This window comes from Brevibacterium salitolerans (genome assembly GCF_039531405.1).
GTDB lineage: Bacteria > Actinomycetota > Actinomycetes > Actinomycetales > Brevibacteriaceae > Brevibacterium > Brevibacterium salitolerans.
This window is the reverse complement of record NZ_BAAAPZ010000012.1, coordinates 51,353-109,023: the sequence shown is the minus strand read 5'-3', so window position 1 is coordinate 109,023 and position 57,671 is coordinate 51,353. Positions and strand designations below refer to the sequence as shown.

Genomic DNA, 57,671 nt, shown 5'->3' with positions numbered 1-57,671 from the left:
CAGCGTCCTCAGTGCCGAGGGGCGGGCAGACGGGTGAGGGAGGCGCCGCCCAGCAGGAGGAGGAAGACCGCACCCGCCGTGAGCGCGGCGGGGAATCCCGCCTGCTGCACCCCGAGGCCGGCGAGCACCGGCCCCAGTGCGAGGCCTCCCGCGTACGCGAGGTTGTAGAGGGCGAAGGAGCCGCCGAGGGTGGGCGGAGCCGACCTCGCCCCCTGCTCGCTGATGAGCGTGGTGGCCGGGGCGAGCAGGAGGGCCGACGACGTCCCGAGGAGGGCCATCCCGATGCTCGTCTGCCACAGTGCGCCGGCCCAGCCCAGGAGCAGCAGCGATGCCGATGCCGCGACCACCCCGGACCCGAGGAGGAGCCTCGGCGCTGTGCTCACGTACCTGCCCACGACGGGGTTGGCGATGATCGCGACGAACGAGGCGAGGCCGAAGAGCAGGCCGATGGTGAGTGCTCCGGCGCGCAGGTGCACCGGCAGCACGGGCTCCACGGCCGAGAGCACTCCCGCGCCGATCACGATGGCGCACACGATGGCGGCCGAGCCGGGGACCCGCAGCACTGCGAAGGGCCCCGCGGTGTCATCGGAGACGCGCGCCGTGCCTCTGACGAGGAGGATCCTCAGCGCACCATCGGCGAGCGCGACGCCGGAGGCGAGCAGGAAGGGTGAGGCGGTGCCGAAGTGCTCGACCATGAAGCCGGCCAGAGGAGGGCCGAGGAGCACCCCGAGGGTGAGCGTGGACAGGGCGATGCCCATCGCCTGCCCGCGCTTCTCGAAGCGGGTCGTGGCCGCGATGAGGGAGAGCGCCGCCACCCAGGACATGCCGCCGGCGACCCCCTGGGCCAGGCGTGCGGTGAGCAGCAGCCAGTACGGGCCGCCGGTGGCGAACAGCAGCGTGGCGAGGGCCAGTCCCAGCAGGCCGATCAGCAGCGGTGTCCTGGGGCCGTGCCGGTCGACGATGCGGCCGGCGAAGAGCGTCGCGCAGATCATGGCGAACGCATAGGAGGAGAAGAGGAGGCCGGTGGCGGCCGGCCCTCGTTCGACCACGGCCGGGAGCAGCGGCAGCACCGGGACGGCGAGGCCGTGGACCAGCATGTCGGTGAAGAGGGCGGCGGAGCCCACTATGAGGGCGCGGCGCGGGGACGTGCCGCGGCGGGCGGCTGCGGGTTCGGGTGTGGACATGAGGAGGTTTCCTCTCTAGGTGAGCAGCCCCCTCACCAGCGCCGTCATCGCGGCGCTCTGCTCAGCGGGCTGCGGAAGGTCATCGGGGCGGCTCACGGCGGTCACCGTGAGCCCCTGCAGCAGCACGAGCACCAGACCTGCGACGGTCATGGCTGGCAGCGAGGCATCAGCGCCCGCGAGGCCGGCGGCGATCCGTTCGCGCCAGTCGTCCAGTGCGGAATGCTTGTCTGCGGTGTCGCTGCCGGACAGCGGTGCCACCAGCACCGTCGTGGAGGCGAGTGCTCGGAACAGGTCGTCCGTGCGCAGCAGCGTCACGTAGTCGGAGAGCATCGAGCGGAGCCAGGTCTCAGGGTCCTGGGCGTGCGCGGTCTCTGCGAAGAGGCGGGCACCGTACTCCGTCCAGCCCCACTGCAGTGCGTCCGCGAGCAGGGCGTCCTTGGACCGGAAGTGATGGTGGAGTGCGCCGCGGGTGACGCCGGCTCGTTCTGCGACATGCTCGAACGTCGCCCCCCGCCACCCCTTCTCCTCGAAGGCCATGAGTGCCGCGCGCATCAACGCCGTACGCGTCTGCGCGGCTTCCTCTGCCGTGCGCCTCATACAAACAGGTTAACACGTATGATTAGGGCCTGCAGGTCTTCTGGCGCTGCGGCCCGGCCGCGCGGCGCCGTATGTGGTCCGCCCAGCGCCTGTGGATGGGCGTGTGCCCCGCCTGGACATCTCGTCGGAGAGCCCTGTCTCAGCTCCGGCGTGGCGGAGACGAATGCTGGTCGACGTCCTTGTGTGATCAGTTCTCCCTGCCATTGGGCGTGAGAGTGCCGGGAGAACTGATCACACGGGGGGCGCGGGAGGGGTGTGTGGAGCCGGCCCGCCCCGGCCCCGCCCCGCCCCGGCGCGGGGACTGTTCAGCGCTGGGTGGCGAGGACGATGGTGAGGAGCGGGATGATCCGCTCCGCGGGCACCTCCCAGCGGCCGCGGCGCGGGGAGACGAGCCAGCCCGCTCCGGTGAGCTGGTTGAGGTGGTGGTACAGCTGGCCGGAGCTGCCCATGTCCGGCAGGTCGCTCAGGCGCGCCACGGAATCCGCGCCCGCCAGGACCGCCTGGAGGATCTGCATGCGCACCGGGCTGCCGATCGCGGCGAGCTGTGCGGCGGAGTCCGCGAAGTCCAGCGCCAGGACGTGGTCCGCCGGTCGCTGGTACTGCCACTGGACGCTCTCGTCGCTCAGCACGCCGGCATAGGCGACGGCACCGCCCTGCCCGCCCGCCTGCGTGCGCAGTCCCTCGAGGATCCAGAACTCCGGCGGGAGGTCGCTGTGTGCGTCGGCCCCGCCGGAAGTGCTCTCCGCGCCGGCCTGCCCTTCCGGCCCCGCGCCGGCCTGCCCTTCCGGCCCCGCGGTGGTTGCGGCGCCGGAGGGGAGTGCGGGGCTCTCCGCGGTGCACGCGGAGTCCGCAGACGTCGTGGGGGATGCGGGGGCCGTTCCGGGCAGGGGGCCGGTGTGGGGCGCGGGCTCCGGAGCCGCCTCCGCGGCGGCACGTGCTCCCTCCAGGCGGCGCAGGCGGTCCTCCAGCAGTGCGAGACGCTGCTCCACTCCGCTGAGGCGGGCGTCCGAGGTGTCCATGCTTCCACGATAGCAAATATACGTAATTACGGAAGACCGAAAACAGACTTCTGTCGGCAGAAGGTGAACGGGAGGTCGGTGTGCGCCCCGAAAGGGGTCCGCGTCCCTGCCGCTCCCAGTCCCGCTCGCTAGACTGCTCCCGATGAGCACTGGCACCGCAGAACCGCACGACTCCGCCGCAGGCACCGACCACGCTGGCGCCGAGTCCGTTCCCACGACCCCCACCTCTCCCTCCTCGCAGCCCGCGGCCGCCGCCCCGGCGGGAGCCCCCGCGGCAGGAGGCGCCTCGGATCATCCGGCTCGCCCTGCGGAGGGGCAGCCGGCTCCCGGCCTCGGCGACCTGCGCACCCTGGGCGCGTGGATGAGCATCCGCGGCCTGCTGGGTGTGGTCTTCGGGCTCGCGATGGTCTTCTGGCCGCGTGAGCAGCTGGGGTCTCCCGCGAACCTGGGCATCCCCGTCGCCACCGTGGACAACCTGCTCATCGCCTATCTGGCGGCCGCGGGCGTCCTGGTCCTCGTCCACGGCCTGCGCACGCACACGGACCTGCGCACCCCGCTCATGGGCGAGGCCGTGGTGGTCGTCCCGGCACTGGCCTTCCTGTTCCTCGCGGAGAGCTCGGCCCAGCTCCGCGCCGCGGTGGCGGTGTGGGCGGTCCTCCACGGGCTCCTCGAGCTCTGGATCTGGCGTCAGCAGCGCGGCATGCGCATGCGCTCCGACTTCGCCATCTCCGGCGCCGTCCATCTGGCGCTGGGCGTGATCGTGCTCGCCGCCTCCTCGATGGGGGCGCTGTCCGTGTTCGGCTTCACCGGCGCCGCGGCGCTCATCGTGGGGGTGTTCTTCCTGGTGGGCGGCTATTCGCGCAGATCGCTCGCCCGGCAGCGGGCGGCAGAGGAGGAGACCCCGGTATGAGCGCACGCACGCATGCTGCCGGCACCGCCCCCGGAAGCCTCGCGCCCGTGCACACCATGCCCGGAGGTCCTGGCCCCGCGGCGGCCGCCGTCCACAGGGCTCCGAGCGGCGGCGTGGGCCGCCCGGGCCTCGGCGGCGGTCTGCTCGTCGATCTCGCGGAGGCCTCGCGCCGGCTGGGGGATGCGCTCTTCGGCAGGCTCGTCGAACTCGTCCGCACGGACTCCCTGCTCATCGCCACGGATTACGACGGCACCATCGCCCCGCTCGTCGACAGGCCCACGCGCGCCTACCCGCTCGAACTCAACGTCGAGACGATGCGCGCGCTCGCGGGCCTGCCGGCCACCCACTCCGCCGTCATCTCCGGCCGGTCCCTGCGAGACCTCGCCGCGATGTCCCGCCTCCCGCGCGAGGTCCACCTGGTGGGCTCCCACGGCGGGGAGTTCGGCATCGACGACTTCGACGACATCGGGGAGACGGAGGAGCTGCGGCTCACGGATCTGCGGGAGGCCCTCCTGGAGCTCCGTCGCCGCCTGCCGTCCGTCTTCATCGAGCTCAAGCCGCTCGGAGCGGCCGTCCACCTGCGCGGCCGCACCGAGGACGAGCGCGCGCAGATCACCGCATGGGTCCACGCGACCGCGGACCGCCTGGGCATCGAGCCAGTGGCCGGTCGCGACGTCTTCGACCTCACCGTCATCCCCGGCTCCAAGGCCGATGCGCTCGTGGCGCTGCGGAAGCGGCTGGGGGCCGGCGCGGTCCTCTACATCGGTGACGACGTGTCCGACGAGGCCGCGCTCGCCTCTCTGCGCACGGGCGCGGAGTCGCGTGAGACCGGCGACCGGGACCTCGGCCTGCGTGTGTGCGCGGAGCCCGGTGCGGAGTCCGCCGCGAGCTTCCTCGTCCCGGACCCCGAGGCCGTGGGGCTGGTGCTCGCCACGGTGTTCGAGCTGCGCCGGTCCTGGATGTACGGACGTACCTCCGAGCGGATCGAGCGGCACAGCATGCTGGGCAACGGCCACTCCACCGCGCTCGTGGACCCGGCCGGCCGGATCTGCTGGATGCCGCACCCCCTGCCCCACTCCGCGAGTGTGTTCTCGGAGATCCTGGGTTCCCCGGCTGCGGGCTACTTCGCCGTGGCGCCGGAGGGTCCGGGCGCCCGCGGCACCGGATCCGGCACCGGTCCCGCCCCGCGTCCCCTCGACCAGCGGTACCGCGGCGACACCATGACGGTCGTCACCCGCTGGGCCGGCCTGGAGGCCGCGGACTACCTGGCTCCGGTCCCGGAGGACTCCCAGGAGACCGTCCTCATGCGCGTCCTCACCGGCGACGCGCCTGCACGGATCCGCTTCGCGCCGCGCCTGGACTACGGGGCGGTGCCCACCGCGCTCGAGGTGGACGGCGCCTCCGTGCGTGTGCTCGGCACCAGCGAGCCCATGACCCTCTATGCGCCCGGGGTCCGGTTCGCCCTCGAGGAGGAGGACGGCTCGCACACCGCCGTCGCCACCGTCGTGCCGCGCGATTTGCCCGGCGGCAAGGCGGTGCTGGTGTTCGCCTGCGGCTCCGATCCGGAGGCGGCCTCGGCCGCGGTGCTGGGGGAGGAGACGCAGATCCGCGCCCTTGCCGAGGGCTTCTGGGAGAACTGGGTGCACTCGCTGCACCTGCCCGCGCACGTGCGCGACGGCGTGGTGCGCTCCGCGCTCACCCTCCGCGCGCTGTGCCACGCCCCCACGGGCGGAGTGCTCGCCGCGCCCACCACCTCCCTGCCCGAGGGCGTGGGCGGCGTCCGCAACTGGGACTACCGCTACTGCTGGCTGCGGGACGGCTCCATGACGGTGCGCGCCCTGCTGGAGCTGGGCTCCACCGGCGAGGCCGAGGGGTTCGTGCAGTGGCTGCGCGGAATCCTCGCCGAGGCCCCCGGCCCGGAGTTCCTCCACCCCCTCTACGCCGTGGACGGCTCCGCGCTCACCAGCGAGGCCGTCCTGGAGCACCTTCCCGGCTACGCGGGCTCCCGCCCCGTGCGGGTGGGCAACGCCGCGGAGCACCAGGTGCAGCTGGACGTGTTCGGTCCGGTGGCGGAGCTCCTCCACGACACGGCGGCCGCGCGCGGTGCCCTCGCCGAGGACGAGTGGGAGCTGCTCGTGGCGATGGCCGACGCGGTCTCCGCCCGCTGGGACGAACCGGACCACGGGATCTGGGAGGCCCGCCGCGCGCCCAAGCACAACGTCTACACGAAGGTGATGTGCTGGGTGACCCTGGACCGTGCGCTGGCAGTGGCGGAGCGGTTCGACCGCACGCCCACCGGGCCCTGGCGGAGCCTGCGCGAGGAGATCGCGGAGCAGGTGCTGTCCCGTGGCTGGAGCGACACGGCCGGCTCCTTCACGGTGGCCTACGGCGACGACGACCTGGACGCCGCCTGCCTCTTCGTGGGGCTGTCGGGACTGCTCGCCCCCGACGATCCGCGGTTCCTCGCGACGGTGGACGCCGTCGAGCGCGAGCTGCGCGAGGGGCCCACGGTCTTCCGCTACCGCTACGACGACGGGCTCCCGGGCCTCGAGGGCGGCTTCCACATCTGCACCACCTGGCTCATCGAGGCGTTCCTGCTCACCGGGCGGGCGGAGGAGGCGCGTGCGCTCTTCCGGCAGCTGGACTCCCTGCGCGGTCCCACCGGCCTGCTGTCCGAGGAGTACGACCCGCACGCGGAGCAGCATCTGGGCAACCACCCGCAGGCGTACTCGCACCTGGGCTACCTCCGCGTCGCGGTGCTCGCGGAGCAGCTGGACGTGAAGCTGTAGCCCGGCGGGTGCCGCCTCATTCCTCCTCGGCCCGCTCCCGCTCCTCCTGGGGGAAGCGGATGGTGGTCCGCGCTCCGCCGTCCTCGCCGTTGGCGAACTCGATGACCATGCCCAGCAGCCGGGCCTGCCCCTGCGCGATCACGAGCCCCAGGCCCATGCCGCCGCCCCCGGCGGAGACGAACCGGGTGGGGCCGGTCGCGACGATGTCCGGCGGATAGCCGGGGCCGGAGTCGGAGACGACCACGGCCTCGGGCGTGGAGTGCAGCCGGATGGGCGGCCCGCCGTGCTTGACCGCGTTGACCAGGAGGTTCGTGATGATCCGTTCGAACCTGCGCTGGTCCGTCACCACGCGCGCGTCTCCGGCCTGCAGGTCCAGTTCCACGGTGTGGCCGGACAGCGCCCCCGAGGCGTCCAGGGTGGTGAGCAGCGAACGCAGCGAGGCGTCGACGGGCATGGGGGAGAGCTGGGGCTGCGCGCGACCCGCGTCCAGCCGGGAGACCTCGAGCAGATCCTCCACCAGCACCTGCAGGCGCGCCACGCGCTCCTTCACCAGTTCGGCGGGCCGGGAGTCCTCCTCGAGGAGGTTGGCGGCGTTGACGAGGCCGGTGAGCGGCGTGCGCATCTCATGGGCGAGGTCCGCCGTGAAGCGCTGCTCGGAGTCGATGCGCTCCGTGAGACGGGCCACGGCGGAGTCCACGGCCCGGGCGAAGTCCGCCACCTCGTCCTCGCCGTAGTCGATCACCTCGGACACCCGCACGCTCGTGTCCCCGTCCGCGATCCTCCGCGCGGACTGCGCCCCCAGTGTGAGGCGGCGGGAGATCTGCCCCGCGGCCACGGTGCCGATCCCGCCGACCACCAGCGCGGAACCCAGCATGCCCAGCAGCACGGCCCGGTCGATGCCGGCCAGCAGCTCCTCGGACTCCCGGGTGGACTGTCGCACGGAGATGACGGCGGAGTGCGTGCCCACCTCGATGGGGGCCGCCGCCCACAGGAAGTCCTCGTCGCCGATCGTGCTCATCGTCGTGACGGACTGCCCGTCGAGCGCCGCGCTGTGCGCGTCCTCCGGAAGCTCCTCGTCGTCGATGTTCGTGTTGAGCGTCAGCACCCCCGTGTCCGCGTAGATCGCTATCGCGTCGCGCAGCTGCGCGGTGACGTTCTCACGCTGGCGGTTCGTCTCCATGACGGCGGCGGACTGCCGCACGACCACTCCGCAGGACAGCGCCGCGATCACCACCGAGGTGATGATGAGCAGGACGATCTTCCATCTGAGAGACATGTGCTCCTCGTCGCCGCGGGCTCAGCCCGCGAACCGGTAGCCGAATCCGCGCACTGTCTCGATCATGTGCGCGCCGATCTTCTTCCGCAGCCGCTGGATGTGCACGTCCACCACGCGGGAGTCGCCGGCCCATTCGTAGCCCCAGACGGTGTAGGCCATCTTCTCCCGCGAGTACACGTGGCCGGGCTCCTCCGTGAGGAGCATGAGGATGCGCAGCTCCGTGGGGGTGAGGTGGACCTCCGTGCCGTCGATCTCCACGGTGAGCCGGCCGGTGTCGATGACGAGGCTGCCCAGCTGCATGCGGCGGCCCGCCGGCTCGTCCGGTCCGGCGGCGTCGGTGTGTCCGCGTGTGCCCCCGGAGGGGGCGTGCCCGTCCGTGCCGTGCCCGCCGGCCGCCGTGCCCGCGGGGCTGCCCGAGGCCCCGTGCGGCTCCCCGGCGCCGTGCGCGGCTGCCGCGTCTCCTCCCGCTCCGGCCGCGGCGGGTGCCTCCGCCCCCGTTCCCGCTCCGGAGAAGCCGGGGGTGGGGCCCAGCACCTCGGGGATCCCGGCGGCGGAGGTGATCCGGCCGCCGGGACCGATCAGCGTCTCCGAGGGGTCCTCCCGGCGGACGTCGAGCGCGGACGGCGAGAACCCGAGCCTGCCGGTGCCGGCGGTGATGAAGCGGCGGACCACTGCGCGGATGCGCGCATTGAGCACCTGCATGTCGAAGGGCTTGGTGAGGTAGTCGTCCGCACCGGCCTCCAGGGCCTGGACGATGTCGATGGGCTCCGAGCGCGCGGAGACGATGATGATGGGAACCGTCGAGCGCTCCCGGATGGCGCGCGTGATGGAGGCGCCGTTCATGGTGGGCAGCATGAGGTCCAGCAGGACGGCGTCCGCGCCGTGGAGGGCGACGAACTCGTAGCCCTCCCGTCCGTCCTCGAACGCGGTCACCGTGTATCCGAACCGCTCCAGGCTCAGCTGGGTGGTCTCGCGGATGACCTCGTCGTCCTCGACCAGGACGATGTGCATGTCCGTTCCTCTCTGCCGCCCTGTCCCAGGGCCTGCGCCCTGCGTTCGGGATCCTGCCGTGCGGGAAGCCCTGTGCCGTCCCCGTCCTGCCGCTCAGCTCCTGCCGTTCAGCCCGTCCCTGCCTGCGAGATCTGCTGACCGGCCTCGAAGCGGCCGTTGCGGTAGCGGTAGACCTGAACGGACCATCCGGACGGGCAGCAGGCCTGGTCCGCGGGACCGTACTGGGACTCCTGTGCGACGAGGGTGCCGCCGCGCCCGGGGGTCAGCGAGAGCTCATGACCAGAAACTATCAGCCTCAGCACCGGTTCTCCGGACCTCCGGCCCACGACGGCGGCGGAGATGACGGAATCGGAGCCCGGTTCGGAGATGAGAGCGATCTGGAAGGGCTCCCCGGAGATCTCGAGCGAGGCGGACAGGCGGATGCATTCGCTGCAGTAGAGGAGGACCTCCGAGGTGCGAGCGTCCACGCGCACCTCCTCACCCGGGGGCTGGTCGAGGAGGTGCTCCCGGATCCGGTTGAGCGTGAAGAGGCCCGCCTGCGGCTGCGACGAGGCCTCCGGGCTCGTGACAGGCGAGGACGGGGTCACCGCGGCCTCGATGCGAAGGCCGCGGTCCGGTCCGGTGAGCGGCACGAGTGCGAGGAGCAGCGCGACGGCCGCGAGGCCGGCCAGGGCCACCCACGCCGCGAAAGGCACCCTCATCGTCCTCATGCTCCCAGTGTGCCACGGGGGACGGACGTGGGAGGGTGCTGCGACCGGCGGCAGCGCGTAGACTGGGGCCACCATGGTTTCGCAGCATTCTTCGGCGCAGCAGGCGCCCTCGCAGGACCCTCACGCCGGCAGGAAGAGCGTGCCGTACACGGACGCGCTGAAGATCGGCGGCTGGGTCGCGCTCATCGTCTTCGTGGTCAGCACGATCATGACGGCGGGCCGCCGCTTCGCGGAGGAGGGCCTGGCCGCCGTCATGAGCCTGGGGTTCCCGCTGCTGTACGCCGTGATTGCGTTCGTGGCGTTCTCCGGCGTCGCGATGCTCATGAACTGGGTGGTCTCCCGCAAGGAGAGCGCCGAGAGCATCGACGGCCCCGTCCTCCGGTGAGAACGTGCGCCAGCCGGGCCCGGTCCCGCGAGTGCGGCGCGTCCTCCGAGTCCGGTCCTCTGCGGCTGCTGAGCCCGGTCCCCTGCAGGGGACCGGGCTCATGCCGTGCAGGGCCCGGTGCGTCCTCCGGGGCCGGGCCCGGTGCGCTCCCTGGGCCGGTGCCCGGTGCGCTCCTCTGGGTCAGCGCCCGGTGCGGTCCCCGCGGCCAGTGCCCGGTGCGGTCAGGCGAGGGAGTAGCCGGCCTCGGCGACGGCCTCCCTGAGTGCGTCGTCGGAGAGCGGGCCCTCCGAGGTCACCGTGACGGGGGAGTCCCCTCCCGCCACCAGCTCCACCTCGACGTTCGTGACGCCGGGAACCTCGCCGATCTCCTCCTTCACGGAGCTCACGCAGTGGCCGCAGGTCATCCCGTGCACCGTCAGCTGAGTGGTCGTCATCGCGTTCTCCTTCTGTTCGGGGCTGTGCTCTGTTCGGGCCGTGCGGGTGGAGTGCCCGTACGGCGAGCATATACCCCACGGGGGTATATATCCACTCTCTGCGGGAGGGGCGTTCCCACCTCCGGGCTTGGGAGGTAAGGTTAGGCTCTACTGAGCATTTGGCTGCGATGTGTCGGGTCCGAAGGGGAGCGATGTCCACGAAGTACGCAGGTCTGCCCGCAGGCTACGTTCCGCGCATCCATCGTGCTGAGGTGCTCGGCGCGCGGCGCCTGGGCCCCGGCATGATCCGGGTGCGCTTCGGGGGAGAGGATCTCGCCGACTACCCGACGACGGGGGTCGGGGACGAGTACGTCCGTGTGTTCTTCGCCGAGGCTTCGGAGGCGGAGCCGCGCATGCCCCGCATCGCGGACCGCGGCTGGGACTTCCCCGAGGGGGTGGAGCCCGCCCCCATGCGCACCTACACCGTCCGCGCCCATCGGCCGGGCGAGATCGACATCGACTTCGTCGTCCACGCCGGCGGAGTCGCCGCCGCCTGGGCCCTGCAGGCGTCTCCCGGGCAGGTGGTGGCCGTGAATCCGCCCTGCCCCCTCTATGAGGCCCCGCCCGGGATCGCGAGGCAGATCCTCGCCGCGGACGAGCCGGGTCTCCCCGCCGCTCTGCGCATCGCGGAGCTTACGGCCGGCAGGATCGCCACCACCGTCGTCGCGGAGATCCGGGAGCCGGGCAACCGCCTCACGGCCGAGGTCCCGGCCGGGGTCCACATCGACTACGTGTGGGTCGAGGGCACCGGCAACGGGCGCACTCCCAGTCAGCTGCTCTCCGTGCTCCGGCGGCTCGCACCCGGTGAGGACACCTATGTCTGGCTCGCCTCGGAGACGCGGGTCATCCGCGAGGTGCGCAAGCACCTGCGCCATGAGCGGAAGCTCCCGGGCGAGGCCTACAAGTGCGTGGGCTACTGGATCGAGCGGGCGGAGGAGTGGCGTGCGCGCTGGGAGGCCCTCGCTCCGGAGTTCCGCGCGCACATCGAGGAGCTCTACGAGAGCGACCGCCCGGTCGAGGACGTCATCGACGAGGTGAATGCGCTCTACGAGTCCGTCGGGCTCTGAGCTGCGGGCTCCTGCGGGCTCTGCAGGCTCTGAGCTGCAGGACCCCGTGGGGCGGGGGCGGCGCGAGCGGCCCAGTGGGGGCCGGTGAGCGATCCGGTGAGGGGCTGCGGCGGTGCGTGCATCCGCGTCGCCCCGGCGGGCGGCCTCAGCCCGTGCGGCGGAACAGCTCATCGACCCCGGCGATGTAGCGGTCGAGGTCGAACCCGGGCCGCAGGGTCAGCTGGAGGATGAGGCCCTGCAGGAGGGACAGCACCACGGGGAGCATGAGCCCCGACCATTCCCCGGCCGCGGCCTCGTCCATGCCCCGTGACTCGCGGGCCCAGCGGGAGAGGTGCCGCTCCAGCATCGTGCCGATCTCCTCGAAGGCGGCCGCGGCTATCTGCTCGAAGTCCGGGTTGCTCGCGGCCTCGCCCCACATCTGCACGATGAGGGCGGGCGCGGGGCGCCGCCGCAGGAACGCGGCGGAGATGGAGGCGATGATCTGGCCGGGGGAGAGCGCGTTCTCGCGGGCCTCGGCCTCGAGCTCCGCGGCCCGTCCGCCCGCCTCGCGGCGCATCACCGCCAGAGCGAGTGCCTGCTTGCCGGGGAAGTAGCCGTAGATCGCGCCGGCGGACAGCCCGGACTCCCGGATGATCTCCGCGACCGTCGTCGCCTGCACCCCGTTGCGCAGGAAGCAGGCCGCAGCGGCGTCGAGGATCTGGTCCCGACGGGACTCGCGGTGTGCATCGCTCACTTTCGGCATGGCCTCATTCTCTCCCCCCCCCGGGGTGTGCGCGGGTGCATTCCGAGGCTACTATAAAGAACGAGGATTCGTTTTTCTTAGGCGGAGCGCGCGGACCGCGTGCCCCCGATGGATCCCGCTGCCTCAGACGTGAAGGAGAACGAGGGCCATGTCCGAAACCGCATCCGCCGCCGTGCCCGCGGCAGCTCCGCGCACGCACTGGGCTCGTGCCGGCCTGCTGGGAGTGCTGCTCTCCGCCGTCGTCTGTCTCGTGGCGCTCGCCTTCACCTGGCCCTCCTCCGTCGTGGAGCCCGAGGACGTGCCCGTCGCGATCACGGGGCCCGCGGAGGCGCTGGCGCCGGTGGAGGCGGCCCTCGACGAGCAGGCGGACGGTGTGCTCGAGCTCATCGAGGTCCCCGACAGGAACGCGGCCGTGGAGGCGATCGAGTCCCGCGCGGCCTACGGCGGCATCGTCCTCGGTGAGGAGCCGGAGGTGCTCACGGCCTCGGCGGCCGGCGCGGCGACCTCGGGGATCATGGCGCAGCTCCACGGTCAGCTGCAGGGAATGGCGCAGCAGCAGGCGGCCGCGGCCGCGCAGGCCGCCGGGGCTCCGGAGGTGCCCGAGGTCACGGTCCCCCTCACGGACGTGGTGCCCCTCGTCAGCACCGATGAGCGCGGAGCAGGCCTCGCCTCCGCCGGGCTCCCGCTGGTGTTCGGCGGCATGATCGGCGGCGTGGGCATCGCCCTGGCGGTCACCGGCGCCTGGCGCCGGGTCCTCGCGCTGCTGGTGTACGCGGCGGCCGGCGGGGCGGCGCTCGCAGGGATCATGCAGGGCTGGCTGGGCTTCCTCGGCGGCGAGTACTGGGCGGTCGCCGGTGCGTTCGGACTCGCGCTCCTGGCCATGGGCGCCGCGATCGTGGGGTTCGCGGCGCTGCTGGGCCGGCCCGGCCTCGCGGTCGGCCCGGTGCTCTTCATGCTCATCGGCAATCCGCTCGCCGGCACCCAGTTCCCGCCGGAGTTCCTGCCTGCACCCTGGGGTGCCCTCGGTCAGTGGCTTCCGCCGGGTGCGGGCAACAGCCTGCTCCGCGACGCCTCCTACTTCCCCGGGGCGGACGCCTCGTTCCCGCTCCTCGTGCTGAGCGGCTGGGCGGTCCTCGGGCTCCTGCTCCTGTGCCTCGGCCGCCTCCGGGGCCGGGCGCGGCACTGATCCGAGCGCTCGCGTCCTCGCGACGGCGCCGGTGGGGCACAATGAATCGCGATGAGTGCCACACCCACGCGCCGGCGGCGCGTTCCCGGAGCGCCGCCGCGGGCGCGTGAGACCACCGGTCTGCGGCGGCTGCTGCTGCGCTGGCCGTCCTCGAGCGCGGCCTCGCGCATCGTCGCCGCCAACTCGATCATGCTCGTGGGCATCGTCCTGCTGCTGTGCACGGCCCTCTACCTGGTGCTGAGCGGGATCAACGACAAGCACACGGAGGAGCGCCTCGCGGACTCCGCGCGGAGCGTGGCGAGCGGGCCCACCCTCGCCCGGTACGTCATCGCCCCGGCGCTCGCGGAGAGTGCCCATGCCGCGTCCGCCGCCGGGCCCGCGGAGCCGCTGCCCGCCTTCGTCCACGGCAGCAACGAGAACGCCGCCGTCGCCGAGCGCGTCGACTTCCAGCGGCAGGCCTACGGCTTCGACGCCGTCGCCGTGGTGCCGGCCTCCTATCTGGAACGCGGACGCGGCCTCGGCGGGACCTCGGGGCGACCCGCCGGCGCGGAGGAGACACCCGTGACCTCCGTCTCCTCCGAGGCGAGCGCCACCGCGCTCACCGCGGCGCTCGCCCGGCTCGGCCCGGAGCGGCTCTCCGGCACGGAGGCGGCGGTGCGCTTCCTCGACGAGCCGGTGGACCTGCTCGTCGCCACCGCGCCCATCACCTCGGAGGAGGGCGAGTTCCTGGGCACCGTGGCGGTCGGGATGTCGCCGGTGACGGTGCGGTCCGAGTTCGCGCCGCAGCTGGCGGCGATCGTGGGCTTCGGCGTGCTCACCATCGTCCTGGGTGTGCTGGCGAACTGGGTGACGTCCCGCGGACTGCGACGGGCCACCGGCGACTACGGCACCCAGGAGATCGGCTCGGTCCTGGAGTACTACTCCTCCGTCCTCCGCGCCGTCTCGGAGGGCCTCGTGCTCGTGGACCGGGGGCGCGGGATCGTGTTCCACAACCACGAGGCGGCGGAGCTGCTGGGCCTGCCGCCGCGCACCGGCGCGGAGGCGGTGGCACTCGAGGACCTCGACCTCGACGTCTCCCTGGAGCAGCTGCTCTCCGAGGGCCGCTACGCCCGTGACGAGATCCACTACACCACCCGGCGCGTGCTCGTCGTCAACCAGCAGCCCACCTCCGCGGACTCGGGGACCTGGGTGACCACGATGCGCGACCACACCGAGCTCCAGGGGCTGATCGGCGAGCTCGTCTCCGTGCGCTCGTTCTCCGATTCCCTGCGCGCGCAGACGCACGAGTACGCCAACCGCCTGCACATGATCGTCTCCCTCATGGAGACCGGGCAGTTCGAGGAGGCCGTCAGCTTCGCCACCCGGGAGGTCGCGCAGGCGGAGCGGCCAGCGGACAACCTGCTGGACGGCTTCGACCACCCCGTCCTGTCCGCGCTGCTGCTCACCAAGCTCGCGCAGGCCGGTGAGTCCGGGATCGAACTGGACCTGGACACGGACGATCTCACCGGCCCGATCACGGCCGACGACAGGGATCTCGTGACGGTGGTGGGCAACCTCGTCGACAACGCCTTCGACGCCGTGAGCGCCGACGCGGTGCCCGCGGAACGCAAGCGGGTGCGGGTGCGCTTCGCCGGCAGGGGCTCCTCCGGCCTCGTCATCGAGGTGAGCGACGACGGCCCGGGCATCGCCGAGGACGCGCTCGAGAGGGTGTTCGACCGCGGCTGGTCGACCAAGCACGACGGCGTCGCGGCGAGCACCGCGGAGGGCAGGGAGGTCTCCACCTCGCCCCGCGGGGTGGGCCTGTCCATCGTCGTGCAGGCCGTCCGCCGCATGCATGGGGCGATCGACGTGCAGGGCTCCGGGGAGGAGCTCATGGAGGACGCCGAGGCCGCGGACCTCCCGGCGCCGCTGCGGGGAGCGATGTTCACGGTGTGGGTTCCCGGAGCCTCGCCGCCGCAGGAGGCGGAGCCGGAGGCCGCGGAGGCCGAGGCCGCGGGACCGGCGGGTGCGGCGGAGGCCTCGGGGTCGGCCGGTGTGGGGTCTGAGGCTGCGGGGCCCGGCGGCCCGCGGGAGGCCGATCGTCCGGGTCCGGAACAGTCTTTCTGACCGGGAGGAATGGCGGAATCGGGCAAACGCGCATTACGGTGCGGGTATGGTCGCAGCCACACATGGAGGAACCGGGGACGCCGGGAGCTTCGGTGTGCTCGTCGTGGAGGACGAGACCATCGCAGCGCGAGCGCACGCCAACTACATCGAGCGGATGGACGGCTTCCGCCTCATCGGCTTCGCCAAGAACGCGCAGCACGCGCTCGCCGCGCTCACCGGCCGGATCGTGGGGGTGGACGCCAAGGAGATCGACCTGGTCCTCCTCGACATGAATCTCCCTGACGGCCACGGCATCCAGCTCCTGCGCACGCTGCGCGCCCACCAGATCGGTGTGGACGTCATCGCGGTGACCGCGGCGCGGGACATGCAGGTGGTGCAGGACGCGCTCTCCCTGGGCGTGGTGCACTACATCCTCAAGCCGTTCACCTTCCCGGTGTTCCGGTCCAAGCTGGAGGCGTTCGCCGCCTATCGGCGGCAGGTGGACGGACAGTGCGGCCCGGCGGCGGAGGCAGTCACCCAGTCGCAGATCGACGCCGCGGTGGCGGGGATGAGGGCCGGGTCCGGGCCGCAGCGGGCCAAGGGCGTGCCCGAGGTGGTCCAGGACCAGATCATCGCTCTCCTCACGGACACGGGGCTCTCCGCCGCGGAGGCCGCGGATCAGATAGGCGTTTCACGTGTGACGGCGCGGCGCTACCTCGAGGCGATGGCGGACGTGGGACTGCTGGACCGCCAGCCGCGCTACGGCAGTGCCGGCCGCCCTGTGCTCGAGTACATCGCCGTGAGCTGAGGCGCGGGCGCGCACGCACTCAGCAGTGAGGTGTGCTGGAGCACGCGCTCCGTGGTGAGGTGCGCTGAGGTCAGCGGGTCTCGCGTGGGCGGGGTTCCCGCGGCGGCCGCCGCCCGCTCGTGCTCTCCGCCGCCCACGTATGAGTGTGTGGCGGAGTGGGTTCGCGGTGTGTGGATTCCCATGGGATCGTTCATGCACGTGGCCGCCCACATATATGTGGGCGGCCACGTGCGTAAGCGGTGTCTTGCCAGGCGGTGTGGCGCAGTGAGGCGCGCGCTCCGTGGTGAGGCGCGCGGAGATCAGCGGGTCTCGCGCCAGGCCGCGACCTCGGCGAGGGTGATCTCCTCGGCCACGCCCGTGTACGCGGCGGGGGTGAGCTCTGCGAGGCGCTGTGCGTCCTCGTCCGGCAGGCCGAGGCCCGCGACGAACTCGCGCAGCGCGGGACCGTCCACCCGGTGACCGCGGGTGAGCTCCTTGAGCTTCTCGTAGGGGTTGTCCATGCCCTCGACACCGCGCAGGAAGGCCGCGCGCATGACGGACTGGATCGCTTCGGCCAGGACCTCCCAGTTGCGGTCGAGGTCCGCGGCGAGCTTCTCCTCGTTGCAGTTGAGGCGGGTGAGCCCCTTGACCAGGTTGTTCGTCGCCAGCAGGGAGTGCCCCAGTGCCACGCCGATGTTGCGCTGCGAGGTGGAGTCCGTGAGGTCGCGCTGCATGCGCGAGGTCACGAGCGTGGAGCCCAGCGAGTCGAGCAGCGCGCAGGAGAGCTCGAAGTTGGCCTCCGCGTTCTCGAACCGGATGGGGTTGACCTTGTGCGGCATGGTCGAGGAGCCGGTGGCGCCCTCCACGGGGATCTGGATGAAGTACTCCATGGAGATGTACGTCCAGAAGTCGGTGGCGACGTTGTGGCTGATGCGGTTGAACCGCGCCACGTCCGCGTAGAGCTCCGCCTGCCAGTCGTGCGATTCGATCTGCGTGGTCACCGGGTTGAAGGTCAGCCCCAGGCGCTCCACGAAGTCGCGGGCGATCTGCGGCCAGTCCACGCCGGGCGCGGCGACGGTGTGCGCGGCGTAGGTGCCGGTGGCGCCGTTGATCTTGCCCAGGTACTCGGTCGCCTCGATGCGGGCCAGCTGGCGGCGCAGCCGGTGCACGGACACCGCGATCTCCTTGCCCATGGTGGACGGCGTGGCCGGCTGGCCGTGCGTGTGGGAGAGCATGGGCACCTGCGCGAGGTCCTCGGCCATGTCCGCGAGGGTGTCGACGAGGGAGCGGGCCGCCGGCAGCCACACCTGCTCCACCGCACCCTTGATCCCGAGTGCGTACGAGAGGTTGTTGATGTCCTCGGACGTGCAGGCGAAGTGGACGAGCTCGGAGAGGTCTCCCGCGCCGATCTGCTCCAGCTGCTCCTTGATGGAGTACTCCACGGCCTTGACGTCGTGCACCGTGACGGCCTCGAACGCGGCGAGCTGGTCGATGGTCTCCGCGTCGAAGGACTCCGCCCACTCGCGCAGCTGCGTCTTCTCGTCCTCGAGGAGGTCGCGGGTGCCGCGGATGGCGCCGGTCTCCGCGAGGTGGATGAACCACTCGACCTCGACGTGGATGCGGTCGCGGTTGAGCGCGGCCTCGGAGAGGTGGTCGATGAGCGGTGAGGCGTCCGCCCGGTAGCGGCCGTCGAGCGGGCTGAGGGCGAGGGCGGGTTCCAGCTGGGCGAGGTGCACGCGGTTCGTCATGGTCCTGATTCTCTCATGTGAGGCGGCGGCGGGGCCGGGCGACGGCAAGGAGCGGGACGCCTTCGAGCGGGTGCGCACTCGAGGGCACAGAGGACCGCCGAGACCGGTCCGAGGTGCGTCCGCGCTTCTGGGGACGGCGACCTCTCCATCCACAGACTGCGCGGGGCCCTTGCGCGGCGGCGGCACGTCGGCAGGATCGGAAGGACCGAGTGCGAGGAACCGGGGAAGCGAGGTGAGTGCGCATGGCGATGGCGGGTCTGGCCCTGAGAGCGGCGGAGGGCGTGGACGCTCAGGCCGGAGCGTGGTCCGAGGGGCGTTCACGGCTGGAGCAGGTGGCGCGGCGGTGCGCACAGGCGGCCGCTCCCGAATGGTCGTCACGGGCGGGGGAGGCCTTCCGGGGCGCCTGTGACCGGAGGATCGGGGAGCTCACGGAGCTCATCGCCCTCGCGCAGGACGCGGAGGCGGCGCTCCGTGCTCATGCGGACGCCCTCCGGGACCTCGCCGCCTCCCTGCCCGAGCTTCCGTACCTGTCGTCCTTCCCGGACCTGCTCTCCGTGCCGGAACCTCCGGACCTGCCCGGCGTGCCGGGTCCGTCCCGACCGCCTGCGCCGCTGGACCTCTCATGACTGCTCGGGCAGCCGGGGGCTGCGGGGCGGCCAGACGCGTCCACCGGGCATGCCAGGGGGCGGCACGGAGGAGCGGGGAACGTACGAGGAGCGCGGCGCCGTGAGGGCGGACCTGCCGGACTCGTGGGTTCTCGTGCATGCCGCTGAGCTGCCGCCGGCGGAGCAGGCCGCGTGGCCGCAGATGCTCCTTCCCGCGGCGGGGGCCGGCCCGACTCCTGCGGCCTCACCTGCGGGCGGGGCTCCTGCACGGCGCGAACCTGAGCCGCACGAACACGGGCGGCGAGGCCCTGAGCTCTCGGAACCTGAGCTCTCGGAACCTGAGCGCCGGGGGCCTGCCGAGGAGCGGACGGCGCAGGCGGATCCCGCGCCGGGGGAGCGCCGTCATGTCCGGCTTCTCCTGGACGTCGCCGCGGAGGCGGGTGCCGGAGCGCTCGTGACCTCCGTCCACCTGCTCGAGGCGGGCGGTCCCGCCGCGGAGCGCACCGGTGTGGTCGTCGCGGAGACCGCGGTCGCGGCCGTACCCGGCCGGGTGCAGCCGCTGGGCGTCATCCTCGCGGGGTGGGCGCCGTACGGAGGGGACGCGGTGCGCAGCACGCTCCTCCTCCGATTCTGCGAGGCCTCGGAGCTCCCCCGGCTGCTGAGCGGGCTCCGCCCGCCTTCATGCGCGGCCTCCGTCCCGGACGCCGCCCCGGCTCCAGACGCGGATTCTGCCCCTGCCGTTCCCGTCTCACCCGATGCGCCCGCTCCCGCCGCAGCGGGGCTCCCCGCTGCGGGCGCATGTGCCGCCGGCACCTCGGCCGGAGGGCTGGCACAGGCCGTGCTCCTCCTCTCGGCCTGGGTGCTGCGGGGGCAGGAGGTGCCGCTCCTCCGGGTGAGCCGCAGCGAGGGCGGCCGCGAGCTCACACGGCGCCTGCGAGCCGAACTCGCAGAGGCCCTCGCGCTCGTCGCGGAGGAGAGCCCGCCTCCGGATCTTCTGCGCACCGCGGGAAGCACACCATGACCGCTCCCGTCCAGAGCACCTGGGTGACGGGCGGCGCCGGGGGCACGCGTGCGCAGCTCGAGTCGCTCCGCTCGGCTGCGGGCGAGATCGACGATGCCGCGGAACTGCTCGAATCGGTGCTCGGGGATCTCGTGCGGGCGGCGCTGGATCCCGCCGCGCTCGCCCTCGGACTCGCGCCGGTGACGGGCCTGCGCGCGGAGGCGGCCTGCGCCCGGTTCCACGTCTCGGCGGCGGGCGCGGACCTCGGCCTCCGCGCGCTCGCCGCCGGGGTGCGCACCAGCGCGGACGCCTACGAAGCCGCGGAGACCGTCGTCACCCGGACCTTCGAGATGGCGGTCGGAGCGGCCGCCACCGTCCTGGGCCAGGCGACTCGCGCCCTGCTCCTCAGCCCGGCGGGCGTCCTCCTCGTCGCCGGCACCGCGGGTGCGTTCGCCCTGGGCCGGGAGGCGGGGAGTGCGGCCTGGAGCGGAGCACGGGACGTGGGCCTCGTCGACGCGATCGACGCCGCCTTCGGCATCGACACCGAGGCGCTGGCGGAGCACGGCGTGGAGACGGTGACCGGCTGGGCGGCAGAGGCGGCGGACACGGCACAGACGCAGGCCGCGCGCTGGGCCGGTGACAATCCCGCAGCGGTGGAGGCGGCCGTCGAGCACGCGCTGCCCGGCTTCGTCGCGGGCCTGCTCGGGCATCCGCCGGGTGCCTCCCACCTGCCGGTGCACACGGAGCTCCTGCCGCAGGACTCGCAGACGCTCACCGGCCTGTTGCTCGTGGGGCTGAGCCGGTGGGGCCTCTTCGGCGACCAGCCTCTGCGGCCCTGGCACACACCGGCCCCCGTCGACGTCCGCGAGCTGGCCGAGGATGCGGCCGCGACCCCGCATCATGCCTCCGCACCCGCCGGCGTCGCAGCTCTGTGGCAGCGGCAGTGGGCGCGCTCCCGCGGCCTGGACAACGGGCAGGTGCGCGTGGAGCAGATCCGCGCCGGCGGCGGAGCCTCACGCTGGATCGTGTACGTGCCCGCCACGACCTCGGGGGCGCTGCGGCCCGGGCACGCGACCTCGGACATGACCTCCAATCTGGAGGCGGCCTCGGGCAGGCGGTCCTCCCAGCACACCACAGTGCGGGAGGCGATGCGCCGTGCGGGGGTGCCCCGGGGCGAGCAGGTGATGATGGTGGGCTATTCGCAGGGAGGGATCATCGCCGCGTCCCTGCTGGAGGACCAGGAGTTCCGTGAGGAGTACGACGTGAGCGCCCTGCTCACGGTGGGCTCACCGGTGGGCGACTTCGATCTGCCGGCGGAGGTGGACGCGCTCTCCGTGGAGCACCGGCAGGATCTCGTGCCCCTCCTCGACGGTGCCGCGAACCCGGACCGGGCGGAGTGGACGACGGTGAGAGTGGACCTCGACGAGACCATGCAGCGGGAGCGGATGGAGGAGGCCGGCCGGAGTCAGGCGGAGATCGACGCCCGGATGGCCGCACCTCTCCACGCCCACGGCGGGGAGCTCTATGCCGCCACGCTCGAGGACCTGGAGGCCGGCGGGGAGCCCGCGCTGCGCGGATGGCAGGAGCGCAATGCGGGGTTCTTCTCCGGTGAACTCGAGAGCACGCGCGACTTCGAGGGCCGGCGCCGGTGAGAGCCGGTCTGGGAGCGCCCGCAGCACGAGGCGGCCCGTGCGGCGCAGGAGGACCTGCGCCGGCGGTGCTCATCCTCTCCGCATGCATGCGCGCCCCCGGATACTTGACGGACGTTCGACAAACATGCGCGCCTCTCGGAATACTGGACGCGGCGGCGCGGCCGCCTCACACATCGACGTGCGAACCGGAGGAGCCCACATGAAGGTATATGAAGTCGTCGCCTCGTTCCTGGCGAGGGAGCGCGGGGGTGACCCGGTGTTCGGCCTCATGGGGGACGCCAACCTCGCCTACCTCGGCGCATTCATCGAGCGTCACGAGGGCAACTACGTCGCCGCGGCGCTGGAGGGCGGAAGCGTCTCCATGGCGGACGGCTGGGCGCGCATGACGGGAAGACCCGGCGTGGCGACGGTGACCTTCGGGCCCGCGCTCACCAACACCCTCACCGCGCTCACGGAAGCGGTGCGCGCCAAGACGCCGCTCGTCCTCCTCTCCGGTGAGACGCCCGCGAGCAACGAGCACTTCCAGTACGCGGACACGGAGGGCTTCGCGCGGCTGGCCGGCGCCCGCTACGAGCGCGTGCTGACCGCGGACGGCCTCGTGGAGACGATGGCCAAGGCGTTCGTCCACACGACGTCCACCCACCAGCCGGTGCTGCTCGACATCCCCTTCCCCCTCATCGGGCAGGAGACCGAGAACCGTGAGCCGGTGCGCGCCGGCCTGCCCCGCCAGGCGATCGCTCCGGACCCCGAGGTGCTCGACGATGCCCTGGGCGCACTGCTGGGTGCCCGGCGCCCGTTCCTGCTCGCCGGTCTGGGGGCGGTGCGGGCGGGTGCGCGTGAGGCGATCCTCGCCCTCGCCCGTGCCATCGGCGCTCCCGTTCTCACCTCGCTCGCGGCGAAGGACCTGTTCCTGGGGGAGCCGGACAACCTCGGCATCCACGGCAACCTCTCCACCCCGGCGGCCTACGAGCACATGGGCAGTGCGGACGTCGTCATGTCCTTCGGCGCCTCGCTCAACAACTGGCAGACGGACGACTACGAGCTGCTGAAGGGCAAGCACGTCATCCAGAACGACATCGATCCGGATGCGCTGGGCAAGTACGGTCCCATCGGCCTGGGCGTGGTGGGCGATGCGCGGGCCACGGCGCAGGCCCTCCTGGACATGGTCCGGGAGGCGGAGATGGAGAAGGAGGGCCCGTCCGCAGCGCTGAACGAGCTGCTCGCCCGCCCCGGCCGCGAGGCCAAGGACCTCTTCCGTCCGCACACCGGCGACGGCTTCGTGGACATGCGCGAGGCCGCGCTCACCCTGTCCGGGGCCGTGGGCGTGCGTGCGCAGCAGGTCTCCGACGTGGGCCGCTTCAGCAAGTCCGTCTGGCCGCACACCACGGTGGATCCCAGCCGCTGGGCCTACGCCGGCTACTTCGGTGCGATCGGTCTGGGACTGGCCACGGGGATCGGCGCGGCGGCGGCGCGGGCGGACGTGCCCACCCTGGTGTGGGCCGGCGACGGCGGTGCCATGCAGGGCCTCATCGAGGTCAACACCGCCGTCCGCCACGGTCTGCCGCTCATCGCCGTCGTCCTCAACGACGAGTGCTACGGCGCGGAGTACTACAAGCTCAAGGGGGTGGGCTCCAGGGCGGAGACCTCGTTCATCCCCTGGTCGTCCTTCGCCGCGGTCGCACAGGGCCTGGGCGCGCAGTCCGTGAAGGTGACCGGCCGTGAGGAGCTGCAGGCCGCCGCGGAACGGGTGCGGGAGGCGACTGCCGCGCTCGCCGCCGGGAAGACCGCCGCCGAGGCCGGGCTCCCCCTGCTCGTGGAGATCATGGTGGACCCCCACAAGGTCTCCCTCCAGGCGGCCGTCACGCCGCTCGACTGAGGGCGGGCCCGTCGGCGGCGGAGGGCCTGGTCCGAGCGCGTCCTCCGCTCGAGTGCGAGCGGACCGGGCGCCCTCCCGCCGAGGCCGCAGCGCACGCCGCTGCGGCCTCGGGGTGTGTGTGACCGGGTGCCCTCCCGCAGGATCGGCACGTGTGCGCACACGGCCTTTCTGCGGCCTCGGCGTGCGTTCGCCTGTGCTCCCGGCGGGGCTCGCCGGCGCCCCGGATGCCCTCTCACCTGCGAATACTCGGACGTGAAACTATGACGTCGGAGCTATTGTGCTGAGCCCAACCCGTGTCCGCGCTCGTCTGTGCGGACCCTCCAGGTGCCTGTGTGAGGGGCCTAGCGTCGGCGGCAGACGAGAAGGCGGGCCCTCGCGGCGGGATCGTGGCAGCCCCCGGCGCAGGTCCACGGGGCCGATGGGGGCGGGCAGTTTGGCACGGTCCGGACGTGAGGGTATTGTGTGACCACAATGTGAAACACATCACGAGGGGTCACCGCAGATCCGTGGGGATCCCGCCATCCGACGGTTCGTGTCCGCACCCGGACGCGTACGCGCTGATGAGGAGAACACGATGACATCCGACCTTACTGCGGGATCGGCTGCGAAGAGGCAGGTAGATCCGCGCATGATCCAGATGCTCACCCCGGAAGGGGAGCGAGTCAGCTCCGGAGAGTACGACGCCTTCGCCGCGGAGCTCAGCACGGAGGACCTCTTCGGCTTCTACCGTGACATGGTGCTCGTCCGCCGCATCGACACGGAGGGCAATGCCCTGCAGCGTCAGGGCCAGCTGGGTCTCTGGGCGCCGCTCAAGGGCCAGGAGGCCGCACAGATCGGGCTGGGCCGTGCGCTGCGGCCGCAGGACTTCGTCTTCCCCACCTACCGCGAGCACGGTGTGGCCTGGACGCGCGGGATCGACCCCGTCCAGTTGCTGGGGATGTACCGCGGCCAGACGCACGGCGGCTGGGATCCGCAGGAGAAGCGCTTCCACACCTACACCATCGTGATCGGCTCCCAGGTGCTGCACGCGACCGGCTACGGCATGGGCATCCAGATGGACGGCGACGTGGGCACGGGAGACCTCGAGCGCGACTCGATCGCGGTCGCCTGCTTCGGTGACGGCGCCTCCTCTCAGGGCGACGTGTCCGAGGGACTCACCTTCGCCGGGGCCTTCAACGCACCCGTGCTCTTCTACTGCCAGAACAACCAGTGGGCCATCTCCGAGCCCACCAGCGTCCAGACGCCGGCCCCGTTGTTCACCCGCGGCCGCGGGTTCGGCGTGCCGGGCATCCGGGTGGACGGCAACGACGTCCTCGCCTCCTACGCGGTGGCCCGTGCGAGTGCGGACTCGATCCGCTCCGGCAACGGCCCCATGCTCATCGAGGCGTTCACCTACCGCATGGGCGCCCACACCACGGCGGACGATCCCACCCGCTACCGCAGCGATGCGGAGACCGAGGCCTGGGCCGCGAAGGACCCGATCGCCCGCCTCCGCCTGCACCTCATGAAGGAGGGTGCGAGCAGTCAGGAGTTCGCCTCGGTGGACGCGGAGGCGGATCAGCTCGCCGCGCGCATCCGGACCGCCTGCGTGGAGATGGAGGCGCCGGACGCGGAGCAGCTGTTCGCGCACGTCTACCGCGAGCCGCACTCCCTCGTCGAGGCCGAGCGCGAGGAGTATCTCGCCTACCTGGACTCGTTCGCCGATGCCGACGGGAGGGCGTGAGCCGCGTGACCGTCACAGCAGCTGAACAGAGCACCGCCGTGGAGAAGATGCCGCTGGCCAAGGCCATCACGGCGGGTCTGCGCAAGGCGATGGAGGACGACCCGAAGGTCGTGCTCATCGGTGAGGACATCGGCAAGCTCGGAGGGGTCTTCCGTGTGACGGAGGGCCTGCAGAAGGACTTCGGGGAACGCCGCGTCATCGACGCCCCGCTCGCGGAGTCCGGCATCGTCGGCACCTCGGTGGGCATGGCCGTCCGCGGGTACCGTCCGGTCATCGAGATCCAGTTCGACGCCTTCATCTTCCCCGCCTACGACCAGATCGTCACCCAGGTGGCGAAGCTCAACGCGCGTACGCACGGCCAGGAGAACATCCCACTCGTCATCCGGGTCCCCTACGGCGGCGGCATCGGCTCGCCGGAGCACCATTCGGAGAGCCCCGAGGCCGTCTTCGCCCACCACGCGGGCCTGCGGCTCATGACGCCGTCGACCGCGCACGACGCCTACTGGATGATCCAGGAGGCGATCCGGTCCGCGGACCCGGTGATGTTCTTCGAGCCCAAACGCCGCTACTGGATGAAGGGCGAGGTCGACACCGCGCAGCGCGGCCCGGCCGGCGGGACCGCGCAGATCGTGCGCCCGGGCACGGACCTCACCCTGCTGGCCTACGGCCCGCTGGTCCCCACCGCGCTGGACGTCGCCGCGGCGAAGGCGGAGGAGGGCGCGAGCGTCGAGGTCATCGACCTGCGCAGCATCAGCCCGCTCGACTTCGACACCATCGAGGCCTCCGTCAGGCGCACGGGCAGGCTCGTGGTCGCCCACGAGGCCCCGGTGTTCCTGGGGCTGGGCGCGGAGATCGCCGCCCGCATCACGGAACGCTGCTTCTTCCACCTCGAGGCGCCGGTGCTGCGTGTGGGCGGGTTCCACGCCCCGTATCCGCCGTCCAAGCTGGAGAGCCACTATCTGCCGGACCTCGACCGCATCCTCGACGCCGTCGACCGCGCCCTGGACTGCTGAAAGGACCCCATGTCAGACGTCTTCCTCCTCCCCGATCCCGGGGAGGGTCTCACTGAAGCGGACATCGTCGCGTGGAAGGTCGCCGAGGGCGACACCGTGACCGTCAACCAGATCCTCGTCGAGATCGAGACCGCGAAGTCCCTCGTCGAACTTCCCAGCCCCCAGGCCGGCGTCATCGCGGAGCTGTTCGCCGCTGAGGGCGACACGGTCGAGGTGGGCAGGCCGCTCGTCCGCTTCGGCGCGGACGTGGACACCCAGGGCACCGCCGGCGGCTCGGACGTGCCTGCGGCCGAGGCGGGTGAAGGCCCTGCCAGCGGCGGCTCCGAGGCGAGCGGCTCCGGTGCGGGGTCCTCGGACGCCGATGCGGCCGAGGACGGTGCCTCCGGTGCCACGCTCGTGGGCTACGGTGCGGTGGCGAGCTCCTCCAAGCGCCGTCCGCGCAAGAAGCCCGCGGGCGTGGGCGGGCAGGCCGCGGGTGCGGCTCAGTCCCCCGGTGCTGCACAGTCTCACGGCGCGGCGCAGTCTCATGACGCCCCGCAGTCCTCCGGCAGTCGGCCGAGCGCCTCGTCCGGAACGGGCGGCGGTGTCCGTCCGCTCGCCAAGCCTCCCGTGCGCAAGCTCGCCAAGGACCTCGGCGTGGACCTCTCACAGGTGCCCGCCACGGGTGAGCGCGGGGAGGTCACCCGCGCGGACCTGCGGGCGTTCGCGGAGTCCGGCGGCGCGGGGCTTACGGCTGCCGCCGGTCAGACCGCTGCCGCGCAGTCCGGATCCGCGCAGGCCGGATCCGCTCAGGCCGCGGCCGCCGGCGTGCCCGCCGCAGCGGGGCAGTCCGCCGGGGCCGGCCTCGGCGAGGGTTCTGGTGCGCAGGCGGTGCAGCGCGAGGAGCAGGTGCCGCTCAAGGGCGTGCAGAAGGCGATGGCGAACGCGATGGTGAACTCCGCCTTCACCGCTCCGCACGTCACCGAGGGCGTCGAGGTCGACGTCACCGGCATGATGGACCTGGTTCGCAGGCTCAAGTCCGGCAGGCGGCTGGGCGAGGACGTGCGGGTTTCCCCGCTGCTCATCGTCGCGAAGGCCGTGGCCTGGGCCGCGCGACGGCACCCGTACATGAATGCGCGGCTGGACGGCGAGACGATCACGGTGCGGAACTACGTGAACCTCGGCATCGCCGCGGCCACTCCGCGCGGGCTCATCGTGCCCAACATCAAGGAGGCGCACACGCTGGGCCTGGAGGGCCTGGCGCGGGAGCTTGGCGCACTCGTGGAGACCGCCCGCTCCGGCCGCACCACTCCGGCGGCGCAGGCAGGCGGCACCATCACGGTGACGAACGTGGGCGTGTTCGGCGTGGACTGGGGAACGCCGATCATCAACCCCGGAGAGACCGCGATCGTCGCCGTGGGGCGCGTCGTGAAGAAGCCGTGGGTGGTGGACGACGAGATCGTCCCGCGCGAGGTCATGACCGTCACCGTCTCCGCGGACCACCGCGTGGTGGACGGCGAGACGATCTCGAAGTTCCTCCGCGACGTGGCGAACGCCCTGGAGGACCCCACGCACCTCCTCAGCTGAATGGAGGCTCCGGGGCGCGAGCCCGCACGACCCCAGGCTCCCTGAGGTCGCCCCCCCACGAAGTGACGTCTGCGTAGCGGCCGTGCTGGGCGGCCGCTACGCAGACGTCACTTGTGTGTGGGCTGTGCTCAGTCGTTGAGGCGGGTGGTCTTCTCCGGCCCGGAGACCTTCGAGAGCTTCTTCGCGTAGCAGTTGTCGCGGTCGATGCCCAGATTCGTGCACTCGGCCAGGGCGTCCTCGGGATCCGAATAGGGCTCCGCGAGGACCGTGATCCAGAAGTTGCCCATCTTGAAGCTCTGCCAGTCGCCGCTCCAGAGCAGGACCGCGTCCGGGTAGCGCCGCTTGTTCTCCTCGAACTCCTCGAGGATGTCCTCTTCGGACCAGGTCTTCCCGTTGGCCTCGAGCCCGGGCTTCTTGGCGCTGAGCTGGACGACCCAGGTCTCCGCGAGCTCGCCCTCCGCGGTGCGGGTGCCCTCCTCCGCGTAGGACTCGAGCTGTTCCGCCGGTGAGGGTGGGGGAGTGGACGGTTCCGCGGACGGCTCGTCCGGCTGTGCGGAACCGTCGGAGTCCTCGGTCTCCTGTGCCACCGGGGGGTCGATCTCCGTGGGCTTGGTGCCGCGCTGGCCATTCAGCACGACGAGGCTGATGACGGCGGCCAGCACCAGCACGATGCCGAACCCCACGAAGCCCCAGATGAGCCCCTTCCTCCTGGAGCCGCCCTCCCCGGCCTGGTTCTGGCCGGCACCGCCCGGTGGGAAGCCCGCCGCGCCTGCGCCGGCCGCGCCCGCGGCGGGGAAGGCCCCTGCCTGGCCCGTGGCGAGAGGCGCCTGCACCGCGGGGCTCTCGCCGGAGTGGTGTGCGATGTACTCGTAGTAGGTGGAGCGGTCCTCCGCCGCCGAGGCCGCCCCCGCGGTTCCCACCGCGGCCTGCGCGCCGGTGACGGGTCGGCCCACGGAGAAGGTGGGCGGTAGAGACTGCCGGGCCGCGGCGGGGACGCCGGCCGCTGCTGCCGCCTGCCGGTCGGCGTCCGTGAGTTCGTGCAGGGGCAGGTACTCCTGGTCGTTGCGCAGGAAGTACTCGGCGCCGTCCGGACCGCGATAGCGGAGCACGGCGTTCGCGTCATACCAGTATCCGGCGCCGCCGGGATCGGAGAAGTGGATGGGCGAGCCGTCGTGAGAGGTGACGGGCCGGTCCGCGCCGCCGGTCGTCCCCGAGGCGCTGCCCGCGCCGGCCCCCGCGGCTCCGCCCGCACCGGTCCCGCCACCCGCGCTGCCGGTGACCGGTGAGCTGAATGCCGTGTGGTCGCTGTGCGCCTTCCTGATGCGTGGGCGCGAGGGCTCGGAGCCACCGGGGGTGCTCATGGGTTCACCGTCCTGACCCCACAGGGGCGCGAAGGGCTGCACTGGCTGTCCATGTACTCACTTTTGCACGGAGGGGAGTGAGCGGCAACACGGAGGCACCGCGGGTCGACGGAGCCGGGCAGGGGCCGTTCGCCGCGCTGAACCGGAGCGCGGAGCGGGCGTGCGGAGCGGGGCGCGAGGGGTGAGCCGGAGCCGGCCGGCGCCGGGCCGGTGACAGCGGGCCGGTGCGGGATGTGAGGCGTGTCGTGGCCCGCCGACTTGCCGCGAGCGCGCCGGGCGCAATAGAATCGTGGACTGTTGTGATCGCAGTGCGCACTGACGACACGGCTCCGGACCGCCGGTCCGCGTGGAATCCACGCAGCAGGAGGAGCGGAGCCGATCGCCGGACGCGCTGCACGTGCTCATTGAGCGCTGCATCTATGACTGGCCCCTCTCTCACAGGCTTCGTCTTCAGCGCTGGTGAGACATCGCGCACCCGTCGCCCGGCGGAGTGCGTCCGCACACCCGCACCGGGGTGCATCCACATCACCGATCGCCGGCTCCGCAGGCGTGAGCGTCTGCATCACGCAGGAGCCGCACCCGGTGACAGCTGTGCTGATGTCTGCGGTGTGGAGGTTCGCGAGCCGCGGGGACCGTGCGCGGTCCACGCGGTGCTGAGGGCCTCAGCACCACCAACTGTTGAACTGGAGGAAGCTATGGCAGCCGTCTGCCAGGTGACCGGGACCACTCCCGGCTTCGGACACAATGTGTCCCACTCGAACCGTCGCACCAAGCGCCGTTTCGACCCCAACATCCAGAAGAAGCGCTACTACGTTCCTTCGCTCCGTCGCAACGTGACCCTCACGCTGTCCGCCAAGGGCATCAAGGTCATCGACGCACGCGGCATCGACGCAGTCGTGACAGAACTCATCGCCAAGGGAGTGAAGCTCTGATGGCCAAGGCACAGGACATCCGCCCGATCATCAAGCTCAAGTCGACTGCCGGCACCGGGTACACCTACGTGACCCGCAAGAACCGCCGCAACAACCCGGATCGCATCGTGCTGAAGAAGTACGACCCGAAGATCCGCAAGCACGTCGATTTCCGAGAGGAGCGCTGAGCGCACATGGCCAAGAAGTCAAAGATCGCACGCGAGAAGCAGCGTCAGGCACTCGTCGAGCGCTTCGCGGAGCGTCGTGTCGAGCTCAAGCGTCAGCTCGTCCACCCGGACAGCACGGACGAGCAGCGTGAGGAGGCGCGTCTGGCGCTCCAGAAGCTCCCCCGCAACGCCTCGCCGGTCCGCCTGCGCAACCGCGACCAGGTCGACGGTCGTCCGCGCGGGTACCTCCGCAAGTTCGGTCTCTCCCGCGTGCGCTTCCGCCAGATGGCGCACAACGGCGAGCTGCCCGGCATCACCAAGTCCAGCTGGTGATCTCCTGAGGATTCCGGCCCCGCACCCCTGAGGTGCGGGGGAGGGTCTGGTAGTTTCAGCACCAGTCGGAATTCTCCCCACTGGCATCGACCGCCGTACACCGTCCTGAAGGAGGACCCATCCATGGCAAAGAACCGCAGCGAGCTTGTCGCAGAGGTCGCAGAGAAGTCCGGTCTCACGCAGAAGCAGGTCTCCGACGTCCTCGACGGCGTCTTCGAGTCCTTCTCCGAGGCCGTCGCCTCCGGTGAGAAGCTGACCGTCCCCGGCTGGCTCTCCGTGGAGCGCACCGAGCGCGCCGCTCGCAAGGGCCGCAACCCGCAGACCGGTGCTGAGATCGAGATCCCCGCCGGCTACTCGGTGAAGCTCTCGGCAGGTTCCAAGCTGAAGGCGGCCGCAGGCTCGCCCTCGAAGTGAATCCTTCGCGCTGAGTGAGGCGCCTGTACCCGGAGGCGGGTACAGGCGCCTTTCGCATGCCCGGATGCCGCAGACCACGTGGAGGGGCACGGCGCAGGTCCTGCTCGGGCTTTTCGCATGCCCGGACACGGCACGTATCCTGGGGTGCATGCGCATCTCAGCCATCCAGCTCGGATACGGGGACGCGGAGTCCCCTGCGGAGCGCGTCGACCGCGCGGCCGCCCTCGTCGCCACTCAGGACCGCAGCGACCTCATCGTCCTGCCGGAGCTCTGGCAGCCCAGCGGCTTCGGATACAGGAACTGGGGTGCCCGCGCGGAGACGCTCGAAGGGCCCACCGTCCGCGCCATGCAGGACGCTGCGCGCGCCGCCGGGAGCTTCCTCCACATGGGCTCGATCATCGAGGCGACCCCGGAGGCGCTGACCCGCCTCGCCGCGGTGGACCACGACGTCACGCGCCTGCCGGAGCTGCCGGACTCCGAACGCGGCCTCTGGAACACCTCCGTCCTCATCGGCCCGGACGGCGAGGTGTGCGCCCGCTACCGCAAGATCCACCGATTCGGGTTCGGCAGCGGCGAGCCCAAGCTCCTTGCTCCCGGTGAGGAGCTCGTCACTGCGGACATCGAGGCGGACGGCCGCACCGTCCGCCTGGGCCTCGCCACCTGCTACGACCTGCGCTTCCCCGAGCTCTTCCGCGGTCTGCTCGACGCCGGAGCGGAGATCTTCGTGGTCCCCGCCGCGTGGCCGGCGCCCCGCGTGGACCACTGGAGCCTGCTGGCCCGCGCGCGTGCGGCGGAGGACTTCTGCGCCGTGGTCGCGGTGAACACCGCCGGCTATCACGCCCGGACCCAGATGGGCGGCCGTTCGGCGATCATCGACGCCTCCGGCGATGTCCTCGCACAGGCGGGAGCCGCGGAGACGATCCTCACCGCCGAACTCGACCTCGAGTCGATCCGCGCACGCCGCAGCGGCTTCCCGGCTCTCAACGACCGCCGCCTGTGACGGAGGGTTCCCGCACCGGCGGCAACGCCGGCCCTCGCACCGGCGGTGAGGCGGCGCGCCCCGACGGCCCCGCACGCACCGCCCGGCTCACGCAGTCCTCCGCGCTTCCGCTCTATCTGCTGGCCGGGGTGGTCCTCGGCTCACTGGCTCTGATCTTCACCGGTGCCGCCGCGCCCACCGTCGTGGGCGACTCCGGCCCGCTGGGCAGGTGGGGTCTGCCCACCGCCAAGTTCCTCTTCAACACCGCGCTCACGCTGACGATCGGTGCGCTGGTGCTGGCCGTCGGAGTGCTCCCGCGCACGCAGGGACGCCGGGGCGATGTCGACCCGGACTGGCTGCGCCTGCTCACGATCGGCCAGGTCGCCTCCTCCGTGCTCACGGTGTCCAGCGTGGCGGTCCTCGTCTTCACCTACGTGGACACCGCCGGTGCGCAGGCCTATGCGGGGGACTTCTCCGCGCAGCTCTGGTCCTTCATCACGGCGATCGATCTGGGTCGTCTGTGGCTGGGGATCACCGCGCTCGCGGCCGTCGCGAACCTCTGTGTGTTCGCCTTCCGCTCCTACGCCGGCGTCGCTGTCGCGCTCGCGGCCTCACTGGTGCCCATCGGCCTGCTCGCGCTGCTGGGCCACTCCGCCGAGGCCTCCGGCCACACCCAGGCCGTGGGCAGCCTCGCGGTCCATCTGGTGGGCGTGGTGCTCTGGGCCGGCGGCCTCCTCTCCCTGGCACTGCTGGCACCGGGCCTCACCCGCCGCCCTGACCTGGGCACACTCGTGAGCCGCTATTCCACGCTGGCTCTCATCGCGTTCCTGCTCGTCATGTACTCGGGCTTCACCAACGGCAGCCTGCGCGTGCGCAGCCTGAGCGACTGGTGGGGCACGCCCTACGGCCGGGTGCTGCTGGCCAAGCTCGCGCTCACCCTGCTGCTGGGGCTGATCGGGTGGATGCACCGCAGGTCCGTCATCGGCGGCCTCGCCGGCAGCGGTGTCTCTTCCGGACCCGCTGCCGGGCGCGGGGCCTCCGCCCTGTTCTGGCGGCTGGTGCTCGTGGAGACCGCCGTGTTCGGCGCGGTGAGCGGTCTCGGGGTGGTCCTCTCCCGCACCGCTCCTCCGGTCCCGGACGAGCCGCCCGCGGAGCCCACCGCGGCGGAGCTCCTCACCGGCGAGCCGCTGCCGCCGCCCCCGGACTGGGGGAACTACTTCACGGAGTGGCGGGTGGACCCCATCTGGGTGGTCATCACGGTGGGCGCGACCGTCCTCTACCTCCTCGCCGTCCGGCGGCTGCGCGTCCGGGGCGACAGCTGGTCCACGGCCCGCACGATCTGCTGGGTCGCGGGCATGGCCGTGCTCTTCTACATCACGAGCGGCGGCGTGTCCGTCTACGGCCACGTCCTCTTCTCCGGGCACATGATCCAGCACATGGCACTCGTGATGGTCGCCCCGGTGCCCATGGTGATGGGCGCACCCGTCACGCTGCTCATGCGCGCCCTGCGGCCCCGGCAGGACGGTTCCCGGGGCCTGCGCGAATGGGTGCTGGTGCTCGTCCACTCCCGGTACGCCCGCTTCTGGGCGCACCCCATCGTGGCGGCGGTGAACTTCGCGGGTTCGCTCGTGGTCTTCTACCACTCGGGCATCATGATCTACGCGCTGGAGACCCACGCAGGGCACGAGATCATGATCGTGCACTTCCTGCTGGCCGGGTACATGTTCGTGCAGTCGATCATCGGCATCGACCCGGGCGTGAACCGGTTCCCGTACCCCGTGCGCCTGCTCGTCCTCCTCGTGACGATGGCCTTCCACGCCTTCTTCGGCATCTCGATCATGTCCGGGGAGGCGCTCATCGCCGGTGAGTGGTACGGGAACATGGGCCACGGCTGGGGCTTCTCCGCCCTCGAGGACCAGGTGACCGGCGGGGAGATCGCCTGGGGGATCGGCGAGCTGCCCACCCTGTCCGTCGCCATCCTGCTCGCGGCGGAGTGGTTCACCTCCTCCACCCGCGAGGCCAGGCGCCGGGACCGTTCGGAGGCGCGCACCGGCGACGCGGAGCTGAGCGCGTACAACGCGATGCTGCAGCAGCTGGCGGACAGGGACCGGGCGTCCTCCTCCCGGCCGCGTCGCTGAGCGGGCCGAGGCCGCGTTTGCCGGTTCGCCCGGTGTGGAGCAGTCGTGCCGGTGGGTGTGCGACGGACCGCGCCGTGCTGTGTCTCACATCTTTGCTACGCTCACGACGAAGTCAGCCGTCCGGCGAGGACGGGCAGTCGAGAAGGGCGAGTGCACCAGTGGCCGCTGAAGGACCGGAGGCGTCGGAGGACGCGGAAGTGCCGCAGCCGCCGCGAGCGCGCCCGTCCCGCGGGACGGGCCCCGCGGTCTTCGGGCCCGGCATGCGGCGCGGGGCGCCCGGACGCTCCGGGGACACGGTCGCCGCACCCGAGGCGGTCGCACCCGGCTCCCCTCCTCCCACCGGGCCGGCGGGCACCGCGCCCCCACCGCCGCCCACGGTGTCCGCGGCGCACTCGGCCACCGGGCCGGGCGCGGAGGAGCCCGCCTCGGGGCAGTACAACACCGCGCCGCACAACACCCGCCCGCACGACGCGACGCCGCACAACACGGGCGTCCGGATCGCCGATGCGCGCGCTGCGGACGCCCAGGACCGGGGTGATGCCGCCGCGCACGGCGGGGTCGCCCACGGCTCCGGCCCGCAGGAGGCGGGGACGTTCGGCTCCGGCCCCGCGGCACCCGCCTCGGGGCCGTCGATGCAGGTCCCCGGCCCGGTCGCGGACCCGCCGCAGCGCATGACTGCGGGCTTCGCCCCGGCCGCGGGCTTCGCCGGCGGTGCGCCCGGGCGGCTCGTGTCCATCACCCGCACCCTGTTCGTCACGCTCTACGTCATCTCCTTCGCCGCGCCGGTCGTGTTCCTCTGGATCCCCGCGGGCCTCTACGCCTTCGTGGTGCTGGGCTGGGTGGTGTTCGGCGCGGCCGCGGCAGCCGGGGCCGCCCTCGTCTTCGAAGCCCGCGAGCACGACGGGATCGCCGCAGGCGTCAAGGCGCTGCTTCCGCTCGGCGCCATGTACCTCGTGGTGGGAGGCTGTCTGCGCGGCTTCGCCGGGACCGCGGCGCGCGGCGAGGGAGCGGAGTTCTGGCCGCTGGGGTTCGTGGGAGTCCCGATCGCTGCGTTCGTGCTCTGGCGTCTGGGCCGGATGCTCCGGGAGATGGTGGTGGTGTACTCCGCCACCGGCTGGCAGGGGTCCTACGCGCGGACCAAGATCGCCCAGCAGGGCACGGGCTCCTTCGTCGGCGGACGCGTGGTGGACGCCCTCGCGCTCGTCCTGGGTCTCCTGCTCTCCGTCACCGTCTTCTCCACGGGAGGCGGGTACTGATGCCCGGCCGATGCCCCGGTGCGGGCCCGTGCACGCGCGCAGTCCCTGGTGCAGCTTCGCCACAGCGAGTCGGCCGGCTCGCCGGTCCGCTTCTCGTATGCTCATGTGCGGAAGACCGTTCCTCCGGAGGTGTGCGCTGATGTCCCAACCTTTCGACCGCGGACAGGGCCCGGGACGCGGAGCGCCTGGACCCTCGGCCTCGCCCTTCGGAGCCCACCCGGGCGCACACGGCGGGCAGCAGCACGGAGGGAGCCCGTTCGGGGACGCTGCCCAGCCGGGACCCCGGAGCTCTCCCTTCGGCGCACCGGGAGCGGACCTTCAGGGACAGCCGGCCGCGGGCACTGGCGCTCCCGGCGGCTCCTCCGTCGCGAGGGGCTCCGCAGGGGGGACTGCGCAGGGAGCGCCCGGCGACCCGTTCGGCACCGGGGCACCGCAGGCTCAGGCGCCCGCCGCCTTCGGAGCCGAGGTGCCGCGGAAGGAGCTGACCGTCTCCGGTCCACCGCTCGCGGTGCTCTGGGCTGCACTCGTCGCGGCGGTCGTCGGCGTGGGCGTGGCGCTCCTGCCCTGGGGGCCCACGAGCCCCGTGGGCTGGCTGTTCGCGGGTCCGGTGGCGATCCTGCTGCTGGGCCGCTACGGCTCCGAGGACGTGCGCCGCCGCACGGACTCCCTCTACGCCACGCATCCGGCCGCCGTCCCGCTCTACTGGGCGGCCGTCGCCGTCACCGTCCTCGCCGTGCTGGCGACGGCGCTGCTCACCGCGTTCTGGGTGGGGCGCCTGTGAGCGCGGCGCGAAGGGCCGGACTGCGCGCCGTCGCCGCAGCATTCCTCGCCCTGGGCCTCACGGCGGCGCCGCTGGCAGCCGGACCCGCCTCCGCCGTGGACGCAGACACCACCCCGGCCGCCGTGTCCACAGCCGTATCCTCCCCCGCGGAAGCAGGGGGCCCGGCGCATCAGCCTGCCACGGAGCCGCCCGCGGTCATGGCGGCTCCCGCGCCCTCCAGCGGTGAGGGCTCCGGTACGGACGAGGGCTCCGGCACGGATGAGGACGAGATCGCCTCGACGGAGGGCGCGAGTGCTCCGCCGCTCCCGCAGCAGTTCTCTTCCTGCGTGGCGGCGGGAGGAGAGGCGGACGTGCTGCTGCTCGTCGACGAGTCCGGCAGCCTGCAGGACACGGACCCGGACAACGCCCGCGTCACCTCCGCCCTCCACCTCGTCAACCGGATGGCGCACAACGCCGGGGAGAACTCCGTCTCCGTCGCGGTGAGCGCGTTCGGCCACGAGTACTCCCGGGTGCAGGACTGGACCTCGATCGACGGGGATGCGGACGTCGAGGCGCTGCGCAGTGCCGTGACCGGCCTCGCGGACCGCACCTCCGGCATCGACACGGACTACTGGACCGCGCTGGACGAGGCCCGCAAGGCGCTGGCGGAGCGCAGCCGCGACCGGTCCTCGGACACCCAGAGCTGCCAGGCCCTCGTCTGGCTCTCCGACGGCGAACTCGACTTCCAGCAGCGCACCGCCGCCACCGCCCGCTCGCACGGCGACTCCAAGGCATTCGCCCCGGACGCGGACCTGCGCACGGACGCCGGGACGGCCGAGGCCGCACGAGCGGCGGAAGAGGACATCTGCCGGCCCGGCGGCCTGGCGGACCAGCTCCGCAGCTCACGGGTCGCCATGTTCGGCGTGGGCCTGGGCAGCGCGGACGGCGCGGAGTTCGACCTCATGCGCTCCATCGCGGAGGGCGAGGACTCCGGCGGTCAGACCTGCGGCGAGCTCACGGACCCCGTGCCCGGTGAGTTCCACCTCGCGAGCGACATCGACAGCCTGCTCTTCGCCTTCGACGCGATCTCCGGGCTCGGCTCCGATCCCGTCAGCAGCGAGCACGGGGTCTGCACCGAGCGCATGTGCACGGATCAGGCGCACACCTTCGTCCTCGACTCCACCACTCCGGACGTGGACGTCTTCGCCACCGCCTCCGCGGACGACCTCAGCGCGGTGCTCGTGGCACCGGACGGCACGGAGGTTCCGCTGGCCGACGACGCGCAGGACGCGCAGGCGGACACCGGCGGCTCGCCCGTCACCTACACCTGGGAGACCGCCCGCAGCCTGAGCCTGCGGATCGACGGCACCCAGGTGGGCAGCGCCGGGGACGACGGGCCGTGGGTGGGAGTCTGGCGGCTGGCCTTCGTCGCGGACGAGGGCGGGAGCACGGACGCCACCACCAGGTCGAACGTCCACATCACGCCGGGCATCCGCCCCACCTGGCCCGAGGCGGATTCGACCGAGCTCCACCGCGGCGACACCCTCGACGACACCGTGTTCTCCGTCGTCGACCGCGACGGGGACACCGTGGACCCGGCGGTGATCGCCGGCACGGGCGAGTTCACCGCGGTCTTCACCGATGCCTCGGGCCGGCAGACGGAGCTCGCCCGGACCACCGAGCTGAGCGAACTGGCGAATCCTGTGACCTGGGACCTCAGCCGTACGGCCACCGGTCGCGGCAGCCTCGGCCTCCGCCTCGACCTCACGACCGCTCCCGCCGAGGACGCGGACGGCGAGGAGGTGCCTGGCACCGTGCTGAGCCCCGTGAGCGTGGCCCTGCCGGTGGACGTGCTGCCGCCGCTCAACTACCCCACGGTGCCCGGCAGCGTGGATTTCGGCGAGGTCGAGGGTGCCGTGGACCTCAGCGCGGCGCTGCCTGTTGAGGGCGAGGGCTGCGCATGGGTGGAGCCCGGCTCCACGGACGTGGTCGCGGCTCCGCAGGGCATGGAGGGCGTGAGCATCGAGTCGTCCGCCGCAGCGGAGGCGGACTGCGTCTCCGGCGGAGAGGACCTCGAGGTCGAGCTCGCCTCGGACGCCCAGGGCAACGGCGCCGTCAACGGCACGTTCACCGTCATGACCGCGTCCGCGGACGGTCAGGGGGAGGCCGTCCCGATCACCGTCGAATTCACCGCGAGCGTCGTCAAGCCGCTCAACGCCGTGAACTTCTGGCTCACCCTCATCGTGGCGCTCGTCCTGGGACCCGGCATCCCGCTGGGACTCCTCTACCTCCTCAAGTGGCGCAACGCGCGCATCCCCGCCAGCCCGCTGGTGGCGGTCCGCGCACCCGTGACGGTGAGCGGCGGGACGGTGCAGCGCGACGGCGCGCGCTTCGCGTTCCGTCCCGGGGACCTCCGCAACACGGTGCCGATCGATCCGCGCGGCTCGCGCTCCATCGATGCCGCGGGAGTCACGGTGAGGACGCGCACGGGCGGTTCGCCCTTCGGCAGCGGCTGGGCGGTCGTGGACGCTCCCGGCTACGCGAGCGTGAGCCGGGAGCAGCCCTCCCGGCAGCCCGCGAGGCTGCCGCTGGCGGTGCACAACACCTGGCTGGTCCTGCGGCCCGAAGGCGGGCCCGCGGACGCTGCGGAGGTCCTCGTGCTCCTCTCCGGCTCCGCGGACGCACAGGCGCGCAAGGCGCTCGAGGACGAGATCGCCACGGAGGCGGCGGACCTGCTCGACCGTCTTCCCGCCGCCGAGGCCTCCTCCGGCGGACAGGGCGGCCCCGGCGCGGAGCCCAGCCCGTTCGGCGCGGCTGCGGCGGGACCTCGGAACGGACCCAACCCGTTCGCCGGCGGCGGTGCCGCGGGTGCGCCGGGCGGTGCGTCGTCGCCGTTCGGCAGCGGCCCGGGGCCGGGCGGCCAGCCGGGATCCGGTGGCCAGCCGGGATCCGGAGGCCAGCCGGGGCCCGGCGGAGGGTTCCCCGGCACTCCCGGCGGTCCGCAGTCGCCCTTCGGCGGCGGGAGGTGAGCGCGATGATCCGCGCTCAGGCACCTCGGCGGCGGCCTCGCCCTGCACCTGCCGCGCCCGGCAGTGTGAGGCCGGGCGGCACACCCGCCCGGCAGTGCCGCACACCCGTCCGGGCGGTCCGCAGCGGTCCGCACAGACCCGACCGCGCACACAGCTTCGCCCCCGCAGCTCCGTATCGAAAGGTCCAGTGAATGTACAAGTTCCTCGTCGTGGGATGCGGCGGCTCCGGTGGAGAGACGCTCGCCCGCATCATGGACCAGCTGAAGTCCGAGCTCATGCCGCACGGGATCCCCGAGCTGCCCGCGGGCTGGCAGTTCGTCCACGTGGACGTGCCCGTCGTCCCGGACACCGACGTGCCCGGCGTGGGCAACGTGCGGGACCAGGGCGGCACCTACATCGGCACCGCGCCCTCGTCCGGCTCGTACTCCGTCCTGGACAACTCCGTGAGCCAGAAGCTGCAGCAGACCGGTGACCTCGACCAGTTCGTCACCTGGGCCCCGCGCAGGCCGGAGTCCGTGACGACGCCCCTGCACAACGGGGCCGGGCAGATGCGCGGCGTGGGGCGCGTCATCACCCTCAACCGCGCCAAGGACGTCTTCTCCGGTCTGCAGCGTGCGGTCAACCAGCTCAAGACCACCGAGGCCAATGCGCAGATGAAGCAGGTCGCGGACGCGGTGCCGGGGTCCGGCGGGTTCGACCCGGAGGGCGATCCCATGGTGTTCGTCGTGTCCTCGATGGCCGGCGGCGCCGGCGCCTCCATGGCCCTCGACGTCTGCCGCCTGCTCGGCCAGGTGCAGGGTGTGTCCGTCAACGACACGTGCGTCTACATGTACACCTCGGACATCTTCCCGGACCAGCTCGAGGGCGTGCGCCCCAATGCGCTGGGCATGCTGGGGGAGATCGTCGCGGCGCAGTCGGCGGCCTCGGAGGACCACGACGTGCGCCTGCTCGAGTCGCTGGGCCAGCACGTCGACCGTTCCGGAGGCCCGTCGTTCGCCCGCGTGTTCCCCGTGAGCAAGTACCAGGGGCTGGACCGCACCACTTTCGGCGACGGCACTCAGCGCGGCCTCTACCGGGGGCTGGCGCGCGGCCTGGCCGCGCTCATGATCTCCGGCAAGGCGTCCACGGACTTCCGCGCCTACGACCTCACCAACAAGGACGGGCTCTCCCCCAACCGCAGCTTCCTGGGATGGGGCGTGGAGGCCGCGGACAAGCTCTCCTGGGGCACCTTCGGCTTCGGCAGCCTCAGCATGGGCCGCGACCGCTACCGCCACTACTCCTCGCAGCGCCTGGCCCGCACCGCCGCGGACCGGCTGAGCGAGGGCCACCTGCAGCCGGGCAGCACCGCCGGCGCGGAGCAGCAGCTCACCAAGCTGGTCGACTCGCAGTGGCCCACCGTCGTCCACGAGCTGGGCCTGCCCGCCGAGCACCAGACCTACGACACCGGCGCGGCCGGGGCGTGGGTGGTCTCCGCGCTGGGCGAGCAGAGCCTCGACGCCGCGCTGCGCGAGATGATCGACCGGTACGCGGTGGGTGCCGAGCTCCCGCGCGCCCAGGGCCAGACGGGTCCCAACTGGATCGCCAGCGCGGGCAACTACCTGCGTGCCAAGCAGGCCCAGCTCCAGCAGGGCGGCTACGAGATCATCCAGCGCTGGGCCTACGACTGGGCACGCGCCTTCGAGGCGCGGCTGCTCTCCGTCATCAGCACGGGGATCGCGCAGTACGGCCTGCCCTATGCGCGGGCGCTCCTCCAGCGGCTGCAGACGCACATCGGCCAGGGTGTGGTCCCGCGGTGCACGGAGCTCAGCCGCTATCCGGCCACGGACGTCTCCCGTGTGCCGAGCGAGGTCGAGGGCTATGCGGCAGCGGTGAAGGGCACCATCGTCCAGGGCGAGGAGCTGGAGCAGCGGCTCCTCACGGGCCTGCTCGCCGGCCTGCGCAACAACAGCTACCTCATGGCCAGCGAGGCGCTCGCCGCCGTGCTCTCCGAGGCACCGCAGGACCTCCTCGCCCCGCTGCAGAGGACGGTGGAGGAGTCCATCCAGGGCATCGACCTCGCCCGGACGGAGACCAGCCGCACCGTGGGCCTGGCGAACGTGGAGACGGACGTCTACTCCGCCTGGCCCTCGGACGAGGACCAGCGGGTCCCGGACCGCTTCGCGACGGCCCACAACGAGGTCCTCCTCACCCCCGCCGCGCAGTTCCAGGACCTCTACCGACACCACCTGCCGGACGCCGTGGGCTCCGGCGGGCAGGGACCGGCGGGCATCGAATGGGACAGCGCCCGCCGGATGGCCGCCGCCCAGGTGATCAGCGGCCAGTGGACGGCCGCAGAGGGCAGCAGTGCTCCGGGCGGGCTCATCGAGGAGCTGGCGCGCTGGCGGCCCTCCCGGTTCACCCGCGATCCGCACACCGGCAACCCGCTCACTGCGAGCGCAGGCCGCTACTCCCTGCACGTGGGCTCCCGCGATCTGCGCCTGCGGGCGCTGCAGTTCGTCAATCGCCGCAACGAGGCCTTCGACAAGTACTGCAGCCTCTCGCTCGAGGACTACATCCTGGGCAAGGACGGCGCCGCACCGCACGAGCTCTCCCAGCGCAGGACGGACCTGGAGGCCAAGTTCCGGGAGACGCTCACGCGCGGCCTGCCGCTGTCCAGCGTGCACCCGGACGTGGTCTCGCGCATCCACGCCAGCTCGGTGACCTATCGGTACAAGTTCTCCGCCGCACCGTTCGCGGCCGCCCCGGACCTCGTGGACCGCCTGCGGGCGGTGCTCACCTCCCAGCAGTCCGTGGAGTCGCAGACGGTGGACATCTTCGACAACTCGCTCACCCAGGGGCAGACCGCCGCGGGCATCACCCACGTGGACGTGTTCGGCTCCTTCGGGAACCTCAGTCCCATCGCGTTCGACGGCGTCCTCGTCCCGGTGTCCACCCGCTGGTCGCAGCTGACGTCCAGCGGGCAGAGGCAGGACTTCTGGACCTACCGGCGGGCGCGCACGCTGCCGGCCTCCCTGCCCATGAGCGAGGCCGAGCGCCGAGCCATGATCTCCGGCTGGTACGTCGCCCAGCTCACCGGCCAGCTGCAGATCCCGTCCCCGGACAACCTCACGCGGCCGGTGCAGGTGTTCGATGCGAGCAGCTCGCAGTGGCTGAGCTTCCCCAACCCCCTCCTCACGCCTCCCTCGCAGTTCGTGGGCGAGACCTTCGACTGGCTGCCGGCCGTGCTGGAGTCCTACCTGCTGGCGATCGCGAACGCCCACCAGTCCCCGGTGCTGGGATCCCTGCGTCCGTACCAGGTGCTGCGAGCGGTCTACGACCGCTCCGAGGAGCAGCCGGCCTCCGGCCTGGAGACGCGGTCGCTCTCCGGGCTCACCCACCTCGCGGACTGGCTGCGCACCGGGCAGACGCCCTCGGGCTCGGGCTCCCGGGCGGACGCGGACTCCCTGGAGCAGCGCTACGAGAACGCGCAGACGTTCCTGTCCACGGTGGGCGGGTTCGCCTCCAGCATGCTCGACACCTCCACCCCCGGCCACGTGGGCGTGCGGGTGGAGAACCGGGCGGCGGGCGCCGGCACCCCCATCTTCTGCGACCTCGTCCCGGACATCGTGGAGGTCACGCAGACCCTGCAGGGCGTCCTCGAGGGCGCCAGGGAGAGAGCGGAGAGCTCCGGCGGCGGAGGCTTCACCGCCGGGCTGCCAGAAGGATTCGGAGCGTTCTGATGTCACCCACCGGCACGGACCTGCGCACGCTCACACTCGTCACGGCACCCGCCTCACTGGTGGGCGTCCGGGAGACCCTGCGGGACTGGCAGGCGGGCGGGCTCGTGTCCGACTTCGTCTGGGTCCCCGCCCAGGCGGTCACAGCAGACAGCGTGCCCGGCTTCCTCTGCGCCCGCGGACAGCGCACGCGGGTGAGCGTGCGCGGGCTCTCCGGTGTGCAGCGGTACGGACGGATCCGGGTCGTGGCGCTGTCGGCCGTGCTCGCGGACCGGCCCGCCTCCGCGGAGGAGTTCGCCGGCGTCACGGCGGCCGGCGACCTGCTGCGCCGGATCGTCGGCGAGGAGTTCGGCGGCACCCCGGTGACGGCGGTGCGCGCCACCTTCGCCGGCCCGGGGGCCGTGGGCCTCGCGGACACCGTGCCCTCCGGTGGCTGGACGGACGTGGTGCTCAGCCCTTCGGACTCGCGCGGGCCCCGCGTGGGCACGCGCCCCGTCGACACCTCCGCACCCGCGGAGCTGGGCCGCCATCTCGCCGCGCAGATCGCCGCGCTCGCCGGCCTGTGGGACCGGCTGCCGGAGGGCACCCTCGACGGGATCGAGCCCGCCCACACGGGCTTCAAGGCCCGTCTCGCCCGGTCCTTCCACCGCCGGCTGGACGGCTCCGCGGTGGAGACGGCGGTGCGCGAGCGGGTGCTCGCGGTGGCCGACGGCTACCCGCTGCCCCATCGCGGCGGCATCCACGCCACCTATGCGGAGAACGAGTCCGGAGCCGTCGAGGCGCAGGTGCAGAATCTGTGGACCAAGCACGGCTGGGTCATCCGCGCGGACCGGGAGCAGCACATGCCCGCCAAGCCCCGTGCGATCTCCGCCGGGCAGGCGCTGCGGATGTTCTTCGCGTTCCTCCTCAGCGCCCTCCGCGGCGCGCCCTCGGCCTGGCTGGGCAGCGTGGTCGACTCGACCAAGGCCGCGGTCGCCTCCACGGTGCAGAACCTGGTCATGGGCGGCAGCGACTCCGCCTACAACGTGGTGGTGGGAGGCGTGGACTCGCAGGGCCGCCCCGTGGGCTGGGAGGAGACCGTGAGCGCCGCGGAGCAGCTCCACTCCCGCCTCGACGACGGCGGGCAGCCCGTGCACGAGGACCTCTCACCCCTGTGGCGGTCGTTCGTGAGCGCCTCGCTCACCCTCGTGGACGCCCGCCAGCGCGAGCAGGAGCTGCCGGCCGCCTCCCAGGGTGCACAGCCGGCGATCGTGCGCACACCGGAAGCCGTGGCCCCGGACCCTGAGCGGCCGTTCCGGGTGCGCGGCACGGTCGCCGGCAGGCTGGGCGAAGTCTCGGTGCAGCCGGCCGACGTGGTGCGTGCGGACGAGGTGGGCGCACAGGTCCAGCAGCTCGCCACGGACCCGCAGGCCCGGCTCGCGGACGCCTCCGCCCAGTTCTCCGAGATGGAGCAGTGGACGCTCGCCAGCCGCGCCTCCTTCGTCAGCCGCGTGGGGCTCGTCATCGCGGAGCACCTGCGCGGCAGGCAGGCCGAGGTCGCCCAGCGCGCCCAGGGGCTGGCGACGGCCTCGGGCCCGGACGCGGACACGACCAGGGAGGTCGCGGAGCAGAACAGGGTGCTGGGCGTGCGGATGCGGATCGCGGCCTTCGCCGGGCTCGCGCTCACCCTGCTCTTCGCGCTCCTGTCCTTCTGGGGCGCCTTCGCCTGGTGGGTGTTCTGGATCCTCTTCGCCGTCACGCTGCTGGGCTCCCTCGCCGGGGCGTTCCTGGCCTTCATGCGCACGCAGTCCGAGCTGTTCCGCCTCATCCACCGCGAGCAGAAGCGGCAGGACGACGTGGCGGTGGACCAGCGCAACCTCGCCGCCGCACTGCGCGACCTCACCCGGCTGGGCGATGCCTACGGGCAGTACCTCCGCTGGGCGGACGTCGTCGGTGCCTTCGTGCACCGGCCGTTCGGCAGCCCCGCGGCCGCCGCCGCGGGGCACGGCGGCCGGTTCGACGACCTGCCGCTGAGCACCGGGCACGCCGAGTACGTGGTGGACTCCGCCGCCGTGGACGCCACCGCCCGCACCCTGCGCTCCGAGCTCTTCGACGTGGGCTGGGCGGACACCCAGTGGAGCGCCTTCCTGCGCAGCTCCGCGGCTTCCGCCCAGCTGCACAACCAGCAGCTGGCGGCGGATCCCCAGCGGCTCTTCGCGGAGACGGCCGTGGGCCCGGGCTCCGCGCTGTCGACGCTCACGCGCTCGCTCACGGAGCACGGCGTGGATCCGCGCCTGGGCGAGGCCCCGTGGCAGGCGGCGATGGGCCGTCTGCAGGACCCCCGCCACGCGGCCACCCGGGCGGAGCTGCTGGGGCGGATCGCGGACGGCGCGGGCGGAGCGCAGGTGAGCGCCCAGGACTTCCTGGGAGCGGTGGGACAGCGCCTGGATCCGGGCAGCGGTGCGCCGGAGCTCCTCGACGACGTGCTGCTGACGTCCTCCGGCGCCGGCAGCGACGTGCACGGACTCGCCGACGAGGTGGTGCTCACGGAGCGCAGCGGCTTCAGCACCGTGCTGGTGCACACCCAGCTGAGCCGGGTGGTGAGCGACGACGACCTCGCCTTCTTCCGCGAGCGCTCCGCCTCCGTGGCCTGGGGACAGGGCGACTCGCCCTGGTCGATCGCCGCGGCCCGGGCACAGGCGCAGCTGCATCAGGGTGCGCAGGGCCGGGAGCAGCCGGGGCAGGGTGCGCAGGGCCGGGAGGGCTCCGGACCGCAGCAGGCCTCTGCCCCCTCGCGTTCTGCCCCGCAGCCTCCGCAGGTGCCGCACCCGCAGGGACCCGGCGGTGCGGCCTCCGGCGGCGAGCCGCCGCTGCAGAACCCTTTCGGCGGCCAGGCGTTCTGAGGGGCGGGACCGCTGACATGGCGCGACGAGACGTGAGAACAGGGAACGGACGATGAGAGACGAGAACTCCGGAGACGCACAGGGCCCGGGCCGCGACGGAACCGGACCGGTGATCCCGCCGCCGCGGACGCAGCAGCGCCCGGCCCCTCCCGTCGTCGCCGAGCCCGCGCCCCCTGCCCAGCCGCCTCGGGCTCCGGGACCGCAGACCCCGGAGCCGCAGACCCAGGGACCGCAGACGTCCGGGCCGCGCATCCCCGCTCCGCGCACGGATGCGGAGCCGCCGCCCTCGTCCTCGGGTCCTCGCCCCTCGTCGGCGCCCCGGTCCGGCTTCGCCACCACCAACCCCGCGAACCCGGATCCGGTGCTCGCGGGCGGCTTCCCGGATGCCTCGGCACCGGGGGCCTCCCCGGACACGTCTGCGCCGAGCATCCCGGCCCCGCGGCATCCGTCTGCGGGGGCAGGCCCGTCCGCGGGCCCCGCTCCGGGTGCCTCGGCACCCGGCACCGCCTCGGCACCCGCGGCGCCCTCTCCGGCCGGAGCCGGATCCGGCGGGAACGGCCGGAGCACGCTCTTCCCCGGCACGGACCTCACGCAGCTGCGGTTCGCCGGCTACAACTTCGGGCCGCAGGGGGAACCGGCACAGCTGAGCATCGCGGCCACCGGGGACGGCTCGCTCCTGCTGCGCTGGGAGCCGGTGGAGCACGCAGCCGTCTACCGCGTCGTCGCCTCCGACGAACAGCCCGCGCCCTCCCCGGACATCGCCGACGTCGTCGCGGTCACGGAGGAGTCCTCCGCCGTGGACGCCTCCGTCCCGCGCACCGCCATGCGTCACTTCCAGGTATGGCGCTACGACGGGGCCAGCGTGCCGGAGGTGACCTCCGTCCAGCCGGTGCTCCACGCGCAGGGCCGGATCACGCTGGGAGTGCGCAATGCCCACGTGGGTGTGGACGTCGCCCAGGTGGTGGGCAAGTGGAACGTGCTTCCGGGCATCCGGCGGGTGCACATCTACCGGGCCCGTCCCGCGGAGGCCGCTCACGCCCTGGGCGACCCGCGCTTCGCCGTCGCCGCCTCCAGCCCCTCTCTGCAGGGATTCCAGGACGCCGGCACGGAGCCGGGGGAGCGCTACGTCTACCAGATCGTCGCGGAGGACACGGACGGGCGGACCTCGGACCCGCACACCGTGGTGCTGCAGATCCCCGTCGTGCTCAGCCCGGTCACCGATCTCCGGTTCGTGCTCACGCCGGGCGAGACCCCCACCTTCGACCTGGAGTGGACGCCGCCGCGCTACGGCAGGGTGGAGATCTTCCGCAGCTCCCGGCCTCCGGCCTCGGGCCTGGGGGAGGAGGCCATGTCCGCCGGCCGCCTGGGCCCGGGCTCCGGGCTGGAGGCCGAGGACATGCTCCCGTACCCCGTGGAGGAGCTCGAGGACGGCCGCCGGTCCATGCGCGAGGTGCCGTGGCCGCACGACTGGACCCGCGCCTACTTCACCCCCGTGGTCTACGACGGCGACAGCGTCTTCGTGGGCACGACGGTGCACGGGCAGAGCGTGAGCCCGGTGCGGGAGGCCCGGCTGGCGGAGCGCGTGGGCCGCAAGATCGTGAGCTTCGCCTGGCCCCGAGGCGCGGACGTGGTCCGCCTGCACCGGACGAACCTGGGCGGCACGGCGGAGTCCGCACTCCAGAGCCCGCCGGTCCAGGAGATCGACGAATCCGTCTACCGCGAGCGCGGCGGCATGCCCATCGAGGGGCACGAGGAGCGTGCGGGGGCCACCTTCTACCTGGTGTCCGGTCTGTTCAGCGGGGGCGAGCTCATCACCTCGGCGCCGGTGCGGCTCGACTGCCCGCCGCTCACCCAGCTGCGCTACGAGATCGACTGGGACCTGGAGGTCGGCACGCCCTGCGGCCGCGTCCGGGTCCTGGCGGTGCAGGAGGACCTCCACACGCAGGTCGCGTTCGTGCTCGTCCACAACGAGGGCCGGATGCCGCTGCACAAGGAGGACGGCCATCGCGTGGCGCTCTTCGTCCCCCTGCCGCAGGGCTGGCAGTCGCTGCCGCGCTTCCAGCCCGGCGTGGTCGTAGGGGCGCAGAGGTGGCAGGAGGCACCCGTCGTCACCTTCGCCGCAGGCGTGGAGGGCTATCCGCAGCAGGGCTTCGTGCGGCTGTTCGCGGATCTCGATCCGGAGGCCATGCGGGGCGTCGCCCTCCTGGATCCGGACGTGAGGGTCATGCGCGTGGATCTGGCGCTGTCCCACCTCGCAGCACGGCTCCAGCAGGCGCAGGCCGCCGCGGAACAGGCCGCCGCGCAGGCGGGCCCGCAGGGCAGCCAGCGGGCCGCACCCGAGGCGGGCTCGGGCCAGAGGCGCAGGTGGGGGTTCCGGCGTGGCTGACTCGATCCGGACCTTCCGCCCCGGCGACAGGCGGCCCGGCCCGGCAGGGCAGGACGAGCAGCCGGGCGGGCCCGAGCAGCCGGCGCGTCCCGCTGTGACGCCGCCGGGTGCCCCCGCGCCCCCGGCCTCCCCGCCTCCTGCAGCCGTCACGCCGGTGCCGCCCGTCACGCCGGTACCGCCGGTCGCGCCCGTGTCCCCCGCGGCGCCCGGATCTTCCGCAGCTCCGGTCCCACCGGTTCCCTCCGCGGTCCCGGCACCGGCTGTGCCTCCGGGGCCTCCCGCCGCCTCGGCCGCTTCGCCGGCACCCGCTCCTCCGGCCACCGCAGCCGCCCCGTCCGCGTCAGCTGCCGCCTCGGCCCCGGCCTCCCGGTGGGCGCAGATCACCTATGCCTCCTTCGACCGCGGCGACGGTGTGCCGGGCGGCTGGCAGGTCAAGGACACGCTGGGCGAACCGGACGCGGACGAGCTGCGCCTGCTGCGGCGCAGCGTGGTGAGCCGCTTCTCCTTCCACGGCAGCCTGCCGGCCTTCCTCAGCGCGGAGGAGGCGGAGGCGCTGCCGGTGCGCATGCGCTTCAGGCCGCCCGGCCCCGGCAGCCCCGGCGTCCTCACGCACGCGGTGCCCGCGGGGGCCGACTCCACGGGACGGCCCGGCAACGTCTACAGCCACGTGGCTCTGGACCGCGGCCCCTCCGGCGCGGAGCGTCCCATCGACCTCTGGAGGTCCTCCGCGTTCGCCCGGCCCTACGGGGTGGAGGCGATCCTCCGCACCCGGCCGGTCGCGGAGCCCCAGGCGCACCCCGAGGGATTCGGACGGACGGAGACCGTCGCCTCCCTGCTCACCACCCCCGGCTACACGGAGCCGTTCCTCGCCGCCGCGGACGCGCTCACCGAGGCCGTGCGCGGTGGGCGGCGCCTCGTCCTCGTCACCGACAGGCAGGACTGGGCCGCCCTCGTCATCACGGTCCTCACACACCTCACCTCGCCGGCGCTCGCCCGGTGCATCGGCTGGTCCCTCTACGAACGCGCCGACGATCTGGGGTCCAAGGAGCTGCGCGGCGCCCACATCGTCACCGTGCCGGAGGCGGACGCGGGCCGGCTCTCCGAGCGCGAGGACGTCTTCGTGCTGGCCGACGGCGATCTGCCCGTGCGCGGGGAGGACGGCTCCCATCTCGTGCGCCAGGGTCCCGCGATTCCCGGCGGTCCGTTCTCCGCGCTGATGGAAGCCGTGGCGGCGGTTCCGGAGCAGTTGCCCGCACGCCTCCGTGCGCTCGAGGCCCTCGATGCCCGCTTCCCCCTCGCCGCGGACGAGGTCGTGGAACCGGCATGGGCGCTCGCCGTCGTCGTCGACGAGGCCGCTTCCGGGCCCACCGCCGAGAGTGCGACACAGAGTGCGGCTGCACAGGGCGAGGCTGCACAGGGTGCGGCAGCTCAGGGTGCGACTGCACAGGGTGCGACTGCACAGGGTGCGGCGGAGGCCGGCGACTCCTCTGGGCATGACGGCACCGGCGCGGGACCGGGTGGCACCGGCACAGGACCGGGCGGTGCGGAAGCCGCGGCGGACGGCGGGGAGCCGCCGCTGCCGCCGGCGGTCCGTGCGGCGGTGGAGGCCGTCATGGGCCGCTCCGCGCCGCGCTCCGCCCGTGCGGACAGAGGCCGGGCGAAGTCGATCGTCTCCGCGCTGACGCCGCGCATGGGCTCCACTGCCGCCGAGGCCTGGGCGCTGCTGGGTGAGCTCGACCCCGCGCGCTCGGCCGTCCAGCACGCGCTCGTCGCTCGCACCGCGCTGCTGCGCACCCTGGACGAAGGCGTACCGGAGGCGGCACCGCCGGCCTCCCGGTTGCACGGTGACCCTTCCCGCGCCGCCGACGACGCCCTCGTACAGGTGGCTGCGGATGCCGTCGAACGGGTGCTCAAGGCCTCCGGAGAGGCGCACGGCGAGGACCGCCGCGCCCTCGCCCTCCACGCGTTCCAGCTGGCCAACCTCCTCGCGGATGCGGGCATCTACGTCTCCTCGGAGGCCAGCCCGCAGCTGGAGGCGCGCCTCGTGGAGATGTTCGAGACCGTCCCGGCGGTGCAGGACGTCTGGCGTCCGGGTGGAGAGCACCTCGTGAGAGAGATCGGTCGCCTCGCTCCCGGGATCCCCGCGCTCGTCATCGCCGGTCTCTGCCAGGGGACGGCCCCCGTCGCCGAGGCCAGCACACCATCTCCCGGCGCCGGCACCGGCGCGCCACCCCTGGTCACGGAGGTCTTCGCGGACCTCCTTCTCGCCCACGGCGCAGCGGACGCTGTGCTGCCGCAGGCCTCTGCCCCGCAGGCCGCTGCTCCACCGGGTGGTGGAGCAGCGCCCTCCTCGTTCTCCGGCTCCGCCGAGGCCGCGGACTCCAGCACCCCGGCCGGCCGTCTCACGGCGCAGCTGCTCGGTCGCCTGCTGATCCACGGTGAGCGGCGTGATCTCCTTCCGCTGTGGGTGCGCCTCGCCGCTGGGCTGAGCCCGGACTCCCGGCAGGCTCCGGAGGACGTGCAGTCGGTTCTCACGGCGCTGCATCCCACGCCGGGTGAACTCGCGGAGATGGAGGACGCGGCTCCGTGCTGGCTGGTGACGGAGCCGCACCTCCTCCTTCCGCTCCTCACACAGCCGTGGGAGCCCGGGCTCGAAAGGCTCTGCGGCGTCCTCGTCCGCACCCGGATCTGGTATTCGCGCGGGCATCGCCTCGCCCTTCTGCTGCAGGCGGCCTACGACGATGCCGGCGCGCAGGACATCGAGCCCAGCGAAGCGCTCCGAGTGCTCATATCGCCGCTCACCCACGACGGGCCGGAGCCGGAGTGGGCGCACGCCCGGGCGCTGTCCTCGGACCTCTTCGCGGCGCTTCTGCGGACCGTGCTCCTCCGTGCCGATGCCCTGCGGGAGGCCGCGGAGCGCGACACAGGCGTGCCGGCCGCCGAGGCGCACGTGTGGCCGGGATTCGCCTTCGGCGAAGCCGCACTGCCCGGAGCTGTGCAGCCCGGGACCGCGCAGCCCGGGACCGCGCAGCCCGGAGCCGCACTGCCCGGGACCGCACTGCCTGGGACCGCACTGCCTGGGACCGCGAAGCCCAGAACCGCACCGCCCGGAGAAGGCATGGACGCGGCGGTCTTCGCCCGGCGGCTGCGCTCCCTGGTGCCCGAGGCCGTGGATGCCGCCGCTGTCGCGGGTCGTCTGGGAGTGCGCCCGTCCCAGCGGTCCGGGACCGCTCCCGCGCCCACCGGGCCGGCACACAGCGAGCCTCTGCCGGGTGTAGCCCCTCTCTCAGCCCCCGCGCACTCGGAGCAGCGGCACCCGGCAGTCGGGCCTCCCGTGCCGGAGGCCTCCCCGCCCGCGCCCGCACCCGGGCACGCGCGGTGGGCGCCCGGCGGCCTCGGCAGCGGACCCGCTCCGCAGCCGTACCGGTGGCGCCCGGATCCCCACAGCACCCTGGTGGGGCTGGCCGAGCTCGCCCTCGCGGAGCGGCTGCAGCAGCGCGGTTTCGCCCTCCTCCTGCCCGCCGAGGCGGAGCTCCTGGCGCTCGCCGCGGACGCCCCGGAGGCGGAGGTGCAGTCCGCGGAGGCACACACCGAAGCCGGGGGTCGCAGGGCGCGCGGAGGCCGCCGCGGACGCCCCGTGCAGGGCGCCTCCCTCTTCCAGGAGGTCCTGCTGGTGGGACTGCAGAGCACGGAGAGGGAGCTGCGTGACATCCTGGCCGAGGCCGGCGAACGGCTGGAGGCGGAGGCGGCGGACAGGGTCGCCCAGGCCGCCGCGCACAGCGCCGGACGCGGCGCCTCCAGGGTCCCGCGGCCGCGAGACATGGACGCGGCGATCGACGAGCTCGCCCTGGGGCTGGGCGCACAGCTGGGAGGCGAGGACATGGCGCGGAGCACAGGCCGCAGCGGCCATGATGCGGGAGGCGGGCGTTCGCTCTTCTCCCGGTTCGGCAGGAAGGACGAGGAGACGCGATGACGGTCTTCATGCTCAATCGCGGGGCGGAGATCCGCATCCCGCGCACCCGCCTCACCCTCACCGCGCATCTGCCGGTGCCTCATGCCCGCGTGTGGGCCGCGGGCGCGGACGGCTCTGAGGTGGAGCACATCGCCCCGGCCCCGGGCATCCTCGTTGTGCCGCAGCCGCCGGAGAACCTGACGTTCGGGGTGACGACGGACGGACGGGAGTTCCCCGCCGGATCCGTCGTGCACCTCAAGCTCAAGGCGGAGGGCGGGCCGGGCGGAGAGACCGATGAGATCCGGCTCTCGGAGGGCACGGACCTTTCCGGAGTCTCGGGGGCCCTGCTCCTCACGCTGCGGGCGGAGGGCGATTCGCTGCTCGTGAGACTCGCGGACCTGCCCGCGGCGCGTCCGGACCTGCCCCCGCTCGCCGAGGCCGCGCGGGTGGAGACCCGGCGCCGGCTGGGCGGCCTCGACGCGGGTGCCGCGGCGCGGACGGTGCTCCTCGCGGTCGACGCCTCGGCCTCGACGCGGGCGCTCGACGACACCGTGCTCCGGGGCGCGCTGGAGATCCTCTCCGGGTTCGCCAGCGTGGTCGCCGCCGGCCACTCCGTCCTCGCCGCCCTGCTGGACGCGGCACCGGAGCACGTGCGCTGCGAGGACGTCTCCGCGCTGCCGGAGGCCGTGCTGCGGGCGAGGGCGGACAGACCGCTGCGCTCCGTCTTCGCCGCTTCCTCCGCTCAGCTCGTCCGGAGCCTGCCTGCCGGGACCGCGGTCCTCTTCGTCACGGACGCGCTGCCCGCGGACTTCGAGCTGCTGGCACCGCTCACCCGGGAGGACGGGGTGCTCCGCCACCTGGTGGTGCTCGGCAGCCGTGAGGACTGGGCGGTCGAGTCCGCCGGAGTCACGCTGCCCGGCGGCGCCACCGTCATCGACGTCGCGGAGCTGAGCGAGCTGCCGGAGCCGCAGCACAGCGGCCGGCTGGGCGAGATCGCGGACTCCCTGCTCAGGGGGCTCACAGAGCCGGCGCAGTCCCCCGACCGTCCCACGTCCCGCTCGCGGCACTGAGAGGAGAAACCGTGTCCAAATGCCCTCTCTGCTTCTACGAGGTCCCGGTCGACCACTACATGTGGGCGCTGAAGAACACCGGTCTGGAGCCGGTCGTCGACGATGTCGCCTCCCGCTGGCTGGGTGCCGAGGTCGCCTATGAGGCGGTGCTGGACCTGCATCAGTCCAACCCCGACTACCACGGCCCCTGGCCTCCCGACGGGCGCGCGCTCGCCGCGGAGTTCGCGGAGCCGGGCACCGAGGTGGAGGGCGAGATCTGCCCCCACTGCCACAACCCGCTGCCGGAGCACTGGCGGGAGACGATGGTGACGAACGTGGTGATGTGCGGTGCCCGCGCCTCGGGCAAGAGCCTCTACATCGCGACCGCGGTGAAGTCCCTCCACCAGTTCCTCCTGCGCCACGGTGCGAGCGTGCAGATGGCGACGGCCGCCACGGAGCGCGTCTACCGGGAGCACTACGAGAAGCCGCTCTTCCAGGAGATGGGCCTCATGGGAGCCACGGTGGCGGCGAACACCGGTGCCGACGCCTTCCACCTCACCCCGCTCATCTTCAGCCTGGGCGTCGATCCGGTGACGAGACTGCGGCACATGCTCGTGCTGCGCGATGTGGCGGGCGAGGAGCTGGAGAACCCGCCGGCCGAGGACACCCACCTGGACTTCATGGTCCGCGCGGACACCGTGATCTTCATGTTCGACCCGCTCTCCGTGGACGCGATCCGGCGCCGCCTGCAGGATCTCGTGCCGCTGGACGCGCGGTCCTCCGGCAGCGCGACGACGGTGCTGGACAACCTGCAGCGGCGGATCGGGGTCTCCGCGCGGCCGCCGCGGGTGGCCGTGGCGCTGTCCAAGTTCGACGTCATGCAGAAGCTCGCGGACATCAACGACGCGGAGTGGAGCCGGATCATGTCGAATCCGGGCGCGGCGATGATGCGCGAGCCGTCCTACGTGCAGTCCTTCGACCTCGACGAGTCCTTCCGCGTCCACGAGGAGATCCGCAGCCTGCTGCTGTTCATGCAGGCGGCCGAGGTCGTCAACAAGATGGAGCGGCCCCACCTGGGCAGCCCCATGCCGCACCAGTACTTCGCGGTGTCTGCCCTGGGCGACTCGCCGCAGGGCGAGAAGGTCTCCAGCCACGGCATCGCACCCTTCCGGGTGCTGGATCCGCTGCTGTGGGCCATCGACCAGCAGCGGCAGGGGCATCTGCGATGAGCGCGGCGACACAGGGTGAGGAGACTCGGTCATGAGCATTCCGATGGGTTTGCTGCAGGAGGCGCTGGGGCAGTTCGTCCTCGCGTTCCTGCTGGTGCACGTGGTGACGCACGTCCTGCTGGGCGCGCAGCTCGCCCGCATCGCAGGGATGCGCTGGTGGGCGGGTTCGCTCATCGCCGTCGTGGTCCCCGGGATCGGGGCGCTCATCGTCGCGGTCATGGCCGCGCTCGCCTCGTTCGGCAGGCTCGGCGAGGAGCTGCGCGTCCGCACGCCGCAGGAGGCGTTCGCCGGCCGCGATGAGCGGGCCCGGAGCGCCGCCGGCGCGCTGTTCGCGCTCCTCCCTCCGGTGCTCGCGCTCGCCGGAGCGGGCATCGCGCTGGCTCTGGCATGGGTGAGGCTGAGGGGCGGCTCCGCCTCCGCGGGGGTGCTCTCCGCCTGGGACCTCGGGCTGGACGCGCCGCTCGTCGGCTGGATGGCGCTGGCCGTGCTCGCGGTGCTCTTCGCCCTGTTCGGCTCGCCCCGCTGGGCCAACGCCGCGAGCATCTGCGCGGGCGGCGGTCTGCTGGGGCTGGCCGTCGGCTCTCTCGTGGTGGTCCGGGTGGTGCGTCGTGTGGGCGAGCGGTCGGAGAGCCTCGGAGCCGCGCTCTCCCAGGGAGACCTGGCGGAGCGGGTGGGGGAGATCGAGCGGCTGCGGCAGCTGGACCTCGCCCAGTACACCGGTGCCGAGGCCGGCCCGGCGGTGTGGGTGGTGCTCGTGACCGCGATCGCGGTCCTGGCGGTCGGTGCGGTGTTCACCTTCCTCGTCCCGGCGCTCGAGAAGCGCGAGGGCGTGCCGGGCGGCGCGGCGGGTGCCGGTGGCAGCAGCGCAGGCGGTGCGGACGGCGGTGCGGGGCACGCGGCACAGCAGGCCGGGATTCCCGGCGGTGCAATTCTGCCCGGCGGAGCCGGTACCGGTGCGGGGCCGGGCTACGGTTCCGGCTCGGGGTATGGCTCCGGGCCCGGTTACGGTCCGGCCCACGGCTCTGCTCCGGTCAGTGGCTCGGGGCCGGGCTACGGCTCGGGCCCCGGTTACGGCTCCGCACCGGGTCAGGGTGCCGGCGCGGGCAGTGCGCCCGGGCAGGTGGGCTCACCCTCACCAGGTGGGTTCCCCGCCCCCGGTGGCTTCCCCGCCCCCGGCGGTGCGGGCGGGCACAGCGGCCAGCCGGGCACCGCGGCCGCGCCGCCGTTCGGTGCGGGCCAGCCCGGCTACGGCGGGTACCCGCCGGCGGGTCAGGGCAGCCAGCCGCAGCATTGGTGAGCGCCTCGGGCTCCGGTCCTGGCCGCATCCGCAGCTGACCTCCCCGACCTTTCACACTTTCTGACGCTGTGCGCATGTGTGCGCGCATGAACGCCGTTGGAAGGTGCGAGACGTTGCAGGGGAGGCGCGCGGTGCGTCGGCGGTCCGCTCCGCACAGCGGCTCTGCGCAAACGCAGGAGCCGGAGCGCAGGTTTCTGCGAGTGTGCCTTGAATCACGGGCGGGGACTGTTCAAGATGGGGTTCCGTACACCGGGTGCGTTCGGCGATCAGGACCGGCGCACCTCTTGGATCCGCAGAGGCGGTTCCTGCGACAGCGCGGCCGCAGCGGGGCTCAGAGGAGAGCCGCCGGGCCCGCGCGCGGGACCGGGTCTGCGCCATCGTCTGGAGCGCACATGTCCCACCAGTCTAGCGACGCACGGGAGCAGCGGACCCTGCTGCAGCGTGTCGTCGCGGCCTCCATGGCCGGCACCGTCGTCGAATGGTACGAGTTCTTCCTCTACGCCTCGGCCGCCACCCTGGTCTTCAACCACATCCTCTTCCCGCCGTCCAACAACCCCTTCGATGCGGTGATCGCGGCCTTCGGCACCTATGCGATCGGCTTCATCGCCCGCCCTGTGGGCGGCATCGTGTTCGGCCACTTCGGTGACAAGTACGGGCGGAAGAAGCTCCTGCAGCTCTCGATCGTGCTGGTGGGCGTCTCGACCTTCCTCATGGGCTGCCTGCCCACCTTCGACCAGATCGGCTATGCGGCGCCCGTCATCCTCGTGACGCTGCGCTTCATCCAGGGCTTCGCGGTGGGCGGCGAGTGGGGCGGTGCCGTCCTCCTCGTCGCGGAGCACTCGCCCAACAAGGAGCGCGGCTTCTGGGCGTCCTGGCCGCAGTCCGGTGTGCCGCTGGGCAACCTGCTCGCCACCGCGGTGCTGTTCGTCCTCACCGCCGTGCTCACGCAGGACGCGTTCCTGTCCTGGGGCTGGAGGATCGGCTTCTGGCTCTCCGCGGTCATCGTCATCATCGGCTGGTACATCCGCACGAAGGTCAGCGATGCCCCGATCTTCGAGGAGGCGCAGGCCGAGGTCGTCGAGGAGGACGCGGGCTACGGCGTCATCGAGGTCGTCAAGCGCTATCCGCGCGGCGTGTTCTGCGCGATGGGCCTGCGCCTCGTGGAGAACATCCACTACTACCTCGTGGTCACCTTCACGATCACCTACCTCTCCCTGCAGGTGGGCATCGAGAATCACGAGATCCTGGGGCTGCTGCTGGGCGCGCATGCGATCCACGCAGCGATCGTGCCGCTCATCGGCAAGCTCACGGACGTCGTGGGCCGCAAGCCGCCGTACCTGGTGGGCATCCTGCTCACGGCGACGTGGGGCTTCTTCGCCTTCCCGCTCTACGACACCGGCGAACCGTTCATGATCTTCCTCGGCATCCTCGCCGGCCTGATCTTCCACGGCTTCATGTACGCCGGACAGCCGGCGATCATGGCGGAGATGTTCCCCACCCGCATGCGGTACTCGGGCGTGTCCGTGGGCTATCAGGTGACGGCGATCGTGGCCGGCTCCTTCGCCCCCATCATCGCCACCTGGCTCCTGCGCGAGACCGGCTCGTCCGTGCCCATCGCGATCTACCTCGCGGTCGCTGCCGCGATCTCGCTCGTGGCGCTGGTCTTCACCCGGGAGACCCGCGGGGTGGACCTCATGGAGGTCGACCGGATGGACGCGGAGTCCCGCGTCGCCCGGCGCAAGGGCAAGCTCGACGACCTGCCCACCGCCTGAGTCGCCTGCGGGTGAGGCCTGCGGCAGGGTGCGCCCATGATGGTCGCGTGTCCCGCCAGCGGGTTGCGCAGCCCGGACACGGACACGGCCGCCCACACATGTGTGGGCGGCCGTGGTGATTCACGGTGGGAACCGTCAGCGGCAGTCTGCGCAGAGTCCGAAGACCTCCACCTGGTGGCGGGTGAGGGAGAAGCCGTTCTCCTCCGCGATCCGCGGCAGCCAGCTCTCGAGGGGCGGAGTGACCTCCACGGCGCGCCCGCACCGCTCGCAGATCAGATGGTGGTGGTGCGCGCCGTTCTCGCACGCACGGAACAGCTGCCCCGTGGAGGTCGTGACGACGTGGGCCTCCCCGTCGTCCGCGAGTGTGTTGAGCTGCCGGTAGACGGTGGCGAGGCCCGCCGTGCGGCCCTCGTCCGTGAGCCGGCGATGCAGCTCCTGTGCGGAGACGAAGCCGTCTGCAGCCTCGAGGGCCTCTCCCACGGCCTTCTTCTGCGCGGTGCGCCTGCGGGCGCGCGGCGGCTCCGACATGCGTCCTCCTGAGGCGGAAATGAGAAGGGTTCTCGAACTCATCATCATATCTCAATGCGTGCATGCATGCCGGCGCAGAGCCCGCGAACGCACGCAGCCGCCCACACA

The 57,671-nt window shown here is 72.7% G+C and carries 42 protein-coding genes; 31 read left to right on the top strand and 11 right to left on the bottom strand.

Annotated features, from left to right (window positions below):
• Positions 1-8: 8 nt before the first annotated feature.
• From ABD240_RS12880 to ABD240_RS12870, 3 genes are all read right to left on the bottom strand, one after another.
• Positions 9-1,184 carry an MFS transporter gene (locus tag ABD240_RS12880; protein ID WP_291799477.1) on the bottom strand — a complete coding sequence of 392 codons (1,176 nt, stop codon included), beginning with the start codon at positions 1,182-1,184 and terminating at the stop codon, positions 9-11.
• Between the two features lie 15 nt (positions 1,185-1,199).
• Positions 1,200-1,781, bottom strand: coding sequence for a TetR/AcrR family transcriptional regulator (locus ABD240_RS12875; protein ID WP_291799480.1), 582 nt, complete (start codon positions 1,779-1,781; stop codon positions 1,200-1,202).
• A 305-nt stretch (positions 1,782-2,086) separates the two neighbouring features.
• Positions 2,087-2,800, bottom strand: a complete 714-nt coding sequence (locus tag ABD240_RS12870) for a winged helix-turn-helix domain-containing protein (RefSeq protein WP_344337669.1) — start codon at positions 2,798-2,800, stop codon at positions 2,087-2,089.
• A gap of 142 nt (positions 2,801-2,942) precedes the next feature.
• On the opposite strand from ABD240_RS12870, the gene ABD240_RS12865 reads away from it, so the two are divergent.
• Both ABD240_RS12865 and otsB read left to right on the top strand, forming a co-directional pair.
• Positions 2,943-3,710 (top strand): HdeD family acid-resistance protein, encoded by a 768-nt coding sequence (locus ABD240_RS12865; RefSeq protein WP_344337668.1) that lies wholly within the window; start codon positions 2,943-2,945, stop codon positions 3,708-3,710.
• The gene (gene otsB / locus ABD240_RS12860) at positions 3,707-6,499 is read left to right on the top strand and encodes a trehalose-phosphatase (protein WP_291791815.1); all 2,793 of its coding nucleotides are present in this window, start codon (positions 3,707-3,709) and stop codon (positions 6,497-6,499) included. Before ABD240_RS12865 ends, otsB begins: the two co-directional genes overlap by 4 nt.
• A 16-nt stretch (positions 6,500-6,515) precedes the next feature.
• Here otsB and ABD240_RS12855 read toward each other — a convergent pair whose 3' ends face one another.
• The 3 genes from ABD240_RS12855 to ABD240_RS12845 all read right to left on the bottom strand — a co-directional run bounded on the left by ABD240_RS12855 (position 6,516) and on the right by ABD240_RS12845 (position 9,487).
• Positions 6,516-7,775 carry a sensor histidine kinase gene (locus ABD240_RS12855; protein ID WP_291791812.1) on the bottom strand — a complete coding sequence of 420 codons (1,260 nt, stop codon included), beginning with the start codon at positions 7,773-7,775 and terminating at the stop codon, positions 6,516-6,518.
• Positions 7,776-7,796: 21 nt separating this feature from the next.
• Positions 7,797-8,786, bottom strand: coding sequence for a response regulator transcription factor (locus tag ABD240_RS12850; protein ID WP_344337666.1), 990 nt, complete (start codon positions 8,784-8,786; stop codon positions 7,797-7,799).
• Positions 8,787-8,893: 107 nt separating this feature from the next.
• On the bottom strand, positions 8,894-9,487 hold the full coding sequence (locus ABD240_RS12845; protein WP_344337665.1) for a hypothetical protein: 594 nt from the start codon (positions 9,485-9,487) through the stop codon (positions 8,894-8,896).
• Positions 9,488-9,569: 82 nt separating this feature from the next.
• On the opposite strand from ABD240_RS12845, the gene ABD240_RS12840 reads away from it, so the two are divergent.
• Complete coding sequence (locus ABD240_RS12840) at positions 9,570-9,881, top strand: hypothetical protein (RefSeq protein WP_291791805.1); 312 nt, start codon at positions 9,570-9,572, stop codon at positions 9,879-9,881.
• A 221-nt stretch (positions 9,882-10,102) separates the two neighbouring features.
• Here the strand turns inward: ABD240_RS12840 and ABD240_RS12835 are convergent, their stop codons facing one another.
• The gene (locus ABD240_RS12835; RefSeq protein WP_344337663.1) at positions 10,103-10,315 is read right to left on the bottom strand and encodes a heavy-metal-associated domain-containing protein; all 213 of its coding nucleotides are present in this window, start codon (positions 10,313-10,315) and stop codon (positions 10,103-10,105) included.
• 191 nt (positions 10,316-10,506) lie between these two features.
• Between ABD240_RS12835 and ABD240_RS12830 the strand changes: the two genes are divergently transcribed.
• Positions 10,507-11,421, top strand: coding sequence for a siderophore-interacting protein (locus ABD240_RS12830; RefSeq protein ID WP_344337661.1), 915 nt, complete (start codon positions 10,507-10,509; stop codon positions 11,419-11,421).
• A 145-nt stretch (positions 11,422-11,566) separates the two neighbouring features.
• On the opposite strand, the gene ABD240_RS12825 is transcribed toward ABD240_RS12830, so the two are convergent.
• Positions 11,567-12,154: a TetR/AcrR family transcriptional regulator gene (locus tag ABD240_RS12825; protein WP_291791795.1), complete on the bottom strand. Its 588-nt coding sequence runs from the start codon at positions 12,152-12,154 to the stop codon at positions 11,567-11,569.
• Positions 12,155-12,311: 157 nt separating this feature from the next.
• On the opposite strand from ABD240_RS12825, the gene ABD240_RS12820 reads away from it, so the two are divergent.
• The 3 genes from ABD240_RS12820 to ABD240_RS12810 are packed head-to-tail and all read left to right on the top strand — an operon-like array spanning position 12,312 to position 16,242.
• Positions 12,312-13,349 (top strand): ABC-2 transporter permease, encoded by a 1,038-nt coding sequence (locus tag ABD240_RS12820; RefSeq protein WP_344337660.1) that lies wholly within the window; start codon positions 12,312-12,314, stop codon positions 13,347-13,349.
• Positions 13,350-13,400: 51 nt separating this feature from the next.
• Positions 13,401-15,455 carry a sensor histidine kinase gene (locus tag ABD240_RS12815; RefSeq protein WP_291791789.1) on the top strand — a complete coding sequence of 685 codons (2,055 nt, stop codon included), beginning with the start codon at positions 13,401-13,403 and terminating at the stop codon, positions 15,453-15,455.
• A gap of 46 nt (positions 15,456-15,501) precedes the next feature.
• Positions 15,502-16,242 (top strand): response regulator, encoded by a 741-nt coding sequence (locus tag ABD240_RS12810; RefSeq protein WP_291791785.1) that lies wholly within the window; start codon positions 15,502-15,504, stop codon positions 16,240-16,242.
• Between the two features lie 299 nt (positions 16,243-16,541).
• On the opposite strand, the gene purB is transcribed toward ABD240_RS12810, so the two are convergent.
• Positions 16,542-17,969: an adenylosuccinate lyase gene (purB, locus tag ABD240_RS12805; protein ID WP_291791783.1), complete on the bottom strand. Its 1,428-nt coding sequence runs from the start codon at positions 17,967-17,969 to the stop codon at positions 16,542-16,544.
• 242 nt (positions 17,970-18,211) lie between these two features.
• Between purB and ABD240_RS12800 the strand changes: the two genes are divergently transcribed.
• The 7 genes from ABD240_RS12800 to ABD240_RS12770 all read left to right on the top strand — a co-directional run bounded on the left by ABD240_RS12800 (position 18,212) and on the right by ABD240_RS12770 (position 27,404).
• Positions 18,212-18,595 carry a WXG100 family type VII secretion target gene (locus tag ABD240_RS12800; protein ID WP_344337658.1) on the top strand — a complete coding sequence of 128 codons (384 nt, stop codon included), beginning with the start codon at positions 18,212-18,214 and terminating at the stop codon, positions 18,593-18,595.
• Between the two features lie 100 nt (positions 18,596-18,695).
• Positions 18,696-19,595 carry a hypothetical protein gene (locus ABD240_RS12795; protein WP_344337657.1) on the top strand — a complete coding sequence of 300 codons (900 nt, stop codon included), beginning with the start codon at positions 18,696-18,698 and terminating at the stop codon, positions 19,593-19,595.
• A complete protein-coding gene (locus tag ABD240_RS12790; protein ID WP_291791775.1) occupies positions 19,592-21,226 on the top strand; it encodes a hypothetical protein in 1,635 nt (544 codons plus the stop codon). The genes ABD240_RS12795 and ABD240_RS12790 overlap by 4 nt, the downstream gene beginning before the upstream one ends.
• Before the next feature lie 199 nt (positions 21,227-21,425).
• Complete coding sequence (locus ABD240_RS12785; RefSeq protein WP_344337655.1) at positions 21,426-23,102, top strand: thiamine pyrophosphate-binding protein; 1,677 nt, start codon at positions 21,426-21,428, stop codon at positions 23,100-23,102.
• Between the two features lie 574 nt (positions 23,103-23,676).
• Positions 23,677-24,825: a pyruvate dehydrogenase (acetyl-transferring) E1 component subunit alpha gene (gene pdhA, locus ABD240_RS12780; RefSeq protein ID WP_291791769.1), complete on the top strand. Its 1,149-nt coding sequence runs from the start codon at positions 23,677-23,679 to the stop codon at positions 24,823-24,825.
• Between the two features lie 47 nt (positions 24,826-24,872).
• A complete protein-coding gene (locus ABD240_RS12775) occupies positions 24,873-25,838 on the top strand; it encodes an alpha-ketoacid dehydrogenase subunit beta (protein ID WP_291791820.1) in 966 nt (321 codons plus the stop codon).
• 9 nt (positions 25,839-25,847) lie between these two features.
• On the top strand, positions 25,848-27,404 hold the full coding sequence (locus ABD240_RS12770) for a dihydrolipoamide acetyltransferase family protein (RefSeq protein WP_344337653.1): 1,557 nt from the start codon (positions 25,848-25,850) through the stop codon (positions 27,402-27,404).
• A gap of 128 nt (positions 27,405-27,532) precedes the next feature.
• On the opposite strand, the gene ABD240_RS12765 is transcribed toward ABD240_RS12770, so the two are convergent.
• Entirely contained in the window at positions 27,533-28,765 is a 1,233-nt protein-coding gene (locus tag ABD240_RS12765) for a hypothetical protein (protein WP_344337652.1), read from the bottom strand.
• Positions 28,766-29,460: 695 nt separating this feature from the next.
• Between ABD240_RS12765 and rpmB the strand changes: the two genes are divergently transcribed.
• The 17 genes from rpmB to ABD240_RS12680 all read left to right on the top strand — a co-directional run bounded on the left by rpmB (position 29,461) and on the right by ABD240_RS12680 (position 57,035).
• A complete protein-coding gene (rpmB, locus tag ABD240_RS12760) occupies positions 29,461-29,697 on the top strand; it encodes a 50S ribosomal protein L28 (protein ID WP_291791760.1) in 237 nt (78 codons plus the stop codon).
• A complete protein-coding gene (rpmG, locus tag ABD240_RS12755) occupies positions 29,697-29,864 on the top strand; it encodes a 50S ribosomal protein L33 (RefSeq protein WP_291791757.1) in 168 nt (55 codons plus the stop codon). Before rpmB ends, rpmG begins: the two co-directional genes overlap by 1 nt.
• 6 nt (positions 29,865-29,870) lie before the next feature.
• Positions 29,871-30,176, top strand: a complete 306-nt coding sequence (gene rpsN, locus ABD240_RS12750; protein WP_291791754.1) for a 30S ribosomal protein S14 — start codon at positions 29,871-29,873, stop codon at positions 30,174-30,176.
• 123 nt (positions 30,177-30,299) lie between these two features.
• Positions 30,300-30,590, top strand: coding sequence for an HU family DNA-binding protein (locus ABD240_RS12745; protein WP_291791751.1), 291 nt, complete (start codon positions 30,300-30,302; stop codon positions 30,588-30,590).
• Between the two features lie 148 nt (positions 30,591-30,738).
• Entirely contained in the window at positions 30,739-31,590 is an 852-nt protein-coding gene (locus ABD240_RS12740) for a nitrilase-related carbon-nitrogen hydrolase (protein ID WP_291791748.1), read from the top strand.
• A complete protein-coding gene (locus ABD240_RS12735; protein WP_344337650.1) occupies positions 31,587-33,707 on the top strand; it encodes a bifunctional copper resistance protein CopD/cytochrome c oxidase assembly protein in 2,121 nt (706 codons plus the stop codon). Before ABD240_RS12740 ends, ABD240_RS12735 begins: the two co-directional genes overlap by 4 nt.
• 197 nt (positions 33,708-33,904) lie before the next feature.
• Positions 33,905-34,963, top strand: coding sequence for a hypothetical protein (locus ABD240_RS12730; RefSeq protein ID WP_344337648.1), 1,059 nt, complete (start codon positions 33,905-33,907; stop codon positions 34,961-34,963).
• A 139-nt stretch (positions 34,964-35,102) separates the two neighbouring features.
• Positions 35,103-35,744, top strand: a complete 642-nt coding sequence (locus ABD240_RS12725) for a hypothetical protein (RefSeq protein ID WP_291791736.1) — start codon at positions 35,103-35,105, stop codon at positions 35,742-35,744.
• A complete protein-coding gene (locus ABD240_RS12720) occupies positions 35,741-38,752 on the top strand; it encodes a vWA domain-containing protein (RefSeq protein ID WP_344337647.1) in 3,012 nt (1,003 codons plus the stop codon). The genes ABD240_RS12725 and ABD240_RS12720 overlap by 4 nt, the downstream gene beginning before the upstream one ends.
• Before the next feature lie 191 nt (positions 38,753-38,943).
• Positions 38,944-42,471, top strand: a complete 3,528-nt coding sequence (locus ABD240_RS12715) for a tubulin-like doman-containing protein (protein ID WP_291791731.1) — start codon at positions 38,944-38,946, stop codon at positions 42,469-42,471.
• On the top strand, positions 42,471-45,350 hold the full coding sequence (locus tag ABD240_RS12710; RefSeq protein WP_344337645.1) for a hypothetical protein: 2,880 nt from the start codon (positions 42,471-42,473) through the stop codon (positions 45,348-45,350). The genes ABD240_RS12715 and ABD240_RS12710 overlap by 1 nt, the downstream gene beginning before the upstream one ends.
• A 52-nt stretch (positions 45,351-45,402) precedes the next feature.
• The gene (locus ABD240_RS12705; protein WP_344337643.1) at positions 45,403-47,736 is read left to right on the top strand and encodes a SaeA-related protein; all 2,334 of its coding nucleotides are present in this window, start codon (positions 45,403-45,405) and stop codon (positions 47,734-47,736) included.
• A gap of 262 nt (positions 47,737-47,998) precedes the next feature.
• Complete coding sequence (locus tag ABD240_RS12700; RefSeq protein ID WP_344337642.1) at positions 47,999-51,709, top strand: GAP1-N2 domain-containing protein; 3,711 nt, start codon at positions 47,999-48,001, stop codon at positions 51,707-51,709.
• The gene (locus ABD240_RS12695) at positions 51,706-52,758 is read left to right on the top strand and encodes a hypothetical protein (protein WP_344337640.1); all 1,053 of its coding nucleotides are present in this window, start codon (positions 51,706-51,708) and stop codon (positions 52,756-52,758) included. Before ABD240_RS12700 ends, ABD240_RS12695 begins: the two co-directional genes overlap by 4 nt.
• Positions 52,759-52,769: 11 nt before the next feature.
• A complete protein-coding gene (locus tag ABD240_RS12690; RefSeq protein WP_291795370.1) occupies positions 52,770-53,966 on the top strand; it encodes a TRAFAC clade GTPase domain-containing protein in 1,197 nt (398 codons plus the stop codon).
• Between the two features lie 31 nt (positions 53,967-53,997).
• Positions 53,998-55,263 (top strand): hypothetical protein, encoded by a 1,266-nt coding sequence (locus ABD240_RS12685; RefSeq protein ID WP_344337639.1) that lies wholly within the window; start codon positions 53,998-54,000, stop codon positions 55,261-55,263.
• A 392-nt stretch (positions 55,264-55,655) separates the two neighbouring features.
• A complete protein-coding gene (locus tag ABD240_RS12680) occupies positions 55,656-57,035 on the top strand; it encodes an MFS transporter (protein WP_291795374.1) in 1,380 nt (459 codons plus the stop codon).
• A 135-nt stretch (positions 57,036-57,170) separates the two neighbouring features.
• Here the strand turns inward: ABD240_RS12680 and ABD240_RS12675 are convergent, their stop codons facing one another.
• The gene (locus ABD240_RS12675) at positions 57,171-57,563 is read right to left on the bottom strand and encodes a Fur family transcriptional regulator (protein ID WP_344337637.1); all 393 of its coding nucleotides are present in this window, start codon (positions 57,561-57,563) and stop codon (positions 57,171-57,173) included.
• Between the last annotated feature and the right edge of the window lie 108 nt (positions 57,564-57,671).

Bases quoted from the DNA above. Each gene is read 5' to 3' on its own strand.
- ABD240_RS12880 (WP_291799477.1), bottom strand. From the start codon at position 1,184: ATGTCCACACCCGAACCCGCAGCCGCCCGCCGCGGCACGTCCCCGCGC.
- ABD240_RS12875 (WP_291799480.1), bottom strand. From the start codon at position 1,781: ATGAGGCGCACGGCAGAGGAAGCCGCGCAGACGCGTACGGCGTTGATG.
- ABD240_RS12870 (WP_344337669.1), bottom strand. From the start codon at position 2,800: ATGGACACCTCGGACGCCCGCCTCAGCGGAGTGGAGCAGCGTCTCGCA.
- ABD240_RS12865 (WP_344337668.1), top strand. From the start codon at position 2,943: ATGAGCACTGGCACCGCAGAACCGCACGACTCCGCCGCAGGCACCGAC.
- otsB (WP_291791815.1), top strand. From the start codon at position 3,707: ATGAGCGCACGCACGCATGCTGCCGGCACCGCCCCCGGAAGCCTCGCG.
- ABD240_RS12855 (WP_291791812.1), bottom strand. From the start codon at position 7,775: ATGTCTCTCAGATGGAAGATCGTCCTGCTCATCATCACCTCGGTGGTG.
- ABD240_RS12850 (WP_344337666.1), bottom strand. From the start codon at position 8,786: ATGCACATCGTCCTGGTCGAGGACGACGAGGTCATCCGCGAGACCACC.
- ABD240_RS12845 (WP_344337665.1), bottom strand. From the start codon at position 9,487: ATGAGGGTGCCTTTCGCGGCGTGGGTGGCCCTGGCCGGCCTCGCGGCC.
- ABD240_RS12840 (WP_291791805.1), top strand. From the start codon at position 9,570: ATGGTTTCGCAGCATTCTTCGGCGCAGCAGGCGCCCTCGCAGGACCCT.
- ABD240_RS12835 (WP_344337663.1), bottom strand. From the start codon at position 10,315: ATGACGACCACTCAGCTGACGGTGCACGGGATGACCTGCGGCCACTGC.
- ABD240_RS12830 (WP_344337661.1), top strand. From the start codon at position 10,507: ATGTCCACGAAGTACGCAGGTCTGCCCGCAGGCTACGTTCCGCGCATC.
- ABD240_RS12820 (WP_344337660.1), top strand. From the start codon at position 12,312: ATGTCCGAAACCGCATCCGCCGCCGTGCCCGCGGCAGCTCCGCGCACG.
- ABD240_RS12815 (WP_291791789.1), top strand. From the start codon at position 13,401: ATGAGTGCCACACCCACGCGCCGGCGGCGCGTTCCCGGAGCGCCGCCG.
- ABD240_RS12810 (WP_291791785.1), top strand. From the start codon at position 15,502: ATGGTCGCAGCCACACATGGAGGAACCGGGGACGCCGGGAGCTTCGGT.
- purB (WP_291791783.1), bottom strand. From the start codon at position 17,969: ATGACGAACCGCGTGCACCTCGCCCAGCTGGAACCCGCCCTCGCCCTC.
- ABD240_RS12800 (WP_344337658.1), top strand. From the start codon at position 18,212: ATGGCGATGGCGGGTCTGGCCCTGAGAGCGGCGGAGGGCGTGGACGCT.
- ABD240_RS12790 (WP_291791775.1), top strand. From the start codon at position 19,592: ATGACCGCTCCCGTCCAGAGCACCTGGGTGACGGGCGGCGCCGGGGGC.
- ABD240_RS12785 (WP_344337655.1), top strand. From the start codon at position 21,426: ATGAAGGTATATGAAGTCGTCGCCTCGTTCCTGGCGAGGGAGCGCGGG.
- pdhA (WP_291791769.1), top strand. From the start codon at position 23,677: ATGACATCCGACCTTACTGCGGGATCGGCTGCGAAGAGGCAGGTAGAT.
- ABD240_RS12775 (WP_291791820.1), top strand. From the start codon at position 24,873: ATGCCGCTGGCCAAGGCCATCACGGCGGGTCTGCGCAAGGCGATGGAG.
- ABD240_RS12770 (WP_344337653.1), top strand. From the start codon at position 25,848: ATGTCAGACGTCTTCCTCCTCCCCGATCCCGGGGAGGGTCTCACTGAA.
- ABD240_RS12765 (WP_344337652.1), bottom strand. From the start codon at position 28,765: ATGAGCACCCCCGGTGGCTCCGAGCCCTCGCGCCCACGCATCAGGAAG.
- rpmB (WP_291791760.1), top strand. From the start codon at position 29,461: ATGGCAGCCGTCTGCCAGGTGACCGGGACCACTCCCGGCTTCGGACAC.
- rpmG (WP_291791757.1), top strand. From the start codon at position 29,697: ATGGCCAAGGCACAGGACATCCGCCCGATCATCAAGCTCAAGTCGACT.
- rpsN (WP_291791754.1), top strand. From the start codon at position 29,871: ATGGCCAAGAAGTCAAAGATCGCACGCGAGAAGCAGCGTCAGGCACTC.
- ABD240_RS12745 (WP_291791751.1), top strand. From the start codon at position 30,300: ATGGCAAAGAACCGCAGCGAGCTTGTCGCAGAGGTCGCAGAGAAGTCC.
- ABD240_RS12740 (WP_291791748.1), top strand. From the start codon at position 30,739: ATGCGCATCTCAGCCATCCAGCTCGGATACGGGGACGCGGAGTCCCCT.
- ABD240_RS12725 (WP_291791736.1), top strand. From the start codon at position 35,103: ATGTCCCAACCTTTCGACCGCGGACAGGGCCCGGGACGCGGAGCGCCT.
- ABD240_RS12715 (WP_291791731.1), top strand. From the start codon at position 38,944: ATGTACAAGTTCCTCGTCGTGGGATGCGGCGGCTCCGGTGGAGAGACG.
- ABD240_RS12710 (WP_344337645.1), top strand. From the start codon at position 42,471: ATGTCACCCACCGGCACGGACCTGCGCACGCTCACACTCGTCACGGCA.
- ABD240_RS12705 (WP_344337643.1), top strand. From the start codon at position 45,403: ATGAGAGACGAGAACTCCGGAGACGCACAGGGCCCGGGCCGCGACGGA.
- ABD240_RS12695 (WP_344337640.1), top strand. From the start codon at position 51,706: ATGACGGTCTTCATGCTCAATCGCGGGGCGGAGATCCGCATCCCGCGC.
- ABD240_RS12685 (WP_344337639.1), top strand. From the start codon at position 53,998: ATGAGCATTCCGATGGGTTTGCTGCAGGAGGCGCTGGGGCAGTTCGTC.
- ABD240_RS12680 (WP_291795374.1), top strand. From the start codon at position 55,656: ATGTCCCACCAGTCTAGCGACGCACGGGAGCAGCGGACCCTGCTGCAG.
- ABD240_RS12675 (WP_344337637.1), bottom strand. From the start codon at position 57,563: ATGTCGGAGCCGCCGCGCGCCCGCAGGCGCACCGCGCAGAAGAAGGCC.